Raw genomic sequence first — 55,026 nt, 5'->3', positions numbered from 1 at the left:
GTTGGGTGACGCCCTTCGGTATGAGAAGGCCTTGCTGTCTGCTGTGCTTTCGACCGACGACGCAAACGAGGGCGTGACCGCGTTCCTCGAGCGACGCGCCCCAGTATTCAAGGGACAGTGACTATCTTGACTGACGAATCAGCAGTGATTGTGCACACCCTGGAGGGTGTTCGCGAACGACGCGACCTGCGCGACTTGGCCGCAGCGCTCCGTGAGCCCGGGTCCCACCTCTTGGTCGTGTCGGATACGAACGAGTTGCCGCAGGACGTGACCCCCCTGGCGACAGCGATCCGTGACGCCGCGGTCGCGACCTGCGCAGTCGGCCATGTGGAAGGCTCGGCGCTGATTGCATACGCAGTGGGCCGGCTACGGCTTGCGATGGCGGGAACGACGTTCGCCTGGGGTGCCGTGCCCGTGGTCCCAGGGCTGGCCGCCGTGCTCGCAAGCGCCGGTGGCGCTGCCGGGAGCCGAATGTCTTGGGGCGAGGTGCTTTCCGCGCAGGACCTTCATGCCGGGCTCACACACCGAATCGTCGATGATCTCGAATCCGCGCGTGCGGCACTCGCCGCGGATCTCGCCAAGTCGGGGGGGCCTGACGCCCTGGCGTTGCGGCTGCGCTCCGACGTCGCTGCGCGCGAGGCGAACTCGTGGCACGCGTCGTTCGCATTCGACCGGCACCTGACCGCCTCAACGGACTCCGCATGACAAGCGCGCTCAACACACTGTCGCGATTCGTGCCCCGCGGCGCCCGGATCGTCGTCTCGCCGGGTTGCGGTACACCGACGACCCTGTTGACCGCGCTGGCGACGGACCCAGAGGGCGTGCAGCCTGACGTTCACGTATTGTCAGGGCTCCTCCTGGAGGATTGCGGACTCGCCGACGCAGTTGAGGCGGGCCGGCTGGGCTGGAGCACGTGGCATCCGATGGGCCGCGCTCGTCAGCTCATTGACAACGGGCAGGTCGACTACCTGCCACTGCGTGGCTCCGGAATTCCCGAGTTTCTTGAGCGCATCGCTCCTGAGGTAGCGCTCGTCCGCGTGTCCCCGCCGGACAGGAACGGCTATGTGAGCCTTGGGCCATCCGTCAGTTACCCGCGACGGGCGATCGAAACGGCCGCCGTCGCAATCGCGGAGGTCGACCCGGCGGTCCCGCGCACCGGGCCCCACTCACTCGTACACCAGAGCCGCTTTGCCGCAATCATCGACTCTGAGCTCCCGATGCCCGAATACCTGAGTGCGCGTGGCACAGCCGAAACAGACCGTATTGCCCAGCAGGTACTCCAGCTTGTACCGCCCGCAGCAGTCGTGCAGGTCGGCATCGGAGCGGTTCCGGAGCAGCTGGTTGCGCTTCTCGCCGGGCACGAAGACGTGGGTTTCGTCGGAATGGGCAGCGATGCCATGATCGACGTCGTCGCCTCCCAGTCGCACTCGAGCGTCCTGCCGATCATCAGCGCCGTGGAGCTGATGGGCACCAGCCGCTTGATGCAGTTTGCCGACCACTCCCCGCTGGTTGAGGTCCTTCCGTCGGAGATCGGACACTCGGTGTTGCATCTGGGGCGGTTCGAGCGCCTGATCTCCGTCAACGGGGCAGCCCAAGTCGACCTTTCTGGCCAGGTTGCCTCAGAACAGGTGGGGGGGCGCCATATATCCGGGGTAGGGGGCAGCCAGGACTTCGCGGAGTCGGCTCGGCTGTCGCGCGGCGGGCTCACGGTCATTGCGACGACATCCACGGCGGGTTCTCGCAGCAGAATCGTGCCGCGCATCGGTCCAGGCGATCCGGTCACCCTTGCTCGCCACGTCATTGATGTCGTCGTCACAGAGCAGGGCGTCGCGGACCTGCGCGGCCTGTCTGAGGCCGAGCGCTGCGAAGCGCTCATCGGCGTTGCGCACCCTGATCACCGGGACGCGCTGCGCGCCGCTCAGGCCGAGGCCGAATAGTTCTTGACCGAAGCATGCGCTTTACATTCGTCGCTATTTCAGACAACCTACGGAGTAGTATGTTTTATGGAGGTGTCACATGGATGAACTAATGGTGCGCGAACGGGTGCAAGAGGCGGTCGACGGCGGGCTGCTGGAAACAGCCAACGCCTGGGTGGACCACGAGCGGACCTGTCGTCCGCTGGTCGAGCAGATGGCGGAGCAGGGGCTCTTCGCCCTGCAGCTGGGGGTGGACGGGGGTGCCGCTCCTGGGTATTCCAGCACGCTCTGCGTCGTGCGAGAGATGTTCGGCTATTACTCGCCGCTCCTCGACCTCACGTTTGCGCTACAGGGACTCGGAACCGGCGCGATTGTCGCGATGGGTTCCGAAGACGTGAAGTCACGGTATCTGGACGACCTTGTTGCTGGTCGCAAGTTGTTCTCCTTCGCGCTCTCGGAGGCGCACTGCTCGTCTGATGTTCTCGGCATGCGTACTTCCGCTCGCAGGGATGGTGACGAATGGGTGCTTGACGGCCAGAAGATGTTCGTTTCAGGTGCGCCCGACGCAGACGTTTATGTCGTGTTCGCGCGAACCGACGGGCTGGAGCGCGGATCAGGAATCACTGCCTTCGTTATCGAGAAGGGAACCCCTGGCTTCACGCCACGGGGAGGCCTCGAGCTGGCAGCGCCACACGCTATGGGCTACGTAGACCTCGACGGCTGCCGCTTGCCCGACTCCCAGCGCATCGGGGAGGTGGGAGAGGGGCTCCGTGCCGCTCTGGGTACCCTCGAGACCTACCGGCCTTCCGTTGGTGCCTATGCTGTCGGCATGGGACTCCGGGCTATCGACCTTGCTCTGGACTTTGGACGCGACCGCCGCAGCTTCGGTGCGCCGCTGCTGGATCACCCGGTCATTCGAGTGCTGATCGGGCGCAGTGCCGCGCGGATGACTGCCGGTCAAGCGCTCGTGCGCGCTGCGGCGACTCTCGCCGACCAGGGCAAATTGTCGCAGCTGCTCGCTTCGGCGGCGAAGCTCTATGGGACAGAAATGGCCACCGCTGCCATCTACGACTCCCAGCAGATCCACGGCGGTCGTGGAGTGTTGGCGGGGCAGGAGATCGAGGCGCTTGATCGCAACGTCCGCGGAACGACCATCTATGAAGGAACCTCGGAGATTCAGCGCCGCATCATTGGGCGGCTTGAGCGGGCACGCGTCTCGAAGGCCCTCTCGAGTGAAGAAGCGGCGTCGCCGAGCGGCGACGAGGTGCTGGACTGGACGCGGCAGACGTATGAGCTGTGGCTTCGCTGGCTCGCCACGGCCGATGGCGCGCTGGGGGAAGACGTCGTAGTGGATCGGATCGCGCAGGTCGCAGTACGCCTCGTGGCCGCTGAGGCGCTCGCAAGGGCAGGCGACTCCTCAAACGAGGAGTTGCACCAGTTGAGCGTCGCTGCTGTCTCCGATGAAGCAGCAACAGAACTCGTTGCCGCAATGTTGGCGACCACCCATGCTCGATCGACGTCTTCAGCACAGAAGTGGGATATTTCGGACGCGGTCGCCGAATGGGCGACAGCTGCCGCTCGCCGCGGTGTGGGGAGTGACGAGGTGCTCGAGCGCGTCGGGAAGCTGCGGTTGGAACGCGGGACAGGCTACTGATGGTCCGCGGCCTGGTAGAGGCAATCGCCGCGACGGCGGAGCGGGTCGGCGCGGGTACTACTGCGGTGTCAACGCTGGATGCTGCCGGAGGCGCCAGCCACGTCTTAACCTACCGGCAGCTGCTGGAAGAGTCAGAGCGCGTCGCTGCGGGGTTTGCCGAGCTTGGGTTGCGCGTCGGAGATACGATCGCTGTATTCCTCCCGAATGTATCGCAATGGCTGGTCACAGAGCTGGCGGCTGCGCGCGCGGGGCTGATTGTCGCGCCGATCAACACCAAGTACCGCTCATCGGAGGTCGCGCGCATCCTGTCGGTCAATCCGGTTCGCGCAGCCGTGGTGGCAACCGGATTTCTCGGCCTGGATCTGGCGGGCATCCTCGATGCCGCGCTTGCGGACCAGGCGGACCGCGATCAGGTAAGGGTTATTGAGGTACCGCTGGGGCATCCGACGGGGCGCCCTGGCGTGATCCTCTTTGAAGAGCTAGGCGCGCAACGACAGCCTCGGGTGCCCGCTCCTCTCGACCCCGATCGGCCGCTGAACCTACTCTTCTCCTCCGGAACGACGTCTTCTCCGAAGACCGTCGCACACGGGCAGCGCTCCTTGATGACTCGCTTGGGCGCTGCAGGAGAGAGGCTCGATATCCATCCCGGTGATGTCGTCCTGTGTGCCTTGCCCATCTGTGGTGCCTGGGGACTGAGCATCTCGCTCGCGACCCTCGTAGCGGGAGCCGGCCTTCTCCTGGCTCCCACGTTCAACGGCGACGTGATCGCCCGTGCGGTCGGCGATCACCGGGTGACCCACTTCCACGGCGGTGATGACATGGTGCGTTCCATCCTGGATTCCCCCGAGTTGAATCCCGCCCGCGCCGCTGCTTGGCGCAGCGCCACGTTCGGTAATTTCAGTGGCAAGGACACCGCGGACCTGGTGAGCCCTCGCCCGGGCTTGGTGCACCTCGAGGTCAGCGGAGCCTACGGGTCGTCGGAGGCGCTGCCGTTCATCGCGGTTGACCCGCCGGGCGCTCCCCCTGCGCATCGTGCGAGTGCAGGCGGACCGCTCGTAGACCGCATGACAGAGGCCCGCGTGGTCGACCCCGACACAGGAAGTGTGTGTGCCGAGGGGGCCAGTGGAGAGTTGCTCCTGCGTGGCACTGTCGTCGCGAAAGAGTACGTGGGTAACCCCGCGGCCACCGCTGATGCCTTCGACGACGAGGGCTGGTTCCATACAGGGGATCTCGCGCAGATCACAGCGGAAGGACGCGTCGTCTTTCTCGGACGGCTGAGGGATTCACTCCGGATTCGTGGCTTTCTGGTGGACCCGGGGGAGATCGAGGAGTTCTTGACCTCGGTGCCCGGTGTCGCTGCCGCCCAGGTGGTGGGGGTCCTCTCCCCGCCTCACGGAGACGTGCCCGTGGCGTTCATCGTACGCAGCAACCACGATGCTGAAGACGGCCTCGAGGAGCGCGTGCTGGCGGCGTGCCGTGCGGGCCTGGCAGCCTTCAAAGCGCCAGTTGCCGTCATCGTCGTCGAAAGCTTCCCCAGCGTAGACGGACCCAACGGGCCGAAGGTGAAGCGTCAGGATCTCCAGGAGATGGCTCGCGCTGTGGTGACATCATGACATCGCCTGCGCACCAACCCCTTGAGGGCGTTCGTTTCGTGGAGTTCGACGGCCTCGGCCCGACACCTTTCGCGGCGATGATGCTCGCCGACCTCGGAGCGGTCGGAATTCGGGTGACCGGTCCACCACGGGGCAACATGGGGCTTGGCGCCGGCGCGCAGGTGTACCATCGCGGGCGGGAAGTGCGAGCACTTGATCTCAAGTCCGATGAGGGCAAGGCTGCGGCTCTCGAACTCATTCGCGAAGCCGATTTGCTGGTCGAAGGGTTCCGGCCGGGAGTCATGGAGAGGCTTGGCCTGGGCCCCGAAACCTGCCTGAGCCTGCGGCCATCCCTTGTGTACGGTCGAGTGACAGGCCATGGGCAGCGCGGCCCGGCGTCCTCCAGCGGCGGCCATGACATCAACTACCTGGCGGCAGTCGGGGCACTCGACCTCTTCCGCCGCGAGGGCGAGCGACCGGTGCCGCCGCTCAACCTCGTTGCCGACTTCGCTGGCGGGGGCCTCATGCTGGTCGTCGGCATGCTTGCTGCTCACGTGGATGCTCGCACGTCCGGGCGAGGGAGGGTGGTGGACGCCGCGATGACCGACGGAGTCGCCGCTCTCCTGGGCAGCGTCTCTGGCCGGCTCGCTGACGGTTCCTGGTCGCCGACTCCCGGAACGAATCTGCTTGACACCGGTGCGCCGTTCTATGACGTGTATGAGACGTCAGATGGGCGATTCGTCGCTGTGGGCGCCATCGAGCAAAAGTTCTATGACGCGTTCCTGGAGGGGCTCGGATTGGGCCAGGACGAGCTGCCGGATCGCTGGGATCGGGCGACATGGCCGCTGCTTCGCGAAATATTCACGCGTCGCTTCCACGAGGAGAGTTTCGACACCTGGCGCGTAGCCTTCGCAGATCGAGACGCGTGCGTGACACCCGTGCTGTCGCTGCCGGAAGCACAGACCGATCCCGTCCTGCGCGAACGGGCCACGTACGTCGAACTGGACGGTGTCGTCCAGCCGGGCCCGGCGCCGCGGTTCACATGGAGGTAACTATGTCCGATGAACGCTGGAGGGCGCCCCGTTCGCTGCTCTTCGTCCCCGCGACCAAGCTCGACCTGCTGGCAAAGGTAGACCGTTGGCGCCCCGACCTCGTCGTCGTCGACCTCGAAGATGCCGTGCATCCCGAGGACAAGGCATCCGCACGGCGTGACCTCGCGGCGGCTTTGGGTGACGGTGTTCTCGCCGACGTGGTGTCGATCGTCGTCATCCGAGTGAATGCACCCGGCACACCGTGGCATGTAGACGACCTCGAGGCGTTGGGTCCGTATATCCCGATCATCGTGCCCGGCGTCGTGGTCCCAAAGGCCGAGGCGATTGCTCCGCTTCTGTATGTGCGCGACAGGCTGGATCGACCGGGAGCCCCGCGCGCGTATGTGCTGGGCGGAATCGAAACGGCGCTGGGGGTAGCGGATTCTCGCTCGCTGCTGGCGAGTGAACTGCTCGACGCCGTGTACTTTGGTGCCGAGGACTACATCAGCGACCTCGGTGGCATTCGGACGAAGGAAGGGGACGAGGTGGCCGTTGCCCGAACGCTGGTTGCCTTACATGCTCGTCTTGCTGGCGTGCCTGCGCTCGACCAAGCATATTTGCAGCTGGCCGACCACGAGGGTCTTGCGGCCGAAACCGCGCAAGGGCGGGCGCTCGGGTACATCGGCAAGATCTGCATCCATCCTGGACAGGTCGGTGTCGTGCACGAGGCGCAACGCCCTTCAGGCGAGGAGGTCGAACATGCCCGGCGGGTAATAGATGTCGCGGCGGCTGGTGTCGGTGCTGTGGATGGCGTCATGGTGGACGCTGTACACCTCCGGATGGCGGAGCAGACGCTCAGGCGCCTCGAAGGATCGCAAGAGATTTCAGCGGCCGTCCGGGCCAACCTTGACCGGAATTATGCCGGGCTAGCTGCCGGGCTGGCTACGTCGGCTTCGGTGGCGGAGCGACCACATCGTGGACGAAAGAGGTAGCCGGTGGTCTCAAAGGTCTGGGGTAGCGCCGCCGAGGCGTTGACTGAGAGCATCCGTGATGGGATGACGATCGCTGTCGGCGGGTTCGGCCTGAGCGGCATCCCGACCAACTTGATCGAGGCGCTTCGCGATAGCGGTGCAAACGAGCTCGTGCTGGTATCGAACAACATGGGCGTTGACGGTAAGGGCCTGGGCCTGCTGCTGGAGACCGGACAGGTTCGTAAGGTGCTCTCGTCTTATGTCGGGGAGAACCGATTGTTCGCCGAACAATACCTAGCGGGTACCCTCGAAGTGGAGTTCGTGCCGCAGGGAACGCTGGCCGAGCGACTCCGGGCTGGAGGGGCGGGCATCCCCGCGTTCTACACGGTGACCGGGGTCGGTACCGCCGTCGCGGAAGGCAAGCCTGAGGCGACCTTCGATGGGCAGCGAGCGATCCTCGAGCGGGGGATCGTCGCCGACATTTCGCTGGTGAAGGCATATCGTGCCGATGTCGAGGGCAACTTGCGTTACCGCCTCACAGCGCGCAACTTCAACCCGCTCGTCGCTGCGGCCGGCCGATTCACGATTGCCGAAGCGGAAGAGATCGTCGAGGGATACCTCGATCCCGAGGAGATTGTGACCCCGGGTGTGTTTGTGAACCGGGTGATCGAAGTGTCGAACCGCACGAAAGACATTGAGCAGCGGACCGTGCGCGTCCGTGAGGAGGCGTGAGCATGTGGACTCGTGATGAGATGGCCGCGATCGCGGCCCGGGAGCTGGAGGACGGCCAGTACGTCAACCTGGGGATCGGCATCCCCACCCTCGTCGCGAATCATCTTCCGGACGGAGTGGGAGTAACCCTGCAGAGCGAGAACGGACTACTGGGCATGGGCCCATTCCCCTTCGACGGTGAGGAAGACGCAGATCTGATCAATGCGGGCAAGCAGACGGTCACGGTTCTTCCCGGTGGGAGTGTGTTCGATTCCGCGACATCCTTCGGCATGATCCGTGGCGGTCATGTACAGACAGCGGTCCTCGGCGCCCTGCAGGTTTCGCAGTTCGGCGACCTAGCCAACTGGATGATTCCGGGCAAGATGGTCAAAGGCATGGGCGGCGCGATGGACCTCGTCGCGGGCACACCGTATGTCATCGTGATCACCGAGCACATAGCGAAAGACGGAAGCCCGAAGATCGTCACCGAGTGCGATTTGCCCCTTACCGGGGTGCGAGTCGTTGACCGGATCATCAGCGACCGGGCGGTCTTCACCGTGGGGGCAGCCGGGCTCACCCTGGCCGACATTGCCCCTGGCGAATCAATCGAGGGACTGCGTGCGATCACCGGAGCCCCATTCACCGTTAGCGCTGAGCTTCAGCAGCAGATGGGGAAGAGCGCATGACCGCGATCATCGCCGGCTACTCCAGGACACCGTTCGTGAGATTCAACGGCCAGTTCGCCACGGTACCGGCCATGGAATCGATGTCACCAGGCATCTGTGGAGGCGGCGGCCAAGGGTGTGCTGTGATCCTTCGCGTTCTGTAGCCGCCACCCGGTCGCCGTTTGGGTGCCGGTATCTGTCGTTCGAGGAGCGGGAAGAGAACGCGCTGCTGAAAGCGCAGCAACAGACAGTCGCCCTTGGAAACACGGCGGCGTAAGGGGATGTCAATGAAGATCATCGTGCTGGTTAAAGAGGTCCCCGACACATATGGGGATCGTAAGCTCGACTTGGCGACGGGTCTCGCGGATCGTGGCGCGGGCGAGGTGGTGCTGGACGAGATTGCTGAGCGCTCGCTCGAGGTCGCGCTGAGCTTCGCCGATAAGAACGCCGACACCGAAGTGGTGGTGCTGTCGATGGCGCCGGAGAGCGCCTCGGCGACGGTGCGTAAGGGCCTGGCGATGGGCGCGACGTCGGCGGTGCAGGTTGCCGACGAGGCGCTCGGCGGGGCAGACCTGGGGCTGACCGCGCAGGTGCTCGCCGCGGCGATCCAGCGCACCGGGTTCGACCTCGTGATCGCGGGGAACCTGTCCACGGATGGCACCGGCGGGGTGCTGCCGGCGATGGTCGCGGAGCTGCTCGGTGTGCCACAGGCAACGTCGCTGACCTCGATCGAGATCGCCGCGGACGCGGTGACCGGGGTTCGCGCGACGGATGATGGCACGATGCAGGTGAGCGCGCCGCTGCCCGCGCTGGTGTCGATCACGGAGGCGCTGCCGGATGCGCGGTTCCCGAACTTCAAGGGGATCATGGCGGCCAAGAAGAAGCCGTTCGAGACGCTTTCGTTGGCCGACCTGGACGTGGATCCGGATGACCCGGAGTCGGCGCGGTCGATCGTGATCGCGATCGCGGAGAAGCCGGCCCGTGATGCGGGCGTGAAGATTGTCGACGAGGGCGATGCGGGCGAGAAGCTCGCCGAGTTCCTCCTGCAGAACCGATTGGTGTGAGGAGCGAAATCATGACCGATTACGCAGCAGAGTCCATTCTTGTCCTGGTCGAGCTCACCCCGTCTGGCGGGCTCGCGGGCAGCGCGGCGGGCCTGGTCGCCGCGGCCGCCCTGGTCGGCACACCGGTGGCGCTGGTGGTGACCGCGCCCGGTGCCGGTAGTGCGGCGGCGGAGGCCGCGGGCGCTCTCGGCGCCGCGAACGTGGTCGTCGCCGAGACCGCTGACCCGACAAGCCTGACCGTGCCGGTGGTTGATGCGCTCGTCGCCGCGGTGGATGCAGTGCGCCCTGACGCGGTGCTGATCTCGAACTCGATCGCCGGGCGGGATGTCGCGGGCCGGTTCGCCGCCCGCACCCGATCCGGCCTGGCAGTCGACGCGATCGGTGTCTCCCGAGACGCGGAGGGCATCGTCGCCCACCACTCCGTCTACGGCGGCGCCTACAACGTCGACTCCGCGGTCACCTGGGGTGCCCCGGTAATCACGGTGCGACAGGGCTCGATCGACGCCCGCGCCGAGGCGCGCACCCCCACCGTCGAGACACTGTCGGTGACCGCATCGGGCAAGCCCGCGGCATCCATCGTGTCGTTCGACGCGGTGGTCGAGGCCTCCAGCCGTCCGGAGTTGCGGGGAGCGGCGAAAGTCGTGTCTGGTGGGCGGGGCTTGGGCTCCGAGGAGAAGTTCGTGCTTGTCGAGCAGCTCGCGGACACCCTGGGCGCGGCCATCGGTGCGTCCCGTGCGGCGGTCGATGCGGGTTACATCCCGCAGTCGCATCAGGTCGGGCAGACCGGCGTCTCGGTGGCGCCGCAGCTGTATGTCGCGCTGGGAATTTCCGGGGCGATCCAGCACCGGGCCGGGATGCAGACCTCGAAGACGATCGTCGCGATCAACAAGGATGCCGATGCCCCGATCTTCGAGATCGCGGACTTCGGTGTCGTCGGCGACCTGTTCACTGTCGTGCCGCAGCTGATCGCTGCCCTCGACGCGAAGAAGGCGTAGCGGGCAATGGCAACACACGTGCGGTCGATACGCCGAGGTCTCCCGCGGTGGCCCGGCGGTGACCCCTGGCCGCCCGCCGGCGACGCACCGGTTGAGCCGGCCGCATCGGCGCTGGCTGCAGAAACGCTGACCCACAGCGAGACGGAGCCGGCCGCGGCGGCGCCGATCGCAGCGGAGCCGGTTGCGACGGCCGCTCCGGTCGTGGGCACGCGGCCAATCCGTCGCGGGCTGCCCCGGGTTCCGGGCGGTGAGCCGTGGCCGCCGGCCGGCGAGGTAACCGTGCCCGCCGTCGTCTCCGCCGCCACTGCGGCGCAGGAGGCTGCCCCCACGTCGACTCCGGACGCGCAGCCGATCACGGCCGCGCAGGCTCCGGCCGTGCCTGTACGGCCGACCGCCGCGATTGCGGCTGCCGGGGCATCCGATCGTCCCCTCCGTCGCGGACTGCCGCGCGCGAAGGGCGGCGAGCCGTGGCCGCCCGCGGGATTCGCACCCGCACAGGTCGCCGCACAATCCGAGGCAGTGGCACCGACCGCACCGGAGACACCGGAGGCGCTGGAGGAGATCGCACCCGCGCCCGCGGCATCCGCCCTCGCTCCCGTCGCCGCTGCGGAACGGCCGGTGCGCGCCCCGCTGGCACGCCCGACCACGCCCCGCCCGACCACGCCGGCGCGTCCCTCAGCGCAGACCCGCCCCCGTCCGGCAGCACCTGTGCCGGCACGGGAGCCCGGACGGTTCGGCGCCTACACCCGCGGGCAGTTGCTGGGTTTCGCGGTCCTCGGCGGTTTCGCGCTGATGTTCGCGGCGATGGTCGTGGTGGTCTCCGCGGCCTGGTTCCGGAGTCTGCCGTTCATGCAGGACTTCCTCACGACCTATCCCGGCGAGTACCACCTGCCGGAGGGGGCGAGTTCCGGGTTCCCGGCCTGGGTGCAGTGGCAGCACTTCTTCAACGTGTTCCTGATGGTGCTGATCATCCGTTCCGGGCTGCAGGTGCGCACCGAGAAACGGCCGGGCGCGTTCTGGACACCGCGATGGTCAAAGAACGGCCAGGGCAAGATCAGCTTGGCGCTGTGGTTCCACCAGTCGCTGGACATCCTCTGGCTGCTCAACGGCGTGGCCTTCGTCGTGTTGCTGTTCGTGACCGGGCACTGGATGCGAATCGTGCCGACCAGCTGGGAGGTGTTCCCGAACGCCCTCTCGGCAATGCTGCAGTACCTGTCGTTGAACTGGCCGACCGAGAACGGCTGGGTGAACTACAACAGCCTGCAGCAGATCATGTACTTCCTCACCGTCTTCGTCGCAGCCCCGCTGGCGGCGATCACCGGGGTGCGGATGTCGGGAATGTGGCCGAAGAACGCCAAGACACTGAACCGGATCTACCCGGTCGAGTGGGCGCGGGCGATCCACTTCCCGGTGATGCTGTACTTCGTGGCGTTCATCATCATTCACGTCGCCCTGGTGTTCGCCACCGGAGCGCTGCGGAACCTGAACCACATGTTCGGCGGCACCGACGTGGTCAACTGGGCCGGGTTCTGGATCTTCTTCGTCTCGCTGCTGATCATCGTCGGCGGCTGGATCGCCGCCAGGCCCTTGGTGCTCGCCCCGATCGCGAAGCTCACCGGCAAGGTCACGGGGCGCTGATGCCTATGACGGAGGTGAGCGTAGGGCCCGAGCTTGTGCTTGCACATTCGGGCGGGATCGAGCTGGTCGGAGACCACTGGGCGGCGCGCGGCGAGCCGCGGGGGAGCGTCCTGCTGCTGCACGGCGGAGGCCAGCGTCGGCACTCCTGGCACCGTACAGGGGAACGACTGGCGCGTTCCGGCTGGTCGGCTTGGGCGTTCGATGCCCGCGGGCACGGCGATAGCGGATGGGCAACTGACGGCGACTACTCCTTGTCGGTCCAAGTCGACGACGCGCTCGCGGTAATCGACCTCATCGGAGAGCCGCCGGTGCTCGTCGGAGCCTCGATGGGCGGCATGACATCGCTCATCGCGGAGGGGGAGCGGGGACCGCTCGCTCGAGGCCTCGTGCTCGTCGACATCGTCGCCCGTCTCGAACCTGTGGGCGTGGAGCGGATCCAAAGTTTCATGTCGGCCGCTCCCGATGGATTCGCCACCCTCGCAGAGGCCGCGGACGCGATCGCCGCGTACAACCCTCACCGCCCGCGTCCGAAAACGCTCGACGGGCTGCGCAAGAATCTCGTCCAACGCGAGGACGGCCGGTGGCGCTGGCACTGGGACCCTCAGTTCCTTCGCGTGGGGAGCGAACCGGAACGAGAGATCCGACAGGAGCGCGCCCAACGCGCAGCCCAGAGCATCCGCGTGCCGACCTTGCTGGTTCGCGGTGCGCACTCCGACATCGTCAGTGAAGAAGGACTTCGGGAGATGCAGGAACTCATCCCGCATGCCGAGACCGTCGAGGTGACCTCCGCAGGTCATATGATCGCGGGCGACGACAACGACGTCTTCACCGCGCAGTTGACGCGCTTCGTCGAGTCCACCTCGCCCTTGCCAGGCCGCCGGATGACGCAGCCTGGGGAGGCGCACTGATGTGTTCAATGCTGCGACCGATATACCGCTCGTCGCAAGCGGAGGATTTTCTGCACACTGACGGAGGATGTGTTGGAATCGGGGTGAAAAGTGCCCAGTAACCGCAAGGGTTTCCGAGTTTTCAGAACAACCCGCCATGCCAGCCAGAGTCAGACCCCCTACTTCCCCGTATTGACGGGGGTGCGAGGGGGTCTTCTGCTTGATGGGATAGTCGTTATCGGATGTTCTGCCCACGGCGTTCACTCTGGCATCGCGGGCCGTCGAAGCCGCTCTCGATCTGGCTCGCCGTGCGGGGGCCCGTTGATGCCCGAACGGTCCGAGCGGAATCGTGCGAGCGGGTGAACCCAAGTTCCCTTGTTCTGTTGTGAAGATGCTCTGGGCGTGTACTGCGCGGACTACCGGTTGTCGGATGCAGCGTCCCCGGGCTTGTGCCAACGATCGGCGACTGATTCCATGAGGTTGAGGGCCTCGCCGGAAACACTCTCGTTGGGCCCGCTGAAAGTGAGGGCCATGATCGCAACGGGAACTTCGCCTTCTCGCCGGGTAGAGCTGACGCGCACGGCCACGTTCGCTGCCCAACCCCACTTCTTGTCGGTCCCCTTGGCCTTGCTCGGATCGACGCGTATCTCTGACTTGAAGACGTGCCACCCGGCGCACACTTCCAAGACGCCGCGATCGCGGACGAGCCTGTTGAGCGCCTTCACCTCTTGCGGAGCAGATGACAAAACGCACAACCATCACGAAGTCGAGCGATCTTGCTATCACGAGGGTCGCTCGCGCAAACGAAGGGACAAAGATGTCTGGAAACAGAGCGGTCGCCTACGAGGGACCCGGTGTCGTGAAAGTGATCGACACGGACTACCCCGATTTCGAGTTGCATGACGGCCGTGGCGTCAACCCCGCCAACATCGGCCGAAAGATCCGGCACGGCGTGATCCTGCGCACCGTCGCGACCAACATCTGCGGATCCGACCAGCACATGGTGCGCGGCAGGACGACGGCGCCCGCGGGCTTGGTGCTCGGCCACGAGATCACCGGCGAGGTCGTTGAGGTGGGTCCGGATGTCGAGTTCATCAAGGTCGGCGACATTGTCTCGGTGCCCTTCAACATCGCCTGCGGCCGCTGTCGCAACTGCAAGGAGGGCAAGACCGGGATCTGTCTGAACGTCAACCCCGACCGACCTGGCAGCGCATACGGCTACGTCGACATGGGAGGGTGGGTCGGCGGGCAGGCCGAGCACGTTCTCGTGCCGTACGCGGACTGGAACCTCCTCAAATTCCCGGACCGCGACCAGGCGCTCGAGAAGATCCTCGACCTCGCGATGCTGTCCGACATTTTCCCGACCGGCTTCCACGGGGCGGTCACCGCCGGCGTGGGAGTGGGCTCGACCGTCTACATCGCCGGCGCCGGCCCCGTCGGTCTCGCCGCGGCCGCCAGTGCGCAGCTGCTCGGTGCCGCCGTCGTGATCGTCGGCGATCTGAACGCGGACCGGCTCGCGCAGGCGCGCAGCTTCGGCTGCGAGACCGTGAACGTCGGGGAAGGTTCGGTGCCCGACCAGCTTGAGCAGATCCTGGGCGTACCCGAAGTGGATGCCGCGGTTGACGCCGTCGGCTTCGAGGCGCGCAGCGAAGGACACGGCGCCCACGCCAAGGAAGCGCCGGCGACCGTGCTCAACTCGCTCATGGGCGCGACCGCCGCGGGCGGCGCCATCGGCATCCCGGGTCTGTATGTCACCGGGGACCCGGGCGCTGTGGATGATGCCGCGAAGGTCGGGTCGCTCTCGATCAGCCTGGGCACAGGGTGGGCGAAGTCGCTGTCGTTTACCACCGGACAGTGCCCGGTCATGCGCTACAACCGTCGGCTCATGATGGCGATCCTGCACGACAAGGTGCACATCGCCGACGCGGTCAACGCCAAGGCGATCACGCTGGACGAGGCGCCTCAGGGCTATGCCGAGTTCGATGCGGGCGCCGCCACGAAGTACGTGCTCAACCCCAACGGCTACCTCGCCGCCTGACACCGCTCGACTCACCACGCACGACAACCGAAGGAGCGCCACCATGACCGGATTAACCCTTGCGGATGCCCGCACCATCATCGCCGCCGCTGAGAAGCGGGCCGATGAGATCGGACAACCGATGAACATCGCCGTCGTTGACGGCGGAGGAAACCTCATCGCCCATGTGAGGCAGGACAACGCCTGGATCGGGAGCGTCGACATCTCCATCAGCAAGGCGTGGACCTCGCGCGCCTTCGACATCCAGACCAAAGATCTGGGCGACAACTCGCAGCCCACCCAGCAGTTCTTCGGCATCCACACCACCAACGGCGGCAAGGTCGCGATCTTCGCCGGAGGAGTTCCCCTGTTGCGCGACGGCGTCGTCGTCGGAGGACTCGGAGTGAGCGGCGGCTCCGGCGAGCAGGACCAGACCGTCGCCGAGGCTGGTGCCGCCGCCCTGTAGCGAGGGTGCATCGCTCGTCCTCAGCCGATGTGGCTCTCCACCATTACGGGTGGGGAGCCCCTTAGAGCTAGCGGAGAGTTCACGGTGCGGCTCTCGTCAGTCGCTCCACGACCGGAGCCCAGCGACGTCCGTAATCATCGATGCGGCCGTCAGACTCGAATTCCGATTCAAGAAGGAACAGGCCGGGTAGCGCGGTCGTCGCTCCCAACTCCGCCAGCACAGGCTTCAGAGTCAGCTCTGCGGCGAGCGCGTGGTCCCATGCGCCCCCGACCATCACAGGGGCGGCGACCACGCCGTGCATGCCAGTCGCGCCCGCGAACTTGTCCAGGAATGTCTTGAGCAGCCCGGTGTACGTCGCCTTGTAGGTCGGGCTGGCGATCACGACGAGGTCAGAGCCGGCGACCGTGTCGACCGCCGCCGCGATACCGGCGTCACCCCATTCGAGCAGCGCAGGGCCGAGATCGATGACCTCGATCACATGATCCGCATGTCGACCGGACAGCGCCTCGGCCACTCGTTCCGCGGCCGCGCGTGTCCGTGAGTTCCGCTTCGGGTTTCCGACCACAACCGTTGTCACCATGATTTGCCCATCTCTCGATGTCTGCGCTAGTGCTTCAAGTATATTAAGGATGGCATTCACAGAAGAGTGCGGAGGACGACGGAGGTCCCGTGACAGCTAGACACCCCTTGGCGCGAACCGACGACGGGCGGCGGCCGCTCAAGGTCGCAGTCATCCACGATTACCTCGACATCGCTGAGACGTCTGCGGACTGGTCCGCGGTGAAGGCACTGGCCGACGTGGACTTCCTGTCGGATGCGTTCACCGACGACGATGCGGTCGTTGAGGCGCTCGCCGACTACGACGTGATCAGCGGGATGCGTGAACGGCTGCCACTGACCGCGTCATTGATGGATCGACTGCCGCGGCTGCGGCTCTTCGTGGCCACGTCCCAGTCCAACCGGGTGATCGACTTCGCCGCCGCGGGACAGCGCGGTATCGAGATCGCTGCCACCGCGGACGGCGCGCATGCCCGCGTCGCGACGGCCGAGCTGACCTGGGGGCTGATCATCGCCGCGACGCGCGGCATCCTGCTTGAGGACCGTGCGATCCGAGAGGGCAGGTGGCAAACGGGCGTCTTCCCGGCGCTCTATGGACGCACCATCGGGATCGTCGGTCTCGGCGGAACCGGCCGCTACATCGCTCGTTTCGCCCACGCGTTCGGCATGAAGGTGCTGGCATACAGCCCGCACCTCTCGAAGATGGACGCCGTCGAAGGCGGCGCAGAACCCGTCGAACTCGACGAACTGCTCGAGCGCAGCGATGTCGTCACGATGCACCTGGTGCTGTCTGAGTCCAGTCGGCACATTATCGATGCGCGCCGGCTGGCGCTTATGAAGCCGACGGCGGTCCTCGTGAACACGTCCCGCGGTCCCCTCGTCGACGAAGCGGCCCTGGTCGAGGCCCTGCGGGATCGACGGATAGCCGGTGCTGCGCTCGACGTGTTCGGCGTTGAACCGCTCCCGGCCAGCCATCCCTTCACCGCGCTGGACAACGTCATCCTCAGCCCACACAGCGGCGGATTCACCGAGGAGACCTACCGGGAGTGGTACCAGGGGAGTGCCGACGCCGTTCTCGCGTTTCTTCAGCAGCGGGACCTGCCACTTCGCCACCGTCGTCCGTAAGCGTCGCCCGCGACCAGCGATGCGGCCAATCCAGCGTTCGGAGCCTCTGTCATGACAGCCGTGATCCAGGTGGGACTCGAAGGGTTCACCTTTCCCGAACTGGGCCCGCTTGCGCTCATTGATCTCGCCGCCCAGACCGGCTACACACATGTCGGCGTGCGGCTGATCGATCCGGCGACGAACAGTCCGACGCTCACCCCTGGTGAAGCCCGCCAGGTGCGCGCGCACGCTCGGGAACGCGGGATCGCGCTGTACGGCGCCGACATCATCGATCTCGAGGGGGACAACGCGGCGTGGACTAAGAGCTTCTCGACCCTGGCCGCGTGCGGCATTACTCGCCTGAGCTCGTTCTCCCGCGGTGCCGACATGGCCAGTGCACGCCGGCTGTTCCGAGACTTCGTCGCTCAAGGACGAGACTTCGAAATCACGCCCCACCTGGAGCCGGTGTCGTACTTTGGCGTGAGTTCGATTGGCGTCGTCGCAGACCTCATCTCAGACGCGGGAGGCGGCGGGATCACGCTCGACACCCTGCACTTCGGCCGCGCCGGGGAGGATGTCGCGCTGCTCTCGGAGCTTGCGCGGAGCATCCCCATCTGGCTGCAGGTGTGCGATGGGCCGCCCGAGGAGGAGCTCATCCCGGCAGCAGCCACCGTCGAGGAACGAACTGCGCTGTTGCGTCATGAGAGCATTGCGCGCCGCTTGCCCCCGGGCGAAGGCGTCTGCGGTGTCCCAGACGTCGTTCGGGCGGTCCGCAAGAACGCGCCTGCCGAGGAACTCGTCATCATGGTAGAGGCTCCGGACCATGAACGAGTTCGGCGGATCGGCCGAGTCGCCTACGCCTCCGTCTGCCGCGAGGCCGCGGCAGACGTTATCGCCCGCGCGACCCGGAGCACCGAGGATCGCACATGAACGACACACGCCCTACTCCGCTGACTGGCCCGATCGACGTCGGTGTAGGTCATGCGCTCATCACCCTCGTCTCGCCACGCCGCGGACGCGAGCGGGACTACAACCGCTGGTACGAGGACGACCACTTTTGGGCGGGAGGACTGTACTGCCCGTGGATTTTCGCAGGCCGTCGATGGACGGCGACGCGAGAACTCGCCGAACTGCGCTACCCCGCGGTCACACCGGTGGTGGATGACGTCGCGGACGGCTCGTATCTCACCACCTACTGGATCGCACCGGGCCGACTGCAGGAGACGACCGACTGGCTCGCCGGGATGAATGCGCGCCTCGGTACAGAGGGACGAATCTTCGCCGACCGAGACCATGTGTACACGTCGTTCACCGATCACGTGGGCACCGTGTATCGCGATGACAAGGTGCCACGAGATGTCTTCAGCCTCATGAACCCTGCCCCCGGCCTCGTGGTCGGTCTGGTGGACGCCGACAGCGCCGAGGAGCGTCCCGCGCTCGAGCGCTGGCTGGTCGACGACTACCTTCCCGCCTCCGTTGTCCCGGGCGGGCATGTGACTTCTGCGATGGTGTTCCGCACCAACCCGCCCGATCCTCGGCTGAGACCCGACGTGCTCGCCGGGCTGGCGCGAGTGGCAGGCAACGGAGGCCGGCTCACCGCCCTCTGGTTCCTGGACCGCGACCCGATGACGCAGTGGGCGGACACATTCGCCCGAGTCGGCGATGACGTTGCCGCCGGCGGTGGCACGCTGACGCTCCTTGCCCCCTTCATTCCGAGCGTCATGGGGACCGATACCTACGCTGACGTCATCCGACCCCAGGGCGGATGAGGCCAGGCAACGCCACTCGATCACCGGGCGCCACCGACAAGATCCGATCCGCGCACCCCGTCGGTACGAGCTCGCGCAGGAGATCAGGCGTACCCTGAAGCATCGCGGACCCCCAGTGGTATGGGAGCACATCCGGCCGGCCCAGAAGCTCGAAGGCGGCAGCGGCCTGACGCGGCCCCATCGTCATCAACCCGCCGACCGGAAGCACTGCCAGCCTGGGGCGGTAGATCTCCGCGATCAGGCGCATATCGGAGAAGACATCCGTGTCTCCCGCGATGTACACGCAGTCGCCATCGCCCCACTCGAGCACGAAGCCGCACGCGGTTCCGATCGAGTGCCCGTCCGCGGATGAAGTGTGCTCGGCGTGCACCATCGTCACCTCCACCCCGCAAACCTCGACCGTGCCGCCCTTGTTCATCCCGAGGGGCAGGCCCGGAAAAGCGCCCTGGGACGTGAGCCATGAACTCACTTCCGTTTGCGCGTACACCGGCGCACCGTAGCGTGCCGAGAGCAGGGGAGCGCTGGCTGCGTGATCGATGTGCGCATGCGTGACCAGGATTGCATCGATGCGTTCAGGGTCGCGCTCGCCCTCAGGGAAGGCCGGGCTGTCCAGCCACGGGTCGACGTAGATTCGCCGACCATCGTCAAGGTCGATCCGCAGGCCCGCAGAACCCAGCCAGGTGAGGGCCCTTCCGGTCGTCACGCCAGCGTCCCGGCCAGCTCCTCCAACTGGGCGAGCCACCCGGCGGCATCCGTGATCGACGTGTCGAAGTTCGTGTCGACGATGACTCCTTCGATGCCCCGACGTCGTGCGTCAGCGATCACGTCGCCGACGCCATCGACGCCGAGCTTGACGCCAGCGGTCGATTCGGTCGCGATCCGATACACCATGCGAACCGGCGGGCGACCGTCGGCGCGCCAGGAGTTGATCCGCTCAAGCGTCGCCTCGGCATCGTCGAGCGACATCGCGGGACCTCCCGGATTCCACAGGTCGAAGTCCCGTGCCGTGCGGCGCAGCCCCGCCTCCGACCACATGCCGGACATCAACTGGATAGGCTGCGGCGGCTTCGGGCGCATGATCCCCGAGGGTATTTCGAACGTCGAGGACTGGTGGCGAATCGGGTCCTCGTCCCAACAGGCACGCAGTGCAGGGATGAAGTCGTCGAGACGCTTCCCCCGAGTGGATGGGTCCACGCCCGCTGCGATGTGCTCCTCGCGTGACCAACCCACTCCGAACCCGGCGATGAGACGCCCTTCGGCCAGCTGCGCGAGCGTCGCGAGCCGGTTTGCGAGTGGCGCCGGGTGGTGATAGCCGGCGACCAGGATGCTGGTTCCAATGCCGATGCCGGGTGCCCATGCTGCTATGGCCGCGAGCGTCTCCAGTGGCGAATACACCGACTCATACACGGAGCGCTGCGTTCCCCCAGAACGCTGCGGGTAGGCCGAGAGTGAATCGGTCGCGAAGAGGAAATGCTCCTGGACCCAGAGAGAGTCGAACCCCAGCCCCTGACTACGAATGCTGTAATCGCGGATGAGGCCCACATCCACGAGGTTGCCCAGCTGTGGAACGGCCAGCCCTACGAAGGTCACTTTTCGCTCTCCGTTGTTGATCGGTGCGTCATTGCATCGTCCTTTCTGTTTGTTCGTGGGAGAGGCCCACGATTGTTCGACCCGAGTCGGGTCATGACACCGAGACGGCCTGCGCGAGCGCGTCGATTCGTGAGCGCAGCGTCGCAGTGATGGCGTCCTCCTGCTCCGGACTTATCTCACCTTCACGGATGGACTGCCAGGTGACGATCGTTCGGCCGGCACCATCATCGTCAAGACGTATGTCCGCCGTGGATCGAGCGCCCGCCTCAGTGCGCACGGAGTACCGGAGACGCCGCGCGTCGGCGTCTCTGCCCTCGAGGCTCTCTTCGATGCGAGCGCCGCCGTGTGCAGTGATGACGCGCGTCATGCCGATGCCATCGCCCTCGACCTCGGCGCTCTCAACGAACGGATTCCAGCTCGCCACACCACCGAAATCGCCCAGGAGCGCCCAGACTGCGGAAGGGGGCGCGTCGATTTCGCCTCGAACTTCGATCATTGCCACAGCTATCCTCGCTATCATTAGAATACTAGTTGTATTCTGCCTTCCTATGGCGCGGGACTCAATAGCCCCCATCGAAACAGAGAGCGGCCCATGAAATTCGCGAGTGAACTGCTGCAGATCCCCGGTCCGGACAACGTCACGCAAGCCGTCATGACCCGGGCGACCCTGCTGGACGACCTCGGCTTCGACATCGGGATGGTGGGGCATCACCGTTTCGTGAGGGGCAACCCCTCGGCGGTCTTCACGCTGCTGGCTGCGGTCGCCGCACGCACCGAGCGGATCATGCTCGGCCCGGGCGTGCTGGTCCTCCCCGCCTATCACCCCCTCGACATCGCGGAACAGATCGCCACGCTGGACCAGGTGTCCGATGGCCGTGCCTTCGTCGGGATCGGGGCGGGATACCGGGCGCCGGAACTAGCCGCAACCGGCCGCAACCCTGAGGATCGCGGGTCACTCTTGACCGAGGCGCTCGAGGTGCTCGATGCGGTGTGGAGCAACGAGTCTGCGAGTTACCACGGCAAGCACTTCCACTTCGACGACGTGACAGTCGAGCCGCGCCCGGTGCAGCAGCCTCACCCGCTCGTCATCGTCGGAACGAAAGCGAACGTCGGCGTACGACGCGCCGGCCGTCTTGCCGATGGCATTCTCGGTGGCCTGGTGCAGACCGTCGACGAGTATCGGCCGGCGATCGATCTGTACTCCGAGACGGCCAAGGCCAACGGCCGCACGGCGCGTCTGTGGTTGCAGCGCAGCGTGTGCATCGCTGATAGCCGCGCAGAACTCCAAGAAACCTGGCTTCCTGGTTTCCTCGAGAACCGCCGGGGAAAGCTCGCGCTCGGACCTGGCTTGGCCGCGTCCGCGGTCGACCATGCGATCCTCGCCGGGCGTACCCCGAGCCTGGAAGAGGCCGCCCAGGGATGCGCGATCATTGGGACGGCGGACCAGGTGATCGAGCAGATCCGCGAACTCCAGGGGCAGGTCGAGATCGACGCGCTCGTGGTGAACCACCACTGGTCAACCGGCGACAATGCGAGGATCGAGCACCAACTCCGGCGGTTCGCGAACGAAGTGCTGCCGGCATTCCAGCCGGTCGCGGCGTCCGCATGACAACGCGGCCGCGCCGGTGCGAGCGACGCGGCACTACTTCCGGCCGATTGGGAAATCACCTTTTGCGCGCCTATACACCGCTTTCCGGGCAATAGTGACGATAATGGCAGAGATGGAACAGATTATGCACGTATGCCCGCCCCGCCCTCGTTGCGAAGGAGCAATGTCATGACCCTGAGCGATCGAGTTCCTACTCGCGGAACCGGCATTCAGCAGGTGCGAGTCGCGGAAACAGTGGCTGGCGAGATACGGCGGCGCATCCTGCGCGGAGATTTCCCGGACGGAGCCCTGCCCAAACAGGATCAGTTGCGTGAGGAGTACGGCATCAGCCACCCGTCCCTGCGGGAAGCCTTGCGCATCCTCGAGACCGAGGGTCTGGTAGTGGTGCGTCGCGGAAACGTCGGCGGTGCGATGGTCCAGCAGCCTGGTGAGGCTCGATTCGGATACACGCTCGGATTAGCCCTGCAGTCGACCGGCACGCGAGTGCACGAACTGGCGACCGCGGTTGCGACGCTGGAGCCTGTGTGCGCCCGCCTGTGTGCGGAGAACCCCAAGCGGGCCAAGGAGATCGTGCCCAAGCTTCGGGCAATCCTCGACACGACCAAGGAAGAAGGCGACATCAGCGAAGGTGTGCCGTTCACCCGCTCGGCGAGGAGCTTCCACTCGGCGGTTGTCGACCTGTGCGGCAACGAGCCGACAAAGATGATCGTCGGTGGCCTCGTCGCACTCTGGGACGCCCAGGAGGAGGCATGGGCACAACACCTCACCGCAGAAGGGCAGTACCCCGATCACGATCGCCGAGTCGCCACGATTGACGCTCACTACAAGCTTCTCGACCTTATCGAGGCGGGCGATGGCCCGGCCGCCGAAGACTTCTCACGGCGGCACATCCGCTCGACGCAGAAGGTCGTACTGTCGCGGATCGAGGACCGCGTGATCCAAGCGTCGTCCGTGCGTTCGATGGGCTCATAGCTGTGCGCAAGCTGGTACCTGAACTATGAGCACCGGACGACCCATTCCGCGGCGACCCAAGGTCGTGGACGCGTGGATCCAACCGTGGACCAAGGAAATCGTCGATGGGCTGCCATGGCGCACGGCGAATGTCTTCAAACGGTACGGAGAGTCGCGCGCCATGCAGGGCATTCCGCTCGAAGAGATGATCGATGAACTGGATGCCTCGGACGTCGACCTCGCGCTGATCTCCGGCGGCCCGGTCATGCCGAACTCGATCGTCCTGGACAGCCTTGACCGATGGCCCGACCGCCTCATCGGGGTTGTCTCGGTAGACCCGACGGACGGCATCATGAAGGCCGTGCGCGAGCTGGAGGCCCTCGCCCGGGACTATCCGATCTGCGCGATGAAGCTTGAGCCGTTCTATCACTGGGCAGATCCGACGCACCGGTGGTTCTATCCGCTCTACGCGAAGTGCGAGGAACTCGGTCTCGCGGTCCAGACGCAAGTCGGCGGCACTGGTCCGTACTATCCCTCCCGCTCCGGTCAGCCGCTCTACATCGATGAAGTCGCACTGGATTTCCCCGATCTCACGATCGTGTGTGGACACGTCGGAACGCCGTGGACCGAGGAGATGATCCACGTCGCCTGGAAACACGAGAACGTCTTCATTGACACGTCCGCTCGGTTGCCGAAGCATTTCGAACCCGGGTTCACGAAGTTTCTGTCTCGATACGGGCAAGACCGCTGCATTTACGCGAGCGACTGGCCGCTGCTGGACATGGAACGTCCGCTGCGCCAGGTTGACGACCTCAATCTGACCGACGAGGTTCGGGTGAAGTTCCTCGCGGAGAACGCCATCCGCGCCTTCCGCTTGGAACGGTTCATCGCAGAAGACGCTGCCTGAATCTTTCGCGCCGGCACTCTTCGTTAAACGGCTGGCTAGGTCGTTGACGTGGTGGGCTGTCCCAAGTAGAATTGAAATATCGTAATCAGTTTCGATATATCAAATTCGGAGTAACAATGAAGTTCTCGCGTAACCGCTCAACCCCACGCATCGCAATCATCGGCGGTGGTTTCGGTGGCATCGGGGTCAGCGTCCTGCTCAAGAAGGCGGGCATTGACTCATTCGAGGTCTTCGAGAAGTCCCCCAACATCGGGGGCGTCTGGTGGGACAACCGCTATCCAGGTGCCGAGGTTGACACGCCCTCGGTGATGTACTCCTACTCGTTCGAGCCTTACCGGTGGAGCCGGACCCACGTGCGGCAGGCCGAACTCCTTGAGTACATGGAGTACGTCGCCCAGAAGCACGACATCATCCGTCACGTGCACACGAATACCACGGTTGAGCGCGCTGACTGGAGCGACAAGGCCCAGCAGTACACCGTGACGTTCGGCGACGGCTCGAAGCGCCAGTTCGAGATCGTGATCAGCGCAGTCGGGCTGCTGTCCGACCCCCGCTATCCCACCTGGCCGGGCCTGGACACGTTCGAAGGCGAGAAGTTCCACACGTCGCGCTGGGACCACTCAATCGACCTGGCCGACAAGAAAGTGGCGGTCGTGGGCACGGGGTCCACGGCGGTGCAGATCGTTCCCAACATCGCAGCGATTGCCGACAAGGTGACGCTCTTCCAGCGGGAACCCGGCTGGGTTCTCCCCAAGGGCGCGCAAACCTTCGGGCCCGTCGAGCGTGAGGCTCTGAACGATCCGATCGCCCAAAGGCTCGTTCGTTGGGGGATGCTGATCCAGCGCGAGAAGTCCCAGTTCCGCAACGCGGCCTGGCGCCCGGGCACCCCGCAGAACATCGCGGCGGAGCGCGCGGCACGCGCCTACGTCGCGAAAGTGTTCGCAGATCGACCCGAGCTTGCCGACCTCGTTACCCCGTCCTACCCCTTCGGCGGGAAGCGCCCCATCCTGACCGACGACTTCTACCCGTCGCTGCTTCGCGACAATGTCGAACTCGTCCCCCATGCGGTGGATTCGGTCACCCCCAACGGACTCGTCGACATGAGCGGGACGCATCACGACATCGACGTGCTCGTCATGTCCACGGGGTTCAAGTCGTCATTCGCCTCGACCTTCAATCTCACCGGCGACAAGGGAATCGATCTGCATTCCACGTGGGCGGGCGACGACAAGGCGTTCCTCGGGATCATGGTTCCGTCGTTCCCGAACTTCTTCATGCTGTACGGACCGAACACCAACGGTGGGGCGATCGTGACGCACCTCGAGGAACAGTGCCGATGGGTCGTCGCAGCGATCAAGCACCAGATACGGAATCGCTTCTCCGCCCTCTATGTCGACGAGGCCATCTCCGAGGCCTACAACGTCATCCTCCAGGACCGGCTCAAGGGCACCTCGTTCGACGGGGTCAACAATTACTACGCCGCTCCCAGCGGACGGATCATTACCCAGTGGTCGGATGGCGCAATTGTCTACGGTCTGGCGACGCGCTTGCTTCGCCGAGTCGCGTGGCGGGGCAAACGCATCGTTCGGTCTTCCGATCGGCCGCCCGTCGTCATTCCCGTCGACCGCGAACCCGCGGGGCTGCCAATCGACGGTGAACTCGAGATGATCCTGCAAGCGAACGAGGTATGACGATGAACTCCGGAATCCAATTCACGAAGAATGTGACCGTGACCGGCCTTGCGGTGGCAGCGGTCTACGGAGCTGCATTGGTCGCGCTCCGTGCTCGCCGCGCATGGAAGAACATGAAGATCATCCAGTCGGTCGACACCGGCTCGGTCTGGACCACCGAGTAGCAGACCGAGTGACAGGAGGGTCTCCCGCGTCGCTTAGCGACGGAGGGAGACCCTGACCTCCAGGTCGTCGAACGGCACGCCGCTCGCATAGACATCGTCGAACAGGTCCTCTGCTCCCGAGGCGAGCCGACTCGCCAGCACAAGCCCGGCCACCGAATCGTCGGCCCACGCATGGGTGACCTCGACCTCGGCCAGGTCCCGCACTCCAACCGTGGAACCGCTTCGCAGCATCCCTCGGCCGGCGGTGAGGTCGAGTGTCAATTCTCCGAGTCGGAAGTCGATCATGCCGGCGTGCCCGAGGAACCGGACGCCCCCGGAGAACGCGATGTCAGCATTGTGGGCATCGCTGTCAAAGAGGGTCACCGTGTCTACGGGAAAATAGAACCGTCCGTCCGGAAGCAAGCCGCCGCCGCCGTCGAGTGTTTCGTCGCCGTGCGCGACGCGCTGTACATAACGGCGGAAGCTCGAGCGGACCCCCCACGCGAGGCCCTCCGTCTCCACGGACTGAACCGGCTCCGGCACGCCGCTATCCCGGCGCGCCGTGTCCCCGGACGGGCTCAATCGGCCTCCACGAGCCGAAGCGCGTTGACAGGGCAACCACTGACGGCGCTGCGCACGGATTCAAGCGCCCCCTCGGGCACGGGCGTCGACTCATCCACCTCAAGCTCGCCGTCGTCGTTCAAGACGAAAATGTCGGGTGCTAGCCCCTCACAGATGCCCAGGCTTACGCACTTGTCTCGATCCACGACGATCTTCATTGACTGACCTTTCACGCATTCGGGTGAATTGTGCTGCTTCGTCACATCGGTGTGGAAGCTCCCCGTTCTCAGCGTCAATTCTATCAAGGATAGTGAGGTTACGGCATTGTTCCGAGGAAAGATCCACGCTGCTCCCCGCCGGTTGTGACGATCGCCGTTCAGACCAGATGTTGGGTGATGCCGGTATCGGCGGCGCGGCGCAAGGCATCGAGCATCACCTTGCGTGTCACTGCGTCATCAAAGGTGGGGGCAAATCGCGTGCCGTGGCGAAGATCGCTCTCGACGACAAGAAGCGCTTCGGCTACCGTCGCGGCGACGTAGGGCAACGAGGGATCGGCACGCACGTAGGATGCGGGAATTTCGAGCTCGTGCAAGGTGCTTTCTCCTGCCGTGGCGCCGCGTATCTTCAACGGGCTCAGCTGCAGGCTGGTCTGGGCTGTGACGACAATGGTGCCGTCGGTGCCGTTGATCTCCCAGCGCAGTGATGTTCCCGCGGTTCGTCCGCCCCGATAGTGCGCAGAGATCATTACTCCGTCCGCGAGCTGGCCTGAAATGAGTAGCTGGTCGGGTGTCGTCTTCTGAACCGTGTTGTCGGTTCCCTCGAGGCGGACGACGGGTCGTTGGATGGCGGTCATCGCCGAGATGGAGGTGACCTCCCCGAGGACGCTGCAGATTCCGTCGATGCTGTGTCCGAACGGGATCGTCATCATCGTGCCGCCGAGCGCATCGTCCTGAAGATAGGCGTTGCCAGGAGCGACCACGTCGCCCCAGGGGACAGCGGCGCCGACTAGCGTGGTGGAGAGCACGCGCCCGACATAACCGCCTTGCACGAGATCCCGGATGTAGCGCATACCCGGTGTCGACCGGGCCTGTAGCCCCGTCATCGCTGGGACCCCAGCCGAAGCGAACGCATCTCGCAGCTGTACCGTCTGCTGCAGGTTCGAGCCCGATGGCCACTCGCTGTACACGGGCTTTCCTGCCCGAGCGATCTTGTGCAGCAGTTCATGGTGGTGCTCCACCCGCACCGCGACGACCACCAGATCGACAGCATCCGATGCGATCAGCGCGTCCGGGCTGTCGTACGCTTCCGGAACACCGAACTCGTCGGCGGTCGCCCGCGCGGATTCCTGCCGAGTGGTGCTGACCGCCGTCAGCTGAAGACCCGGGATCGACGCGATCGCGGGAAGGTGCGCGAGTCGTCCCCACCCGGTTGCGGAAGCACCGATGAGACCGACGCGGGCCGGGCGGTCGTGGACGAATGTGGGCTGCGTCATGGTGTCATCCCCGCGCGTTCGTGTAGGAGACCCGCGAGAGGCCGCCGTCGATGAAGAACTCTGATGCCGTGATGTAGGTGCTCTCATCGGATGCGAGGAAGACTACGAGACTGCCGAAGTCCTCCGGCCGGCCGAACCGTCCGAGCGGGACCGTCTCGCGCATCTGCTGGATGTGCGGCATCCGCGCGACTTCTGGAGCTTCGAGGATGGCGGTCGCGTGAGGTCCGGGATGGATCGAGTTCGATCTGATCTCATAGCCCTTGAGTGCCACATGGACCGCGGTCGTCTTGGTCAGGTTGGCTAGTGCGGCCTTGCTGGCCGCGTAATAGGTGGTCGTCGGCACGATCATCTCGGTCGAGTTGGATGACACGTTGATGATCGAACCGGACCCGCGCGCGATCAGGGCGGGCAGCACCGCCTGGATGCCCAGGAAGGGCCCGTACAAGTTGATGTCCATGACGTGCTTGAATTCGTCGAGCGTCGCGTCCTCGATCGTTCGGGGGAGTGCGATGCCCGCGTTGTTGACGAGCACATCGATCCCGCCATACGCCGCGATGCTCTCGTCGACTACCCGCGCCCACGCGTCCGCATGCCGCACGTCGAGAAGGGCGAACCGGGCCGTGCCGCCGGCGGCGGTGATCTCGTCGACCTTTTCCTGACCTGCGGCGGTGAGGATGTCCGCAACGACAACGCTTGCGCCCTCTGCAGCCAACGCGGATGCGGCGGCGCCGCCGAGTCCGCGCGCGCCGCCGGTAACGATGGCGACCTTGCCGCTCATTCGATCCATTCGGGGATCACCCTCTCTGATTGGTGGTGTGGCGTGTGCCGGGTCAGTGCACGGATTCGGGCATCGGAAGCCCGTAGTGTCCGCGCAGTGTCGTGGCCTCGTAGGCGCTGCGGAACAGTCCGCGGCGCCGCAGGATGGGCACGACGTGGTCGACGAAGTCTTCGAGTCCGTCCGGGAAGGTCGCGGGCATGACGTTGAACCCATCGGATGCGCCGGTGGTGAACCATGTCTCGATGACGTCCGCGATCTGCTCGGGCGTGCCGATGAGCTTCTGGTGCCCGCGGCTGCCGTTCAGTCGGATCAGCAGTTCGCGGACGGTCAGGTTCTCGCGACGTGCCATTTCGATGGTGATCTCGTAACGGCTGCGTCCGTCGACGATCTCTTCTGGGCGGCGGATGTGATCGGGGAGCGGACGGTCGAGGTCGAGGTCTTCTACCGGCACCCCGGTCTGATCCGCGAGCTGGGCATGTGCGTGGTCGAGGACGATGAGCTCGTCGAGCGCGCGGGCCTTGGCGTGCGCCTCGGCTTCCGTTCCGCCGATGACCGTTACGATTCCGGGCAGGATCAGCACGTGCTCGGGGTTGCGACCATTGGAGGCCGCCTGGGACTTGAGATCGGCGTAGAACGCGCGTCCTTCTTCGATCGTGCCCTGTGCTGTAAATACCGCCTCGGCGTACTTTGCCGCGAACGCGATGCCGGGACCGGATGACCCCGCCTGAACGATGATCGGTCGTCCCTGGGTGGTCGGGGGCAGTAGGGCGGGGCCCTGCACCGAGTAATACTTGCCGTCGTGGTCGATCCGATGCACTTTGCTGGGGTCCGCGTAGACGCCGCTCGCCTTGTCGACGACGAGCGCGTCATCCTCCCAGCTGTCCCAGAGCTTCAGCACGACGTCGAGGAACTCGTCGGCGCGCTCGTACCGTTCCTCCGGAGTGGGGAATTCGGTGACCCCGAAGTTCGGACCGATCTCCTTGGCGATGCTGGTCACCACGTTCCAGCCGACCCGTCCACCGCTGACGATGTCGACGGACGAGAAGCGTCGCGCGAGATTGAACGGATCGTCGAACGTGGTGGATGCCGTGGCGATCAACCCGATCCGTTCGGTGGCCTCGGCGAGGGCCGTCAGCTTCACCACCGGATCGAGCATCTCTCCGGGCCGGCGGCTCGGGCTCGAGATCAACCCCTGGATGTCGGCGAAGAAGATCGAGTCGAGCGTGCCGCGTTCGGCGATCCTCGCCAGGTTCTTGTAGTGCTCGATGTCCAGGTTCCAGTTGGGAACGGCCTCGGGCAATCGCCAGGCGGCTTCGTGGTGCCCCACGGCGTTGATGAAGGTGTTGAGGTGCAGCTGTCTGCTCACTGAGGTGCTCCCGTGTAACGAGCCATGGCTGGCTCTCTTGTCTGTTGGTCTTGTTCGCCGCGTTCAGTGCCCGCAGGAGTCAGTTCGAGGCCCTCAAGGCTGTCTGCCTCACGCCATCGCGCCAGGACCGCGAAGAACTCGATCGGCCCACCCGGGTAGCGTCCGGCAACGAACCGGTTCTCATCGTCGGGCTTGCCTTCACCGTTGGTGTAACTCGGCGTGCACTCGCGGAGGAACTTCAGCTGGGATGGAGAACGGCCCTCGCGGATGGTCCGCACCCATTCGTCTTCTGCCTGCTGCGAAGGCTCGACAACGCCGACCCCGCGCTCTCGCAGAGCGCTGAGGAGGTAACCGAGGTGGGAGGCCTGCTCATTCAGGGTGTGGGTGAAGTTGGGAGAGAACCCCGTCTGAGTGAAGCCGAGGAAGAAACAGTTCGGAAACCCGCGCCCGTGTAGGCCGTGGAAAGTGCGCATGCCGTTCGCCCAGCGCTCCGAGAGCCGAACGCCACCGCGCCCGACCAGATCGAAGCTGCGGGAATGCGTGTACGCGGTGCCGACGTCGAATCCGGTCGCGAAGACCAAAACGTCGAGCTCGTGGAGCTCACCGTCGACAATGATGCCGTCCGGCGTGATCCGTTCGACTCCGCGGCCGCCAGTGTCGATGAGCCGCACGTTGGGCAGGTTGAACGCGGGGAGGTAGTCGTCGTTGAACGTGGGGCGTTTGCAGTTGAACCGGTAAAAGGGCTTTAGGGCCGCAGCCGCGTCGGGGTCGCGCACCGACTCATCGACGCGGGAGCGGATCCGCTCCATGATCGCGAAGTCGACGAGCTCGTTTGCGGAGAATGGATCGGTCTTCCCCGCAGCCGCGGCATTCAGCTCCATCATGGTGCGGGTCCACGCGTCACCGACAAGGTCATTCTCGACCGCGACCCCCGTGACGCAGGCGGTGAAGTTCGCTGACCGCCGGTGTTGCCAACCCGGCTCGAGCGCAGAGGCCCAGTCCGGCCCAGTCGGCTTGTTGTCCCGAACCGAGATCGTTGCGGGCGTGCGCTGGAACACGAGCAGTTCTCCCACGTGCGCGGCGATGTTCGGGATCACCTGCACCCCGGTCGCTCCGGTGCCGATCACGCCGACGCGCTTGCCGGCCAAGCCCGAGAGGTCGTCGCCGGCGTACTCGCGGTCCCAGCGGCTCGTGTGGAACATCTTTCCGGCGAAGCTGAGGATACCGGGCACGGCGGGCAGACGCGGCTTGTGTTGATCGCCCGTCGACAGGATGAGGTACTTGGCGCGAATCTGGTCGCCGCGGTCCGTCGACAGCACCCACTCGGCCTCGGCCTCGTCCCAGGCCATGTCGGTCGCCGTCGTCTGGAACAGGGCGCCGTCATAGAGGCCGTAATGCCGACCGACCGACCGGAGGTGGTCGAGGATCTCGGGCTGATGCGCGTACTTCTCACTGGGGACAAAGCCGAGCTCCTCCAGGAGCGGCAGATAGATATATGACTCCGTGTCGCACTGAGCGCCGGGGTACCGGTTCCAGTACCACGTGCCGCCGAAGTCGGATCCCTTCTCGATCACCCGGATCGTGTTGTAGCCCGCCTCCCGCAGCCGTGCGCCGGCGAGGAGACCGCCGATGCCGCCACCCACGATGACGACCTCGACGGTCTCGGTGATCGGGTCGCGGGTGAAGTCCGGATCCGCGTAGTGGTCGCGCTGGAAGTCCGAGTACACGCCATCGGTGTCAATGAACTGCTCGTTTCCCTCGTCGCGAACCCGCTTTTCTCGCTCGCGGCGGTAGGCTTCGCGCGCCATTTCGAGGGCGCCAGCTGTCACTTGGGTGTCAGTCATTGCTTCTCGATTCTGCCGTCATGGACATCGACGTTGACGTCCGGCTGTCTGTTTCGGTTCCTGCCCCGGAAGCGATGAACTCGTCGATGTCAGCGATGCCGAGCTCGGTGAGGACCTCACGCGTGTGCGCACCGGGCAGTGGGGAACTGCCCGGTGGCGGCGGGACGAGGTTGTAGGCGGGGAACCGCGGCGCGATACCCGGCTGGATTGCGCCATCCGTCTCGATGAGCGTGCCGCGTTCGCGCACGTGCGGGTCGGTGGGTGCGTCTCTGAGCGAGAGAACGGGGGAGACGCACGCGTCGGTCCCCTCGAACGTGTCGACCCACTCGGCCTGGGTTCGCTGAATGATGCGTTCCGCGAAACGCGCGCGCATATCCGCCCAGCCCGCTTTGTCGTACTGCGCCGACAACGGGATGTCGACTCCGAGGCCCGAGACGAACTCGGCGAAGAACTTCGGTTCGATGGCGCCCACGGCGACGTGCTTGTCATCTGCGGTGCGATAAACGGAGTAGAAAGGGGTTCCCCCATCGAGCAGGTTCGAGCTGCGGCGGTCCTCCCAGCGGTTTGCGTTCAGCAGCGAGTAGATGATGGTGGCCAGGCTCGCCGCGCCATCGACCATCGCCGCGTCGACGACCTGACCGGTTCCCGCTGTTCGCGCTTCGTGCAGCGCCGCCAGAACTCCGATGGCGAGAAAGGCACCGCCGCCGCCAAAGTCTCCGACCAGGTTCAACGGGATTACGGGATCCTCATCGCCGATCGCGTGCAGGGTTCCCGTGACCGCGATATAGGCGATGTCGTGACCGGCTGCCATCTTGTATGGGCCGTCCTGTCCCCATCCGGTCATGCGTCCGTAGACGAGCCGCGGGTTGACTGCCAATGCCTCGTCGGGTCCGAATCCGAGTCGCTCCATCACTCCGGGCCGGAATCCCTCGATGAGGATGTCGGAGTTCTTGATCAGCTCGGTGACCACCGACTTCGACGAGTCGTGGCGCAGATCGAGTGCGACCGAGCGCTTCCCGCGGTTGACCAGGTTGACCCGAGGATCCATCGTGATCTCGTCTCCGGTCGGAGGTCGATCGACTCGGATGACGTCAGCCCCGAGGTCAGCCAGAATCATCGCCGCATACGGCGATGGCGCGAGACCCGCGAACTCGAGGACTCGGACACCGCTGAGCGGCCCCTTCTTATGGTGCGTCACGACGTCGTGCTCGCCTTTCTATCCTGTGGGGCCCGCGGGCCGTCCGATTTTCAGCCTCGCTGCTGCAGCCCAAGGCGTTCGCGGAGTGTCCCTTGCTGTGCGGGGTCCTGGGCAACAAGTCCGCGTCGCCGCAGCTCCGGCATCACGAGTCGACCGAAGTCCTCGAAGGAGCCGGGCATGTCCGTCGCCATGATGGCGAAGCCGTCGCAGCCATAGCCCTGGAACCATTCCTCCAGGCCGTCCGCGACCTGCACGGGATCCCCGACGAAGCGTGCACCGCCCTGCTTGCGCCGCGACTCGATGACATCGTTGAGGGTCGCATCTTCGCCGAATTTGAGCCGCGCGCCCTTGACGTACCCCTGCAGAGAGCCTTTCGTGCCGGTGAAAGTGTCCAGCAGCTCGTCGGTCAGCGGCTCGTTCATCGGTAGCTTCGCGAAATCGAAGTTTGCCTGCTCGGAGAGGGTCACCAGCTGCTCGCCCGGCTCGAACAGCGAATCGAAGTAGGCTTCCTTCGCCTCGGCGATGTCCTCGGTCTCGCCAACGATGGGCAGGACTGCGGGCAAGATCTTGACGGTTCCGGAGGGCCGGGAGTCCGCGCTGAATTGCGCTTGCAGCCCGGCGTAGTAATCACTGGCTGTCGCCAGGTTGTGCTGGCTGGTGAAGACGATGTCGGCCCATTGCGACGCGAACTGCTGCCCGCGTCCTGACTGCCCGGCCTGGAGCAGCGTCGGCCAGCCCTGCGGCGGGCGCGGCACTGTCAGCGGCCCCCGCGAGGAGAGAAACTCGCCCTCGTAGTCGATCGTGTGCACCGAATCGGGCTTGGCGAACCGTCCGGTGAGGCGATCCATTTCCAGCGCGTCCTTGTCCCAGGACTCCCACAGCTGCGTCACGATCTCGACGAACTCATCGGCGCGGTCGTAGCGCTGTTCAGGGTTGAGGTACTCCGTGCCGAAGTTCGCCGCTTCGTCTTCGTTCAACGAGGTGACGATGTTCCAGACAGCCCTCCCGTTCGAGAGGTGATCAAGAGTCGCGAACTTGCGCGCCACGTGAAATGGCGAGGTGTATGTCGTCGAGTAGGTGCCGCCGAGGCCGATTCGCTCGGTGTGCCCGGAAAGCATGCCAAGGATCGTGATCAGGTCGAGCTTGATCGCACGGGAACCTCGATCGATCGTCTCCTGGATCGAACCCTGGTAGGCCGCCGGCATCGCGAGACGATCGTCGAAGAACATGAGGTCGAAGCCCGTGCGCTCGAGCTCCTGAGCGAGGTTGATGTAGAACTTGGCGTCCAGGATCCCGCGATCGGCTCGTTTATGCATCCAGGACGTCAGCCCGCCCTTCGTAGCTGAGGCGGAGACGAATGCGGTGAAGACCATGTGGTCCGTGCGAGACACGGGTACCTCCTTGATGCGCCTACGTTGGCGACATTGGTTCGACGTAGAGACTACGGTTGCGAGCCAGACTACCTGAACGTAATGATTTCAAACATTGCAACTAAGAAAGGGATGGTTGTGGATTATGCATGAAAGTCTGAGTGTCGAGGATCGGTTCGAGATCACGCAGGTGCTGGCCCGGTACGGCCATGTCATGGATGGGCGTGATTTCGCCGGCTTGGCAGATGTCTTTCTCGATGATGCGTCCTTCGACGTGACGAGCGTGGGCGGTCCGCTGTACCGCGGCTTGTCTCAACTGAAGGAGTTTCTCGCACTCGGAGACGCCGTCCATCCGCCGTTCCACCTCCTGACGAACGCCTGGGTGTTTCACGATGGCGACGCGGTCAAGTCCATCAGCAAGTGGCTGACGATCGATCAGGCCACTGGACTTCCGCGCAGCGGTGACTACCTCGACACGTGGCACAACACCCGCGCCGGGTGGCGGATCGCCAAGCGCACGGCGCGCGTGCGCTGGACCGGTGGAGCCTGGAGCGCGGGCTACGACGACGTGAGGGCTATCGCGCCCTGAGCACGGCGATACACCACGCCGTCTCCGGCCGGTTCGCTCACATCATTGACCCCCGGGTTCGGGACGGCTACTTTGAGACCGTTCAATGATGAATAGGAGTGCAATGATGCAAATGAAACTACTCAACTCGGAGGCCTTCGGCCCGATCACCCCCGGAGTCGGACGCGCATGACCTACACAATCGGTGTTGACATCGGCGGCACGTTCAGCGACTGCGTTGCCGTCGATGACCGGGGACGCGTGTTCAACGGCAAGGCGCTGTCGACACACGCCACGAACCCCGTCGAGGGTGTTCTCGAAGGTTTGACCCGCCTCGCCGAGGAGGCGGGCGAGACGCTGGAGTCGCTGCTCGCTGCCACGTCTGAGTTCAGTCACGGTACGACCATCGGAACGAACCTGATGGTTGAGCGCAAGGGTGCGCGCGTCGGGCTTGTCGCGACCAAGGGCCACGGCGATGCCCTCCAGATCATGCGCGGTCGCGGTCGCACTGCCGGAGTCGCCGCAGACCTCCTCCTGAACGTGCGCGCGACGGACAAACCGGCGCCGCTTGTGCCGCATCGTGACGTGGTCGAGGTCGCCGAGCGGGTGCTGGCTGACGGCAGCGTGCTGGCCGCGCTGGACGATGACGCGGCGCGGGAGATTCTCCGGCCCCTGCTGGAGAACGTCGATGCGGTCTCGATCTCGCTGATCTGGGCGTTCCGGAACCCGGTGCACGAGCAGCGCCTGCGTGAGCTGGTGCATGAGATTCGTCCGGATATCTTCGTGAGCATCTCGTCGGAGACGGCACCGCGGCTGGGTGAGTACGAGCGCACCGTCGCGACGGTGATCAACTCCTACGTTGGCCCCGCTTCCAGCCGCTACCTTGGCGCGCTTGAGACGGCGTTGCAGGAGCGCGGGCTGAAGACCCCGGTGTTCATCATGCAGTCCAACGGCGGTGTGCTGCCGGTGGAGACCGCGCGGCACCGTCCGGTGCAGACGATCGGATCCGGCCCGGCGGGCGGACTCGCCGGCACGGCGTTCATCGCCAGGCGCACCGGTCACAAGAACGTCATCGCCACCGACATGGGCGGCACCTCGTTCGAAGTGGGGCTTCTCGTCGACGGGCGTCCGGTGCTCACCAGCGAGAAGATCATCGACCAGTACACGTTCAAGATCCCTCAGCTGGATGTGCGCTCCATCGCCTGCGGTGGCGGGTCCATCGCACGGGTCGACCAGCACAGCGGGGGCTTGCGGGTCGGCCCGGAATCGGCCGGCTCGAACCCGGGGCCCGCGTGTTACGGCACCGGCACCCTGCCGACGGTCACCGACGCGGACGTGGTGCTCGGCTTCATCGACCCCGACCGGTTCCTCGGCAGTGCGATGAAGCTCGACAAGGCGGCGGCGGTCGCTGCGGTGCAGAAGATCGCCGAAGAGGCGGAACTCTCGCTGGAGGAGGCGGCTTCGGGCATTCTGCGGGTGAACAGCCACAGCGCGGCGATCCTGATCCGGCAGCGCACCATCGAGCAGGGCCTGGACCCGCGGGACTTCGCGCTGTACGCGTTCGGTGGGGCGGGTCCGCTGCACGCGTTCGCGTTCGCGCACGAGCTCGACATTGACCAGGTCGTGATCCCGATGGGTAACGGCGCATCCACCCTCTCCGCGTACGGAATCGCGGCGAGCGACGCGATGGAGGTATTCGAGGAGGAATGTGCGATCCGTGCCCCGTTCGACACCGATGCTCTGGCGGACGTGATCGGCCGACTCGAGGAACGCGCGGTGAAGCAGATGGTCGCGGCCGGGTTCAAGGAGGAGCAGGTGCGGCTCACCCGCACCGCGCAGGCCCGGTACGCCGAGCAGTACCTGCAGGAGTTGAACCTGCCGGTTCCCTCCGGCCCCGTCGACGAGTCGTTCAGCGACACGCTGTCGGCGACGTTCGCCGAGGAGTACTCCCGCCTGTACAGCGCTACCGCATTGTCGGTGCTGCACGCCTCGGAGATCTTCACCATCCGGGTGATGGCGTCTGTGCCGCTGCAAACCGCGCCGACGGCCAAACCGACAGCCGGTGAAACCGAACCCGCACGGGAACGGGAGGTGTTCTGGCCGGGGCACGAGAGATGGATTCCGACCAACGTGTATGACGGTCCGCCCGCTCTGGGCGTCACCATTCAGGGCCCTGCGCTCGTGCAACTGCCGCACACCACCATCGCGGTCGCCCCAGGCCAGTCGCTGGAAACCGACACCTACGCCAACTGCATCCTCCACACCCAGAAGCAGGAGACCCGAGCATGACCCTCACCGACACCCAACCAGGCACCGACCAGCACGACCGGTTCAGCACCGAGGTAGCGTTCCGATCCGTGACGTGGGACGGCACCGCGCGCGGCTACATCCCATCGGACCCGCCGAAGTACTCACCCGCGGTGACGATGCATGACCCGGCGCCGACGGACGTCGACGCGGTCACCTACGAGGTCATCCGGTACGCGCTGATGAGCGCCAACCTCGAACACGGCGACACCATCGCGCGGCTGTCGATGTCACCGGTGGTAATGGTCGCCCGCGACTTCCAGTCGTCGATGATGACCGAGACCGGTGATCTCGTCTACCTCGGGTCCGGGGTGCAGTACTTCTCGAACCAGAACGCGCTGACCGTGAGGTACATCCTCGAGCACCACACCGAGAACGGACTGAACGACGGCGACATCTGGCTCAGCAACGACCCCTACATCGGCGCATCACACCAGTCCGATGTATCGCTGGTAACTCCGGTGTTTGCGGACGGCGAACTGTTCTGCTGGCTGTCCAACGCACAGCACTTCCAGGACGTCGGCGGGTCGATGCCGGGCAGTCAGGTGACCACCGCCGCGGACGCGTTTGCAGACCCGTCCTCGTGGCCGCCACTGCGACTGGTCGAAGACGGCAGGATGCGTGAGGACGTGGAGCACGCGTTCGTTCGCCAGTCACGGGTGCCTCACTACAGCCGGATGGACCTCCGGGCCGCGATCGGTGCGATCCAGGCCACCCGCGAGAAGGTACTGAAACTCGTCGACCGGTACGGCGCCGACGTCGTGAAAGGCGTGATGCGCCGACTGCTCGACGCGGGCGAAAAGGTGTTCGCCGACCGGATCGCGAAGATCCCGGACGGTCGCTGGTCACACCGCATTTACACCGAGGGTGCGCTGCCGGGCGATAAAAATTTGTACGCCTACCAGGTGAACGTCACGAAGAGGAATGACCGGATCATTGTCGACAATGCGGGCACCGATCCGCAGACCGGCTCAATCAACCTCACCTACGCGGGCTTCGCCGGTATCGCGGAAGCGGTGCTTACGCAGCAGCTTATCCCCGACCTCGCCGGAGCATACGGTGGAGCCTACCGTCTCATCGACATTCGCCCGATTCCGGGGCTACTCAACTGCGCGGACTACCCAGCGGCGGTGAGCCCCTCGGGCGTGTCGACGGTGATGCAGGTGCTCAGCTGCGCGGCGACGGCGGTGTGCAAGATGCTCGCCAGTGGCACGAGCGGCACTCGAGAGCTGACCCTGGGGGCACCGTCGGCGAACCTCGCCTCATTGATCGGCGGCGGCCTGACCTCCGCCGGGCAGCAATTCATCCATCAGAACACTGACGGACTCATGGGCTCGCTCGCAGGTCGCGCAACCCGCGACGGTGTCGACGCTGGCGGGCAATGGTGGATACCGGACAGTGCCATCGAGAACGCGGAGCAGCTGGAATCGGGCATGCCTTTCGTGTTGCTCGGTCGGCGGCTGCGCGAGGCCGGCCTCGATGGCAGCGGTCGATATCGCGCCGGCGTCGGCTTCCGCGAGACAATGCTCGTGCACGGCGCGCTCGGTGGCCAGATCTTCTGGTACGTGAACGAGAGCTTCAGCAACGGGCAGGGCCTGTTCGGCGGCAATCCCGGGTCGATCGCGCGGGCGAGGGTAAAGCACGCCACCGACGCTATCGACCTGCTCGGCCAGAGTATCGGTATCGGCGGGATCGACGACGTGACCGGCGAGGAGGAGATCCTTACGTTCAAGGGCATGTTCGCGTTTGCGGACGGCGACGTGATCGAGTGGACCTCTCCTGCTGCCGCTGGCTACGGCGACCCGTTGTTGCGCGACCCGGAGTTGGTTCTCGCCGACATCGTGGGTGGCCTCAGCACACCCGAGACCGCGAAGCGCGTGTTTGGTGTGGTGATCACCGACGGGCGGATCGACCACACGGCGACACAAACGGAGCGGCTCGCCACGCGCCGGGAACGCCTCGGGCGAGAGCCGGAGGCCGAGCTCGAGGCACCCGACGGCGCCGTGCAGATCGGAGACGTGTTACATGCGGTTGACGGCCGCTGGTGGAGCAACGGTGCAGACCTCGGCCGTTCGAGCGAGAGCTACAGGCCAAACGCTGTCGTGCGGGAAACGAGGATGCGCGACATTGGACCGGAGTTCGACCCGGCGGACGTTGAGAGCGCCGACCGGTTCGTTCTCCGCGAGTACCTCTGCCCGGTCACCGGGTACCGGATCGATGCGGAGATCGCTGTTGTCGGCTCGGAACTCCTGGAGGATGTTCTGATCGCTGTACCCTGACCCCGTGCAACGGAGGTGCCCGGCTCCTCGAGCTGGGCATTTCCGTTGTGAACTTCCAACAATGAAGCCCCGGCCGATGGCCGGGGCTTCATTGTTACCGAGACTTCTAGCAGGGGCTCGCTACTGCTTGCCGAGTCCCTCTGTCAAAGCTTGAGTCCAGGCATCCCAGTCACCGACAGCACCGGAGCCGAGGCCCAGGCCCTCAAGGATGTCATCGTGGTCGACCTCCACCTTCAGCGTGTCGACCGAGAAGTCCCACCAGGCGTCGGCGATGGCGTTCGTGCGCTTGATTTCCGCTTTGGGGTCGGACACCGAGGCCGGCGCAACCGTCGCCGGGTCAGGCTGGTCGGCCCACCACTCGTTCACCGCCGGGTTGAGATTGGCCGGGTCGACGATTCCGCCGCCGGCTTCTTCGGCTGCCGCGACGATGTCACGGTAAGTGTCGAGCGTGTCCACGGCGAAACGCTTCAACGCCGCATACCGCGCATCGCGCATGGCGGTCTGAACCTCCGGAATGAGGCTGTCCCATGCGCCGGTCGAGATTACCCAGTTGGCACCGGAAGACGGGGCGGTGTTCAGGAAGCTCACCCAGGGTGACACTTCGAGAAGGCTGCCGTTGAGAACCGTGGTCACCGCGTTTACCGCGCAGTCGATCACTCCGCGCTGCAGAGCCTCGTACTGCTCGTTCGGCGGGGTGAAGACGCCGACCATGCCGAGGGCTTCGTTCTCGCCCTGGGCCACGGCGTTGGCCACGCGCACCTGGCGGCCGTCGAGGTCCTTCTCCGAGTCAAACTCCGTCGCACAGGTCAGCGCCGCTGGTCCGCTGATCATAGGCAGCAGTGGAATGAAACCGACCTCCGCCATCTCATCCAGCGCGGCACTCTCGCCCTCGTAGTGCACGACTTGCTGCGCGATGCCCGCGATGTTCGTGTTCGGGTAACCGAAGTCGTTCACGGCGTGCTGGACTACGAGGTCGTCCCAGTTGGAGACCGGGAGCTGCTCGGGGAAGAATCCGTTGCTGACGAACGTGACGTCGGTCAGATCCGAGGACAGGGCCGACAGCGCTTCCGGAGCCGGGTGCAGGGTTGCGGTCGGGTAGTAGTCGAATGTCACCGCACCCTCGGTGTTCTCGGTGACCGCGTCCATCCAGTCTTCAATGAGGTTCGTGGAGGTCGCGCCCGGGGCGAAGATGCTGCTAACCGTCAGCTCCACGGGTTCAACCGTGCTCCAGTCGAAGTCCTCCGTGGACGCCGTTCCAGAGGTCGCCGTGCTTGTCCCGCCAGCGCAGCCGGCGAGGAGGGCAATGACGCCGAGGGCGCCGATTGCTGTGGGAAGTGCTCTCTTGGTACCAATCACCACAGAACTCCTTTGTCATGTCATGAGGTCGTGCCGCCACAGATTGCCGCGACCCTCGGAATCTACCAGCCAATACTTTTAACTACTACAAGCTTTATAGGATTGTTGGAATCGATCTTCGCCGTAACGCAAGATGGTGCGGAACCGTCTGGTCCCGCACCATGTTGCGTTCTGCACGCAGCCCTCAGCGCGTCATCATTCGGCGCCGAGTCGGTCCCGGAGCGCTTGGGTCCACGGAGTCCAGTCGATGATGTCGCTGCCTTGGCTGAGCACCTCGATGATGTCGTCGTGGTCGACGGGCACGCCGAGTTCGTTCTCAGAGAAGTCCCACCAGGCAGTTGCGACACGTTCCGTCTGCGCGAGGGCCGCCTCGGCATCGACGCCGTCAGGGGCGGTGCTTGCCAAGCTGGGCCGGCCGGCCCAGTACTTTGCGATCAGCGGGTTCAGCGATGAGGCATCGATGACTTTGCCGCCGGCCTCTTCGGCCGCCACGACGATCTCGCTGTACTGGTCGAGCGTGTTCGTGGCGAAGTTGGTGAACGGCTCATAGCGCATGTCGAGCAGGATCTCCTGGACTTCGGGCGCGAGCGATTCCCACGTGCTGGTCGAGATCACCCAGTTCGCCCCAGAGCTCGGTGCATTGTTCGTGAAGGCCACATAGGGGGAGACCTCCAGCAGGCTGCCGCTCAGCACCGTCGTCGGCGCGTTTACGGCGCAGTCGATAACGCCGCGCTGCAGTGCCTCGTACTGCTCATTCGGCGGCGTGAACACGCCGGTCATGCCGAGAGCTTCGTTCTCGCCCTGCGCGATCGCGTTCGGCACGCGAACCTGTCGACCCTTGAGATCCTTTGCGGTCTCGAATGGCTGGGAACAGGTCAGCGCCGCGGGTCCGCTGAGCATCGGCAGCAGTGGGATGAACCCGGCTGCCTCCATTTCCGGCAGGGCGGCATTGTCGCCGCTGTAGTGGATGACCTGCTGGGCGAGTCCGGCGACGTTCATGTTCGGATACCCGAAGCTGTTCAGCGCGTCCTGCACAGCGATGTCGTCCCAGTTCGAGATCGGCAGCTGGTCGGGGAATGTGCCGTTGCTCACGAAGGTGATGTCGGTAAGGCCCGATGCCAGCGCACTGAGCGCCTCGGGGGACGGGTGCAGTGTCCCGTCGCCGTAATAGTCGAAGGTCACCGCGCCGTCGGTCGCCTCCGTCACGGCTGTCATCCACTCGTTCAGCAGGATGCTCGCCGTGCTGGCCGCGGGGAAGATGCTGCTGACGGTGAGCTCGACGGGTTCGACGTCGCTCCAGTTTAGGTCGCCGTTCGACGGCGAGGATGCACTTGTTGCCGCGCCAGCGGTGCAGCCGGCGAGCAGGGTGACGACGCCGAGGGCGCCGAGGATGGGGAGTGTTCTCTTGGTGCGGATCACGCAGACTTCCTTGTCGTCAAATTCCCGAAACGGGGAGAGCTTGGGGGGATTTGGGCAGTATTGCACATTGCGGTCCATCATTACAAGCTTTGTGAGTATTGCATAATGGACGAGGTGCAGATCTGACTCTACGGGATCATGGCGCTACGCCTTCGGGGATACCGACGGCGGTCAGCTCCCTCCAGTTCATGAGGCTGACCCCTCCGTCGATCGTGAGCGTCTGACCCGTAATGTGCCCGGCCATCGGTGATGCGAGAAAGGCAAGTGCAGCGGCGATGTCAAAGGGTTCCGCTGCCTTTCGCAGCGGCGTCGAGCGGAGCGCGATTGCTTGCATCTCCGCGGTCTGCGTGGCGAGCATGCGTGGCGTGTTCGTGGCGCCCGGTGCGACGCAGTTCACTCGGATGCCCGCAGGCCCGAGCTCAACGGCGGCGGAGCGCACCATGGACATCATCGCCGCCTTGAACATGCCGTATGTCCCATTGGACGGGGCGGCATTCAGCCCGGCGATTGACGAGACGAATCCGAGCGAACCGCCGCCGGATCGCTCGATCAGCGGAGCGGCCGCGCGAAGGATCCGGAACGCGTGCCGGACCACCAGCCCGACCTGCCGGTCCCACTCGTCGTCGGTCGTCTCGGTGAATGGCTTGAAGAGCGCGGCGCCGATGATGTCGATTGCGCCATCGAGACGACCAAATCTGTCGACGACCTGGTCGAGGGCATGATCGATCGCGCCCGATTCGGAGACATCAACTTGGAGCGCCAGCCCAGCGCCTCCCGCTGCCGCCGCGGCGGCGTCCCCGTCCAAATCCAGACACGCGACCGTCGCTCCGAGCGCTGTCAGCGCTCTGACTGTTTCGCCTCCGATTCCTGCACCCGTGCCGAACACCGCGTAAACGCGTCCATCCAGGCGGATCAGTGATGAGTAATCGACGTCGGCCATGGTTCCTCCAGATGTCTCAGTTCAGCGGTGGCATTGGTCGCCATGGATCGGTCCCGTCCCAGTCCTGGGCTGCCTCAGCGACGACTTCGTAGAGGCGCTCGACGATCGAGGGCGGTCGGCGCTCACTCAGTTCGATCGCCGGCAGGTTCCAATCTCCCCAGTGATAGAAGACGTTGTTGGCAGGCGTGCCCGCCTCGGACAGCGTCGTCTCGCCTGCGGTGGCGCGGCGCGCGACCTCAGCCGCGAAGTCGGGCACCGCCACGGCAATGTGATTCAGTCCCGGCGCGCCCCCGTGGGCGGCGAGCCACTCGGTGTGTGGGGAGGGTGACATGTCATGCTGCTGCACGAGTTGGATCTGGATGCCGTTCCAGTCCGCCATCGCGGTCGAGACATCCGGTTCTCCCGACTCACCACGGAAGCGGTAGTCGCGGTTACCGAGATGCTCCCAATAGAACCAGGGACCGACTCCGAAGCGACGGGTCCACTCCATCGCCGCGTCGTGGAGGTGGGTCACGACAAACCCCAGCTGCACGATTCTCGAATCGACCACGGCGATCTCCTAGAGTGAATCCTCGAACAGGGGCTCGCCCGGCCAGGGCAGAGTGGGCAGGTCAGTCTGGGCCGACATCGTCCACTGGGGAGCGCGTTTCTCGCTCCAGGCGTTCACGCCCTCGGCGGCATCGGTCATACGCCCGAGCGCGGTGATCGCAGCGGAGTCGATCCGATGAGTGTGCATGGGGTGATCGGTGCCGACCATGCGCCAGATCAAGCGCCGGGTCACCGCCGCAGAAACGGGCGCCGCGGCCGACGCGACCTCCTCGGCGAGCTCGTAGGCGGCGGCCATGAGTTCATCTGGTTCGTGCACGCTTCGGACCAATCCGCGACTGAGCGCCTCCTCGGCGTCGAACAGTCGCGCAGTCAGGCTCCAATCGAGCGCAGTCGGAATACCAACGATCTTCGGCAGGAACCAGCTGGAAACCGCATCGGGCACGATCCCGCGTGCGGCCGCGACGAAGCCGAACCGCGCCGTGGTCGAGGCGAGACGGAAGTCCATCGGCAGCACAAACGAGGCACCGAACCCGACGGCGGGGCCGTTGACCGCCCCGATGATCGGCTTGAGAGAGTCAAACGCGCGCAACACGATCCGCCCACCTCCGTCGCGGAGCCGAACGTCACCCTCCTCGTACGCGAAGGTCGCGCCGCCGCCACTGACGTCGGCTCCAGCGCAGAAGCCCCGACCTGCGCCGGTTACCACCACCACCCGCACTCTGTCATCGGCGTCGGTCTCGTCGAAGACGGTGATCAGCTGTTCTCGCATCGCCGGGTTCATCGCGTTCAGCCGATCCGGACGATTCATCGTGACCGTCGCGATGCCCCCCTCGATGCGGAGCTCGACCTCGCTCATCGGGACGTCTCAGAAACGGTGCACTCAGGCGACCTCATCGTTTCGTCCGATCCGCAAGACCCAGGCGGTCGCGAAGGGTGCCACTGATTTCGGGCCGCTCGGGAACGCGTCCGCGTCGGCGGAGCTCGGGCATGACAAGCCGTGCGAAGTCCTCGAACGATCCCGGCGTGTCGGAGGGCATGAGCGCGAATCCGTCAGCGCCGTAGTTGTCGAACCACTCCTCAAGAGTGTCGGCGATCTGCGCTGGGGTGCCGATGAACCGGTTGCCGGATGTCATGGATCGGGCCTTCACGATCTCACGCAGCGTCGCGTCGGGGCCGAACTTCGCACGCCCCGAATTCACGAACGCTTCGACGGCGCCGCGGGTGCCGGTGAAATGGTCGAACCACGAGTCGTCGAAGGTTTCATCCATCGGGATCTGTTCGAAGTCGAAGTTCGCCTGTTCAGCAAGGAAGATGAGCTGTTCGACCGGGTCGCTGAGGGCGTTGAAAAAGTCGTTCTTGTTCTTGGCGATCTCTTCGGTCTCGCCAGTGATGATCATGACGGCGGGAAGGATCTTTGCGGCGCCGGCGGGTCGGCCCTGTTCCTGGGTGATCCGCTGCTGGTCGGCGTAGTGTCCTTGCGCTGCCTCGACGCTGTGCGCGGTGGTGAAGATCAGGTCCGCCCAGCGGCCCGCGAACTCGCGACCGCGTCCAGACTGGCCAGCCTGCAGCAGAACGGGCCAGCCCTGTGGCGGTCGCGGAACGGTCAGAGGGCCGCGCGAGGACAGGAACTTTCCCTCAAAGTTGACGCGCCGCACCTTGGCGGGGTCGGCGAACCGACCCGAGGTCCTGTCCAGCTCGAGTGCGTCCGCTTCCCACGATTCCCACAGTCCCGTAGCGATTTGCAGGAACTCGTCGGCGCGGTCATACCGCTGGTCGGGGTTCAGGTGGTCGGTGCCAAAGTTCTCGGCCTCGTCCTGGTTCAACGACGTGACGATGTTCCAGATCACGCGGCCCTTCGAGAGGTGATCAAGGGTCGCGAACTGGCGGGCCACATGGTACGGCGAGCCGTAGGTTGTCGAGTACGTCGCGCCGAGACCGATGCGGCTGGTGTGACCAGCGAGCAGGCCGAGGATTGCGACAAGGTCGAGCTTCACTACCCGTGATCCTCGCTCGACAGCCGGGTCGGTGGACGCTCCGTACGAGGCGGGCATTGCCAGCCGGTCGTCAAAGAACAGCACATCGACTCCGCCGTTCTCGAGCTCCTGGGCGAGTCCGATGTAGTACTCGGCGCTCAGAAAACCCGGGTCGGTGCTCGGGTGCATCCATGCACCCAGGGATGTCTTCGTGGTCGACGCCGAGGCAAACGCCGCAAAGATCATGTAATCGGTACGCCGCTCCATCGCGATGCCCTTCCACTAAGAGGGATGTCGATGGCACCAGTTGCAGACCATCCTGACTATGCTTTATATGTTAGTGATCTCGGGCGACGCCCGGAAGTCCCACTGCTGAGTATCCGCATGTGCGGGGAGGTTCGATGATGAACGAAGAAACGGCGCGCGCGAGTATGCCCGCTCGTCCCCTTGAGGGGATCACGGTGATCGAGGTCGGAGTTTGGCATGCGGGGCCGGGTGCTGCCGCCATCCTCGGAGATTTGGGCGCGGATGTCGTCAAGATCGAGAGCCTCGATGGCGACCCCGAGCGTGGTGAAGGTGGCTCCCTCACTCTGAAGTCCCAGGCGATCGACTCGCCGGGGTGGAACCTGATGTTTGAACTGTCGAACCGCAACAAGCGAGCGATTGCCTTGGACCTCGCGTCTGAGCAGGGCAAGCAAGTGCTGCGGCAACTGGTCGAGGGCGCGGACGTCTTCATCACGAATCTTCGTCCCGGTGCCAAGCGCAAACTCGGCATCGATTACGAATCGTTGGCAAGCGTGAACCCGCGCCTCGTGCATGTCAATGTTTCCGGTTTCGGTTCGAAGGGCCCGCTGGCGGAGGAGGGTGGGTTCGACACGCTTGGGCAGGCGCTGGCCGGAATGTTCTATGTCTCCGGGCATGAGGTGCCACAGCCGCTGCCGGTGGTCGTCGTCGACCAGCTGACGGCTCAGACCGCGGCGCAGGCGGCGATCACGGCACTGCTGGCTCGGGAGCGGAACGGGGGAGAGGGGCAGGACGTACACGTCTCGCTCTATGGTTCCGGTGCGCTCTTATGGTCAGCTCAGTTGATGTGGGAGGCGGCCCTCGACTCGAAACCGATCGTCACGTACGACCGGATTCAGAAGACACCGCTGCTGTCGGTATACCGATGCAAGGACGACCGGTGGATCGTCGGGACGAACCCGGGCCGCGCGCTGTGGTCGACGTTCACCGAAGCGATCGGAGCGGCCGACCTGGCCCAGACACCGTGGGACGTCGACGACCGTACCTCGCAGGAGGCGCTGTACGCGGCGATCGACCCGCTCATGCTGGAACGCACCGCGGTCGAGTGGGTCACTTACCTGCGAACGAAGGGCCTCTTGTTTGCGCCAGTGCAGGACTTCGGGCAAGTGCTCGCAGACGAACAGGCGCGGGCAAACGGTTATGTCGTGGAGCATGACCACCCTCGACTCGGCAAGATCACCCTTCCCGGATCGCCGTTCACGCTCGGAAAGCAGCTCACGTCGCGCTGGCAACCCGCACCGGACCACGGGGCGGACACCACCGAGATCCTGAGTAATCTCGGCTTCGACAGCGACCAGATTGCCGCGATGCGCGAACAGCGAATCGTCGCCTGACGCCCAGCTACCCCAGAACACAGATGAATCAAAGGAGATCAAGGATGACGAAGTACGCGCTGGTTACCGGCTCTGGCCAAGGCATCGGTTACGGCATCGCCAAGCGGCTGGCCGACGACGGCTTTCACGTCTACGTGACGGATTACTCAGCCGAACTCGCCGAGCAGGCCGCGAAGCAGCTTGGGGGCACGCCGATTCGGCTTGATGTGAGCGATGCGGACAGTGTGGCAGCGGCCGTGGCGCAGGTGCCCGAGCTGGACGCCCTCGTCAATAGCGCCGGGATCTACCCGTGGCTCGGCTTCCGTGACATCAGCGTCGCCGACTTCGACCAACTGTTTCACGTCAACGTGCTCGGCCCCATCTTGACGATCAACGCTTTCGCTCCGATCATCGCTGCCCGTGGCGGGGGCGCGATCGTGAACATCACCTCGATGTCGCAGGACCACGCTTCACCGGGGGTAAGCGCCTACTCGGCTTCGAAGGCGGCTGCACACGGCGTCACGAAGCTCGCAGCGCTCGAGTACGCCGAGCGCGGCATCCGTGTGAATTCGGTCGCCCCCGGCACGATTCAGACAGAAGGCATGAAGAACGCGCTCGCCGGCGGCGAATCGCCTCGTGAGTCCGCACTCATCCCGCTCGGCCGGGCCGGCGCGCCGGCGGATATCGCGTCGGCAGTGTCGTTCCTCGTCGGTCCGGACTCGTCATACATCACCGGGCAATCGTTGACTGTCGACGGCGGATACACGACCGCGCTGTTCAACTTCTACCGCGCGGCGGCTTACGGGTCGACGAAGGCGTCGACGGAGGCCCTCGGCCAGCGCTAACCGCCAGATGCCGGCCAGTCACGTGCGTAGTCCGAGTTGAGGGGGAAGTATGAAATACACAGTGGAGTTTCCACTCGAGGCGGTGAGTACGGCGGACGACGTCGAGGCGATAGCGCGCGCGGTGGATTGTCTGGGGTACCACGCCCTCGCGTTCACTGAGCATCCGGCACCGTCGAAGGCATGGATTGACAGCCCGCCGGGGCATCCGACTTTCGACATGCTCGCATCGTTGGCGTTCTGCGCGGCCATCACCGAGCGAGTGCGCCTGATGACCTTTCTCGTCGTGCTGCCGTATCACCGGCCGTTCATGGTCGCCAAAGCGCTGGCGACGATCGATCTGCTGTCGCGCGGCAGGGTAACGGCCGTCGTAGGCGCCGGCTACCTGCGCGCGGAATTCGATGCCCTCGGCGTGCCGTTCGAGGAACGCAATACGCTCCTCGATGAGGCGCTCGCGGTGCTCCCGGAGATCTGGGCGGGGGAGCCAGTGAGCCGGTCGGGTATGAACTTCGACGCCAGTGAGATAGTGAGCCGACCGGTGCCGGTACAGCCGGGAGGACCACCACTGTGGATCGGTGGGAATGGGCGCCGGGCGCGGGATCGGGCGGCTCGGTCGGGCGGTTGGAGTCCGCTGCTGATCGGCTCCGAGGCGGCGTCGAGGATCAATACGGCGGCAATCGCGGGAGTCGACGGGCTCGTGGGCGACATTCGAGAGGTGCGTGACCTGGCGCGGGAGCTGCGCGGCGAGGACGCCGAGGTCGTGGTTCAGGTGCTGACCCCGCAGGCACGCGTGATGTTCGCGGATCACTCAGCGGCCGAGCACCGAGAGTATCTCGCAGCGCTCGCCGACGCCGGTGTTGACTGGTTCGTGGTCAGAGTTCCCGGCGACGATGCGACTTCGGTTATCGCTTCGCTCGAGTACTACGCGACAGACCTCATGCTCTGACGACTTCCCGTCAGGACTTGGGCGCGGCAGTTCGCTTGAACTGCCGCGCCGGGTGGTCACCCCAGTGGCTCGATCTTCTCCACATAGACGTAGAGCCGGGTGAGCTTGAGCGAGGCGATCTTCCACGCCCCGTTGACCTGGCGGTAGGTCTCCCAGTAGTGCCCGGTCCCGCGCAGGCGGTAACCCTTCGCGCTTCCAGACCAAGACGTCCTCACAGATACCCGCCGCCTCGTTCTCGCCGGTGAGTTCGATTTCCGGCTGGTACCCGTGATGCGTCGTGATCAGGGGGCCAATGAACAGCCGATTGCGCTCGATGAACGCGTCGAAGTTCGTGCCGCTGGTGACCTGGTCCCGCGCTTCAGGCGGCCGCAGTGCCAGCAGGTAGTCGGGGGAAGCCGTTCTCGATCGGGCCGATCTGGGGATCCTCGACGAAGACGCCCCGAAACGCGTCCCAGTCCTTGGTGTCCAGAGCACGAAAATATCTGGCCTTGAGCTGCTTGATCGCCTCGATCTCGTCGGTTCGGGTACGCAGGACGGTGTCGGTCATGAGTGTGCTCCTTCTGTTAAGGGCTGTCGGATGGCGGCTCCCGTGAGCAGCCGGTATGACGCATCGCCGCGGTTCCGACCCGGCTCGCGGACGGGAACCCCGGCGGTCGGGGCTACCGGGCGCGCCGCGTTCGCGGGATTTTCTTGTTCGGTGATGAGATCATTCACGTAATCACGCTCAACGATCGCCAGTCGACCATCGGTTTCTGCCCACCGATCGATGTAGCGGCCGTACCCGACCCGGTCGACATGGATCGCGCCCTCGCGGCGGCGCAGCAGCGACGTGACATACGCCTCGCTGACAAGGTCTCCGGACGGGTTACGGTCAATGAAGACGTTCGCGACGCGATGCACGTTCAGCTCCAGCTTCTCGTGGAATGGCCATACCCAGTTCACGAAACCGGGTGCGTCACCCACGTAGATTCCGCTGTAGTTGAGGACCGCGCAAGGGGCGAAAGCCCAGAGCGCGATCTCGCGGTCGAAACGGTCGAGTCCGCGGCAATACGCGGCGAGCGCCTGCTCGATCTGGTTCCGCTCCTCGGCGGTCACAAGATAGGGAATCGCGGTCATGCGCGAAGCAGCCGGTAGGAGGCATCCGACTCGTCCCTCGCCCAGGTGAGTGCGGCGCCCTGCGATGCAGGTCGCACCGCGGATAGGTCTTGTTGCTCGTGCGGATACGCGCGCGTGGCGTCGAGTACATAGTCGCGCTCGACGATGACGACCCTTCCATCCTGCTCCGCCCAGCGGTCGACGTAGCGTCCGTTCCCAATGTTGTCGGTCATCGAGCCGCTGGCTGAGGTCGTGCGCAGCAGGACCTGGACGTACGACTCGCTGACGAGGTCGCCGTCCGTATTGCGCTCGATGAAGATGTTCACCACCCGGTGCACGTGCACGAACATGCTGGCATGGATCGGCCAGATCCAGTTCATAAACTCTGGCGCGGTGCCCTCAAAAATCCCGCTGTAGACCAGGTGTGCGTCGGCCGCGAACGGCGACAACGCCAGCTCCCGATCGAACCGGTCGAGACCGCGGCAGTAGGCGTACAGGCCCTGGCTGATTTGATTCCGCTCTTCGGCGGTCACGTTGTAGCTCATCGCTTCTCCTCAGCTCACCGGGACGGGGTTGCCGGAGGCAAGTCGGGCAGCGCGCTCGTCGATCGACTTGGCGCGTTCGGCCGGCTCCGCGTAGGTACGGTCGGTCATATGGACTCCTTTGTCTCAGTTCGTCTGGCTGAATGGTCGACGGATCGTATCCCGCGTGGTCGGGTCGGTCAACGGCTGCTGGACTACCGCATTACCCGTGCGGCGGCTCGGTACGCAGACGGAGATTGCCCGAACCAATTGCTGAACGCGTCGCTGAAACTCGTCGGCGAGGCATAACCGAGATCCAGGGCTATTTCGGCGATCGGTTTCGACGTGCCGCGCAAGCCTGAAGTGGCTAGTTCGCGCTTCACGGATTCCTGCAGTGCGCGAAAGGAGAGGCCCTGCTTGGCGAGCGCTCGTTGCAGCGAACGTGTCGAGGTGCCGAACTCGCTCGCCAGTTGTCCGACTGTGCAGGTTGCCCCGCCGGGGGCCCGTAGTCGGTCGACGATTCGGTCGCGGATACCTTTCGATCGGCGCACCTCTCTGATCATCGTCGTGAGGTCTCGGAGGTGCTGCCGATGCAGAATTCGTTCGCGCCGGGAAGTGGACGGCTGCTGATGTCGGGGTACCAATGCAGTTGCGGCCGGCTGGAGGTGCGAACGATACCTGCGTAATTCCGGCGGTTGATGGCATCGAGCGACAGCGAGACGGGCAACTCCATGCGGCGATACGGGAACGCGCCCGCCCAGATGCTGTCCCAGCCGCGGATATGCGCGGTGACGGAGACGACCTGTTCGTAGTCACGCAGGTCCGGCGGAGCAGCGGACACATCGAATTTGACACCGACCAGCTGCCCTGCGGCGTCACGCAGGGGGATGACCGAGATAAGGGCGAGGTGGAGATCGCCGTGCTCGAGAATTCGGACCACAGACTCGATGTCGCGCCGTGCGCGTGGCCAGCCCATACGGATTCGGGGTCCGCAGTGCGAGCCGTCCGGCGACGAGAGACCAGATCCCTCGCCGCCGGTCGGTGGCCGCGGCGAACGCGCGCCGGAACGCAATGCTTGTCTCGGCACTCGTGGTCGTCTCACGGTCGGGCATGCGCCTGGGCAATCCCGCTCACGCTAGCACGTCTCGCGAGTCGATTCCGTGCTCCTCGAGCACCTCGCACATGATCCGCAGGTATGCGTCGTCGATCCGCAGCGCGGACTGTGTATCGGGTTTCACCCGGCCCCCCGTAACGCTCATCTGACCGGCATCATTTCGACGATGTAGAACTTGGCGCGAATTCCGAACTCGGCGGCGTGAATTCCGATGCGGGGGCTCAGGCCAGCGAATCGATCCGCTCGACGTGCACGTAAAGCCGGGTGAGCTTCATCGAGGCGATCTTCCACACGCCGTCGACCTTGCGATAGGTCTCCCAGTAGTGCCCAGTTCCACGCAGGCGATAGCCGTCTGCCGGCCACACGAGCACGTCTTCCATCGCCCAGATGCCCGTCGCCTCGTCGTCGCCGGTCAGTTCGATCTCCGGCTGGTGGCCGTGATGGGTGGAGATGAGCGGGCCGATGTTGGTTGCGACGCGCTCGACGAAGGCGCCGATGCCGGATGCCGCCACAGGCTGCCGTTCCACGGCGGGGCGGAGCGCCAGGAGCTCGTCGGTGAAGCCGTTATCGATCGGCCCGATGGCCGCATCCTCTGTGAAGACGGCTCCGAATTCATCCCAATCCTTGGTGTCGAGGGCGCGGAAGTAACGGGCCTTGAGCCGGCGGATTGCCTCGATCTCATCGGCCTCGGTGCGTACGGCGGTTTCAGTCATGATCATCCCTTTGCTGTCGTTGTTGTGTCGTGGTTTATTGCCCGTGCGGTGGAACTTGTCGCTCACTCCACGGTGAGTCGGTGGCGCATGGGCACTCGTAAGTTCGCGCTGATGGACAGTCCGCCGTCGACGGCGAGATTCTGCCCGGTGATGAACTTGGCCGCGGGGCTCGCGAGGAAGGCCACGGCCTCGGCGATGTCATCCGGCTCGCCAAGCACCCGAAGCGGCATCGCCTCTGCGCGCTGCGCGAGCATCTCGCGCATCTCGTCCTCGCCCATATCCGGACGCGACTTCTGGCTGATCGGCGTGACGATCGGACCGGGAGCGACCGCGTTCGCGCGGATCCCCACCGGCCCCCATTCGAGAGCGAGATTCTCAATGAGGCGGATGAGGGCGGCCTTCGCGGGTGAGTACGCCCCGAGGCCGGGGTGCGGGCTCATCCCGCTGGTCGAGGTGGTCGCGATGAACGACCCGCGAGCAGCGCGGAGCGCGGGATACGCGGTTGACGCCAGCAGCCAGGCCGCGCGGGCGTGCACATTCATCACCGCGTCCCACTCCCCGACTGTCGTCTGGTCCACGAGACGCCCGAGCATCGTGTTGCCGGCGTTCGAGACCAGTGTGTCGAGGCCATCCGCGAACTCAACAGCGCGTTCGGCGACTTCAACAGGAAACGTTGTTGTCTGCAGGTCACCGGTGAGGACCAGAATCTTCGCGCCTCGATCACGCTGCGAATCGGCGAACGCCGCGAGTTCCTCCGTCGGCTTCGTCGCAGTGATCGTGATACGCGGCTCGAGCTGTCGGCTCAGCGCGCTGTCAACGAGTCTCCGTGTGATCGCCGCCCCGATCCCTCCTGGGCTCGACCCGGTCACAAGTGCGCGATAGGCGCCATCAAATTTGCCGCTGGCCATGTCCGGTCCACTCCGTCGTGTCGGTGCTGGGTTTCGGTCGAATCCGTCGCACCCTCTTGGCGCGACATATGTGTTTATCCTATAAATGATAAACACAGAGGCACAAACGATTGGGAGACTTCATGACACGCTACGCACTCGTTACTGGTGCCGGACAGGGAATCGGGTTCGGAATCGCGAAGCGATTGACCGACGACGGCTACCACATCTACACGACCGATTACGACACAGAGCTGGCCCAGGCCGCCGCTGAGAAGCTCGGCGGAACAGCGCTGCAGCTGGATGTCGGCAACCCCGAGTCCGTGAAGGCGGCCGCGGCGCAGGTGCCCGAACTCAGCGTGCTGGTCAACAGCGCGGGTATCTACCTGTGGTCGCCGCTGTTGAGCATCTCAGTCGAAGAGTTCGACCGCGTTTTCTCGATCAACGTGCGGGGAAACTTGCTGTGCATGCAGGCGTTCCATCCGCAGCTCGCAGCCGATGGCAAGGGTGCCATCGTAAACATCACCTCGATGTCTGCGCTCGCTCCGGCGGTCGGGGTCGGGTCGTATGCGGCGTCCAAGGCTGCTGCTGCCATGCTCATCCAGCAGGCGTCAATCGAGTTCGCTCCAGACGGTATCCGCGTCAACGGTGTCGCGCCGGGCAGCGTCCAGACGGAAGGAACGAATCGCGCCATCCAAGAGGGCGACGAGCCTCAGAAGGCTCCGTTCATCCCCCTGGGTCGGCTCGCAGGCCCGGCCGACATGGCGAGCGTGGTCAGCTTCCTCGCGTCCGAGGACGCCGGCTACGTCACCGGGCAGAACATCGTGGTCGACGGAGGGTTCCTGAACAACACGTTCGCGCTATACCGGCACGTCAGCCAGCCGGCGTAGGCGTCACTAGCTCCGCGCCGGCGCCGCCGATCGACCCGATCGATCAGTCGGCGCGGAGCTCGAACTGCACCGCGGCTCGGGACTCCAGATAGGGCTCGAGGTAGCTCTTGAAGAGTTCCATGTGGCGGTCATGGGCGACGTACTCGCGATAGCCGTCGAGATCGTCGAAGTCGATCGTGAGCGCAAAGTCGTGGTTCGTGGGCAAGTAGCCCATGTTCTCGCCTACGTGGCACGCGCGCACTGAGGGGATCTCGCCCGCCGCCGCGTAGAAGGCGTCGGTGAGTTCTTCCATGAGGCCGGCCGGCGCGTTGTCCGTGAACTTCCAGAGTGAGCAGTGACGAATCATGCCCCGAGTCTGGGGCAGTCGAGTTGAAAAATGCAACACCGTGTCGCCGGGCCGTCGCTCGTGCAGAAGAGGAATGAAACCTGATGAGTACCGCGATCGCCCAGTGCTGGACGTCGATCTCTCGCTT

59 protein-coding genes (2 of these 59 running past the window's edge) are annotated in these 55,026 nt (G+C 65.0%); 31 read left to right on the top strand and 28 right to left on the bottom strand.

Features of this window, described 5'->3' with window-relative positions; genetic code table 11:
- The 13 genes from HCT51_RS16080 to HCT51_RS16020 all read left to right on the top strand — a co-directional run.
- On the top strand, positions 1-121 hold the 3' end of the coding sequence (locus HCT51_RS16080) for an enoyl-CoA hydratase-related protein (RefSeq protein ID WP_166875067.1). It extends 668 nt beyond the left edge of the window; 121 of the gene's 789 nt are visible here — the last part of the coding sequence; its start codon lies beyond the left edge, outside the window; its stop codon occupies positions 119-121.
- Between the two features lie 5 nt (positions 122-126).
- The gene (locus tag HCT51_RS16075) at positions 127-705 is read left to right on the top strand and encodes a hypothetical protein (protein ID WP_166875069.1); all 579 of its coding nucleotides are present in this window, start codon (positions 127-129) and stop codon (positions 703-705) included.
- On the top strand, positions 702-1,937 hold the full coding sequence (locus HCT51_RS16070; protein WP_166875073.1) for an acetyl-CoA hydrolase/transferase family protein: 1,236 nt from the start codon (positions 702-704) through the stop codon (positions 1,935-1,937). The genes HCT51_RS16075 and HCT51_RS16070 overlap by 4 nt, the downstream gene beginning before the upstream one ends.
- Positions 1,938-2,016: 79 nt before the next feature.
- On the top strand, positions 2,017-3,570 hold the full coding sequence (locus HCT51_RS16065; RefSeq protein WP_166875076.1) for an acyl-CoA dehydrogenase family protein: 1,554 nt from the start codon (positions 2,017-2,019) through the stop codon (positions 3,568-3,570).
- On the top strand, positions 3,570-5,183 hold the full coding sequence (locus tag HCT51_RS16060; protein ID WP_166875079.1) for an AMP-binding protein: 1,614 nt from the start codon (positions 3,570-3,572) through the stop codon (positions 5,181-5,183). The genes HCT51_RS16065 and HCT51_RS16060 overlap by 1 nt, the downstream gene beginning before the upstream one ends.
- Entirely contained in the window at positions 5,180-6,214 is a 1,035-nt protein-coding gene (locus tag HCT51_RS16055) for a CaiB/BaiF CoA transferase family protein (RefSeq protein ID WP_166875082.1), read from the top strand. Before HCT51_RS16060 ends, HCT51_RS16055 begins: the two co-directional genes overlap by 4 nt.
- A gap of 2 nt (positions 6,215-6,216) precedes the next feature.
- Entirely contained in the window at positions 6,217-7,185 is a 969-nt protein-coding gene (locus tag HCT51_RS16050) for an HpcH/HpaI aldolase/citrate lyase family protein (RefSeq protein WP_166875086.1), read from the top strand.
- A 3-nt stretch (positions 7,186-7,188) separates the two neighbouring features.
- Positions 7,189-7,896 (top strand): CoA transferase subunit A, encoded by a 708-nt coding sequence (locus HCT51_RS16045; protein WP_166875088.1) that lies wholly within the window; start codon positions 7,189-7,191, stop codon positions 7,894-7,896.
- Positions 7,897-7,898: 2 nt separating this feature from the next.
- Positions 7,899-8,561: a 3-oxoacid CoA-transferase subunit B gene (locus HCT51_RS16040; protein ID WP_166875092.1), complete on the top strand. Its 663-nt coding sequence runs from the start codon at positions 7,899-7,901 to the stop codon at positions 8,559-8,561.
- A gap of 266 nt (positions 8,562-8,827) precedes the next feature.
- Complete coding sequence (locus HCT51_RS16035; protein ID WP_166875098.1) at positions 8,828-9,604, top strand: electron transfer flavoprotein subunit beta/FixA family protein; 777 nt, start codon at positions 8,828-8,830, stop codon at positions 9,602-9,604.
- An 11-nt stretch (positions 9,605-9,615) separates the two neighbouring features.
- Entirely contained in the window at positions 9,616-10,599 is a 984-nt protein-coding gene (locus HCT51_RS16030) for an electron transfer flavoprotein subunit alpha/FixB family protein (protein WP_166875101.1), read from the top strand.
- Positions 10,600-10,605: 6 nt separating this feature from the next.
- A complete protein-coding gene (locus tag HCT51_RS16025) occupies positions 10,606-12,237 on the top strand; it encodes a cytochrome b/b6 domain-containing protein (protein WP_166875104.1) in 1,632 nt (543 codons plus the stop codon).
- A gap of 35 nt (positions 12,238-12,272) precedes the next feature.
- Positions 12,273-13,145 carry an alpha/beta fold hydrolase gene (locus tag HCT51_RS16020; RefSeq protein WP_224760537.1) on the top strand — a complete coding sequence of 291 codons (873 nt, stop codon included), beginning with the start codon at positions 12,273-12,275 and terminating at the stop codon, positions 13,143-13,145.
- Between the two features lie 395 nt (positions 13,146-13,540).
- Here HCT51_RS16020 and HCT51_RS16015 read toward each other — a convergent pair whose 3' ends face one another.
- Positions 13,541-13,849, bottom strand: a complete 309-nt coding sequence (locus tag HCT51_RS16015) for a hypothetical protein (protein WP_166875107.1) — start codon at positions 13,847-13,849, stop codon at positions 13,541-13,543.
- Between the two features lie 92 nt (positions 13,850-13,941).
- Between HCT51_RS16015 and fdhA the strand changes: the two genes are divergently transcribed.
- Together fdhA and HCT51_RS16005 are read left to right on the top strand one after the other, a co-directional pair.
- Positions 13,942-15,162: a formaldehyde dehydrogenase, glutathione-independent gene (gene fdhA / locus HCT51_RS16010; protein ID WP_166875110.1), complete on the top strand. Its 1,221-nt coding sequence runs from the start codon at positions 13,942-13,944 to the stop codon at positions 15,160-15,162.
- A 43-nt stretch (positions 15,163-15,205) separates the two neighbouring features.
- Positions 15,206-15,607, top strand: a complete 402-nt coding sequence (locus tag HCT51_RS16005) for a GlcG/HbpS family heme-binding protein (RefSeq protein ID WP_166875113.1) — start codon at positions 15,206-15,208, stop codon at positions 15,605-15,607.
- Between the two features lie 79 nt (positions 15,608-15,686).
- Here the strand turns inward: HCT51_RS16005 and HCT51_RS16000 are convergent, their stop codons facing one another.
- Positions 15,687-16,187: an NADPH-dependent FMN reductase gene (locus HCT51_RS16000; RefSeq protein ID WP_166875116.1), complete on the bottom strand. Its 501-nt coding sequence runs from the start codon at positions 16,185-16,187 to the stop codon at positions 15,687-15,689.
- A gap of 89 nt (positions 16,188-16,276) precedes the next feature.
- On the opposite strand from HCT51_RS16000, the gene HCT51_RS15995 reads away from it, so the two are divergent.
- The 3 genes from HCT51_RS15995 to HCT51_RS15985 are packed head-to-tail and all read left to right on the top strand — an operon-like array spanning position 16,277 to position 19,038.
- Entirely contained in the window at positions 16,277-17,290 is a 1,014-nt protein-coding gene (locus tag HCT51_RS15995) for a D-2-hydroxyacid dehydrogenase family protein (protein WP_166875119.1), read from the top strand.
- A gap of 51 nt (positions 17,291-17,341) precedes the next feature.
- A complete protein-coding gene (locus HCT51_RS15990; RefSeq protein ID WP_166875122.1) occupies positions 17,342-18,199 on the top strand; it encodes a sugar phosphate isomerase/epimerase family protein in 858 nt (285 codons plus the stop codon).
- Positions 18,196-19,038: a hypothetical protein gene (locus HCT51_RS15985; protein ID WP_166875125.1), complete on the top strand. Its 843-nt coding sequence runs from the start codon at positions 18,196-18,198 to the stop codon at positions 19,036-19,038. The genes HCT51_RS15990 and HCT51_RS15985 overlap by 4 nt, the downstream gene beginning before the upstream one ends.
- On the opposite strand, the gene HCT51_RS15980 is transcribed toward HCT51_RS15985, so the two are convergent.
- The 3 genes from HCT51_RS15980 to HCT51_RS15970 form a co-directional block, all read right to left on the bottom strand.
- Positions 19,016-19,741: a metal-dependent hydrolase gene (locus HCT51_RS15980; protein ID WP_166875128.1), complete on the bottom strand. Its 726-nt coding sequence runs from the start codon at positions 19,739-19,741 to the stop codon at positions 19,016-19,018. The two genes, HCT51_RS15985 and HCT51_RS15980, sit on opposite strands and share 23 nt — an antisense overlap.
- Entirely contained in the window at positions 19,738-20,628 is an 891-nt protein-coding gene (locus HCT51_RS15975; RefSeq protein WP_166875131.1) for a TIGR03619 family F420-dependent LLM class oxidoreductase, read from the bottom strand. The genes HCT51_RS15980 and HCT51_RS15975 overlap by 4 nt, the downstream gene beginning before the upstream one ends.
- Positions 20,629-20,719: 91 nt before the next feature.
- Positions 20,720-21,124 (bottom strand): SRPBCC family protein, encoded by a 405-nt coding sequence (locus HCT51_RS15970; RefSeq protein ID WP_166875134.1) that lies wholly within the window; start codon positions 21,122-21,124, stop codon positions 20,720-20,722.
- A gap of 96 nt (positions 21,125-21,220) precedes the next feature.
- On the opposite strand from HCT51_RS15970, the gene HCT51_RS15965 reads away from it, so the two are divergent.
- From HCT51_RS15965 to HCT51_RS15945, 5 genes are all read left to right on the top strand, one after another.
- Positions 21,221-22,237: an LLM class flavin-dependent oxidoreductase gene (locus tag HCT51_RS15965; RefSeq protein WP_166875137.1), complete on the top strand. Its 1,017-nt coding sequence runs from the start codon at positions 21,221-21,223 to the stop codon at positions 22,235-22,237.
- A gap of 168 nt (positions 22,238-22,405) precedes the next feature.
- Complete coding sequence (locus tag HCT51_RS15960) at positions 22,406-23,209, top strand: FadR/GntR family transcriptional regulator (protein ID WP_166875140.1); 804 nt, start codon at positions 22,406-22,408, stop codon at positions 23,207-23,209.
- A 25-nt stretch (positions 23,210-23,234) separates the two neighbouring features.
- Positions 23,235-24,095 carry an amidohydrolase family protein gene (locus HCT51_RS15955; protein WP_166875142.1) on the top strand — a complete coding sequence of 287 codons (861 nt, stop codon included), beginning with the start codon at positions 23,235-23,237 and terminating at the stop codon, positions 24,093-24,095.
- Between the two features lie 116 nt (positions 24,096-24,211).
- Positions 24,212-25,786, top strand: a complete 1,575-nt coding sequence (locus tag HCT51_RS15950) for a flavin-containing monooxygenase (protein WP_166875148.1) — start codon at positions 24,212-24,214, stop codon at positions 25,784-25,786.
- Between the two features lie 2 nt (positions 25,787-25,788).
- Entirely contained in the window at positions 25,789-25,950 is a 162-nt protein-coding gene (locus tag HCT51_RS15945; protein ID WP_166875152.1) for a hypothetical protein, read from the top strand.
- 33 nt (positions 25,951-25,983) lie between these two features.
- On the opposite strand, the gene HCT51_RS15940 is transcribed toward HCT51_RS15945, so the two are convergent.
- The 8 genes from HCT51_RS15940 to HCT51_RS15905 all read right to left on the bottom strand — a co-directional run bounded on the left by HCT51_RS15940 (position 25,984) and on the right by HCT51_RS15905 (position 34,559).
- Positions 25,984-26,472 carry an HtaA domain-containing protein gene (locus HCT51_RS15940; protein WP_166875154.1) on the bottom strand — a complete coding sequence of 163 codons (489 nt, stop codon included), beginning with the start codon at positions 26,470-26,472 and terminating at the stop codon, positions 25,984-25,986.
- A gap of 35 nt (positions 26,473-26,507) precedes the next feature.
- On the bottom strand, positions 26,508-26,708 hold the full coding sequence (locus HCT51_RS15935) for a ferredoxin (RefSeq protein WP_166875156.1): 201 nt from the start codon (positions 26,706-26,708) through the stop codon (positions 26,508-26,510).
- Positions 26,709-26,866: 158 nt separating this feature from the next.
- On the bottom strand, positions 26,867-27,982 hold the full coding sequence (locus HCT51_RS15930) for a Gfo/Idh/MocA family protein (protein WP_166875158.1): 1,116 nt from the start codon (positions 27,980-27,982) through the stop codon (positions 26,867-26,869).
- A 4-nt stretch (positions 27,983-27,986) separates the two neighbouring features.
- Entirely contained in the window at positions 27,987-28,769 is a 783-nt protein-coding gene (locus HCT51_RS15925; protein ID WP_166875163.1) for an SDR family NAD(P)-dependent oxidoreductase, read from the bottom strand.
- A gap of 43 nt (positions 28,770-28,812) precedes the next feature.
- Positions 28,813-30,126, bottom strand: a complete 1,314-nt coding sequence (locus HCT51_RS15920) for an LLM class flavin-dependent oxidoreductase (protein ID WP_166875167.1) — start codon at positions 30,124-30,126, stop codon at positions 28,813-28,815.
- Positions 30,123-31,970, bottom strand: coding sequence for a flavin-containing monooxygenase (locus HCT51_RS15915; RefSeq protein WP_166875170.1), 1,848 nt, complete (start codon positions 31,968-31,970; stop codon positions 30,123-30,125). The genes HCT51_RS15920 and HCT51_RS15915 overlap by 4 nt, the downstream gene beginning before the upstream one ends.
- Positions 31,963-33,168 carry a CaiB/BaiF CoA transferase family protein gene (locus HCT51_RS15910; protein WP_166875173.1) on the bottom strand — a complete coding sequence of 402 codons (1,206 nt, stop codon included), beginning with the start codon at positions 33,166-33,168 and terminating at the stop codon, positions 31,963-31,965. Before HCT51_RS15910 ends, HCT51_RS15915 begins: the two co-directional genes overlap by 8 nt.
- A 50-nt stretch (positions 33,169-33,218) precedes the next feature.
- The gene (locus tag HCT51_RS15905) at positions 33,219-34,559 is read right to left on the bottom strand and encodes an NtaA/DmoA family FMN-dependent monooxygenase (RefSeq protein WP_166875176.1); all 1,341 of its coding nucleotides are present in this window, start codon (positions 34,557-34,559) and stop codon (positions 33,219-33,221) included.
- Positions 34,560-34,683: 124 nt separating this feature from the next.
- Between HCT51_RS15905 and HCT51_RS15900 the strand changes: the two genes are divergently transcribed.
- The 3 genes from HCT51_RS15900 (at position 34,684) to HCT51_RS15890 (ending at position 39,692) form a co-directional block, all read left to right on the top strand.
- Positions 34,684-35,127 carry a nuclear transport factor 2 family protein gene (locus HCT51_RS15900; RefSeq protein ID WP_166875179.1) on the top strand — a complete coding sequence of 148 codons (444 nt, stop codon included), beginning with the start codon at positions 34,684-34,686 and terminating at the stop codon, positions 35,125-35,127.
- A 168-nt stretch (positions 35,128-35,295) separates the two neighbouring features.
- Positions 35,296-37,395 carry a hydantoinase/oxoprolinase family protein gene (locus HCT51_RS15895; protein WP_166875182.1) on the top strand — a complete coding sequence of 700 codons (2,100 nt, stop codon included), beginning with the start codon at positions 35,296-35,298 and terminating at the stop codon, positions 37,393-37,395.
- Complete coding sequence (locus HCT51_RS15890; RefSeq protein ID WP_166875186.1) at positions 37,392-39,692, top strand: hydantoinase B/oxoprolinase family protein; 2,301 nt, start codon at positions 37,392-37,394, stop codon at positions 39,690-39,692. Before HCT51_RS15895 ends, HCT51_RS15890 begins: the two co-directional genes overlap by 4 nt.
- Positions 39,693-39,812: 120 nt before the next feature.
- On the opposite strand, the gene HCT51_RS15885 is transcribed toward HCT51_RS15890, so the two are convergent.
- The 6 genes from HCT51_RS15885 to HCT51_RS15860 form a co-directional block, all read right to left on the bottom strand.
- Positions 39,813-41,051, bottom strand: coding sequence for a type 2 periplasmic-binding domain-containing protein (locus HCT51_RS15885; RefSeq protein WP_166875189.1), 1,239 nt, complete (start codon positions 41,049-41,051; stop codon positions 39,813-39,815).
- Positions 41,052-41,243: 192 nt separating this feature from the next.
- Entirely contained in the window at positions 41,244-42,467 is a 1,224-nt protein-coding gene (dctP, locus tag HCT51_RS15880; protein WP_166875192.1) for a TRAP transporter substrate-binding protein DctP, read from the bottom strand.
- Between the two features lie 136 nt (positions 42,468-42,603).
- The gene (locus tag HCT51_RS15875) at positions 42,604-43,407 is read right to left on the bottom strand and encodes an SDR family NAD(P)-dependent oxidoreductase (protein WP_166875195.1); all 804 of its coding nucleotides are present in this window, start codon (positions 43,405-43,407) and stop codon (positions 42,604-42,606) included.
- Positions 43,408-43,423: 16 nt separating this feature from the next.
- Positions 43,424-43,957 (bottom strand): VOC family protein, encoded by a 534-nt coding sequence (locus HCT51_RS15870; RefSeq protein ID WP_166875198.1) that lies wholly within the window; start codon positions 43,955-43,957, stop codon positions 43,424-43,426.
- A 9-nt stretch (positions 43,958-43,966) separates the two neighbouring features.
- Positions 43,967-44,812, bottom strand: coding sequence for an enoyl-CoA hydratase-related protein (locus HCT51_RS15865; RefSeq protein WP_166875201.1), 846 nt, complete (start codon positions 44,810-44,812; stop codon positions 43,967-43,969).
- Positions 44,813-44,846: 34 nt separating this feature from the next.
- Positions 44,847-46,196, bottom strand: coding sequence for an NtaA/DmoA family FMN-dependent monooxygenase (locus HCT51_RS15860; protein WP_166875205.1), 1,350 nt, complete (start codon positions 46,194-46,196; stop codon positions 44,847-44,849).
- 134 nt (positions 46,197-46,330) lie between these two features.
- Here HCT51_RS15860 and HCT51_RS15855 point away from each other — a divergent pair, with 134 nt between their 5' ends.
- The 3 genes from HCT51_RS15855 to HCT51_RS15845 are packed head-to-tail and all read left to right on the top strand — an operon-like array spanning position 46,331 to position 49,333.
- Complete coding sequence (locus HCT51_RS15855) at positions 46,331-47,566, top strand: CaiB/BaiF CoA transferase family protein (protein ID WP_166875209.1); 1,236 nt, start codon at positions 46,331-46,333, stop codon at positions 47,564-47,566.
- Between the two features lie 44 nt (positions 47,567-47,610).
- A complete protein-coding gene (locus tag HCT51_RS15850) occupies positions 47,611-48,390 on the top strand; it encodes an SDR family NAD(P)-dependent oxidoreductase (protein WP_166875211.1) in 780 nt (259 codons plus the stop codon).
- Between the two features lie 49 nt (positions 48,391-48,439).
- Entirely contained in the window at positions 48,440-49,333 is an 894-nt protein-coding gene (locus tag HCT51_RS15845) for a TIGR03619 family F420-dependent LLM class oxidoreductase (RefSeq protein ID WP_166875214.1), read from the top strand.
- 56 nt (positions 49,334-49,389) lie between these two features.
- On the opposite strand, the gene HCT51_RS15840 is transcribed toward HCT51_RS15845, so the two are convergent.
- From HCT51_RS15840 to HCT51_RS15805, 8 genes are all read right to left on the bottom strand, one after another.
- Positions 49,390-49,548: a hypothetical protein gene (locus HCT51_RS15840; protein ID WP_166875217.1), complete on the bottom strand. Its 159-nt coding sequence runs from the start codon at positions 49,546-49,548 to the stop codon at positions 49,390-49,392.
- A gap of 143 nt (positions 49,549-49,691) precedes the next feature.
- The gene (locus tag HCT51_RS15835; RefSeq protein ID WP_166875220.1) at positions 49,692-49,880 is read right to left on the bottom strand and encodes a nuclear transport factor 2 family protein; all 189 of its coding nucleotides are present in this window, start codon (positions 49,878-49,880) and stop codon (positions 49,692-49,694) included.
- Positions 49,877-50,449 carry a nuclear transport factor 2 family protein gene (locus HCT51_RS15830; RefSeq protein ID WP_166875223.1) on the bottom strand — a complete coding sequence of 191 codons (573 nt, stop codon included), beginning with the start codon at positions 50,447-50,449 and terminating at the stop codon, positions 49,877-49,879. The genes HCT51_RS15835 and HCT51_RS15830 overlap by 4 nt, the downstream gene beginning before the upstream one ends.
- Positions 50,446-50,973 (bottom strand): nuclear transport factor 2 family protein, encoded by a 528-nt coding sequence (locus HCT51_RS15825; RefSeq protein ID WP_166875226.1) that lies wholly within the window; start codon positions 50,971-50,973, stop codon positions 50,446-50,448. The genes HCT51_RS15830 and HCT51_RS15825 overlap by 4 nt, the downstream gene beginning before the upstream one ends.
- A gap of 191 nt (positions 50,974-51,164) precedes the next feature.
- Complete coding sequence (locus HCT51_RS19040; protein ID WP_166875229.1) at positions 51,165-51,512, bottom strand: helix-turn-helix domain-containing protein; 348 nt, start codon at positions 51,510-51,512, stop codon at positions 51,165-51,167.
- A complete protein-coding gene (locus tag HCT51_RS15815; protein WP_166875232.1) occupies positions 51,509-51,925 on the bottom strand; it encodes a hypothetical protein in 417 nt (138 codons plus the stop codon). The genes HCT51_RS19040 and HCT51_RS15815 overlap by 4 nt, the downstream gene beginning before the upstream one ends.
- A gap of 359 nt (positions 51,926-52,284) precedes the next feature.
- A complete protein-coding gene (locus tag HCT51_RS15810) occupies positions 52,285-52,776 on the bottom strand; it encodes a nuclear transport factor 2 family protein (RefSeq protein WP_166875234.1) in 492 nt (163 codons plus the stop codon).
- 62 nt (positions 52,777-52,838) lie between these two features.
- Positions 52,839-53,684 (bottom strand): SDR family NAD(P)-dependent oxidoreductase, encoded by an 846-nt coding sequence (locus HCT51_RS15805; protein ID WP_166875237.1) that lies wholly within the window; start codon positions 53,682-53,684, stop codon positions 52,839-52,841.
- Between the two features lie 122 nt (positions 53,685-53,806).
- Between HCT51_RS15805 and HCT51_RS15800 the strand changes: the two genes are divergently transcribed.
- A complete protein-coding gene (locus HCT51_RS15800) occupies positions 53,807-54,553 on the top strand; it encodes an SDR family NAD(P)-dependent oxidoreductase (protein ID WP_166875242.1) in 747 nt (248 codons plus the stop codon).
- A 43-nt stretch (positions 54,554-54,596) separates the two neighbouring features.
- On the opposite strand, the gene HCT51_RS15795 is transcribed toward HCT51_RS15800, so the two are convergent.
- Positions 54,597-54,899, bottom strand: coding sequence for a Dabb family protein (locus tag HCT51_RS15795; RefSeq protein ID WP_166875245.1), 303 nt, complete (start codon positions 54,897-54,899; stop codon positions 54,597-54,599).
- Between the two features lie 83 nt (positions 54,900-54,982).
- On the opposite strand from HCT51_RS15795, the gene HCT51_RS15790 reads away from it, so the two are divergent.
- Positions 54,983-55,026 carry the beginning of an LLM class flavin-dependent oxidoreductase gene (locus HCT51_RS15790; protein WP_166875248.1) on the top strand. Its footprint extends 1,060 nt past the window's final position, so the window shows 44 of its 1,104 coding nt (coding positions 1-44); its start codon is at positions 54,983-54,985; its stop codon lies beyond the right edge, outside the window.

The organism is Salinibacterium sp. ZJ450 (genome assembly GCF_011751885.2).
Classification (GTDB): Bacteria; Actinomycetota; Actinomycetes; order Actinomycetales; family Microbacteriaceae; genus Ruicaihuangia.
This window is presented reverse-complemented; position numbering and strand designations above follow the sequence as displayed.

Excerpts from the sequence above, each read along its gene's own strand:
- HCT51_RS16070 (WP_166875073.1), top strand. The coding sequence starts at position 702 with ATGACAAGCGCGCTCAACACACTGTCGCGATTCGTGCCCCGCGGCGCC.
- HCT51_RS16065 (WP_166875076.1), top strand. The coding sequence starts at position 2,017 with ATGGATGAACTAATGGTGCGCGAACGGGTGCAAGAGGCGGTCGACGGC.
- HCT51_RS16060 (WP_166875079.1), top strand. The coding sequence starts at position 3,570 with ATGGTCCGCGGCCTGGTAGAGGCAATCGCCGCGACGGCGGAGCGGGTC.
- HCT51_RS16055 (WP_166875082.1), top strand. The coding sequence starts at position 5,180 with ATGACATCGCCTGCGCACCAACCCCTTGAGGGCGTTCGTTTCGTGGAG.
- HCT51_RS16050 (WP_166875086.1), top strand. The coding sequence starts at position 6,217 with ATGTCCGATGAACGCTGGAGGGCGCCCCGTTCGCTGCTCTTCGTCCCC.
- HCT51_RS16040 (WP_166875092.1), top strand. The coding sequence starts at position 7,899 with ATGTGGACTCGTGATGAGATGGCCGCGATCGCGGCCCGGGAGCTGGAG.
- HCT51_RS16035 (WP_166875098.1), top strand. The coding sequence starts at position 8,828 with ATGAAGATCATCGTGCTGGTTAAAGAGGTCCCCGACACATATGGGGAT.
- HCT51_RS16030 (WP_166875101.1), top strand. The coding sequence starts at position 9,616 with ATGACCGATTACGCAGCAGAGTCCATTCTTGTCCTGGTCGAGCTCACC.
- HCT51_RS16025 (WP_166875104.1), top strand. The coding sequence starts at position 10,606 with ATGGCAACACACGTGCGGTCGATACGCCGAGGTCTCCCGCGGTGGCCC.
- fdhA (WP_166875110.1), top strand. The coding sequence starts at position 13,942 with ATGTCTGGAAACAGAGCGGTCGCCTACGAGGGACCCGGTGTCGTGAAA.
- HCT51_RS16005 (WP_166875113.1), top strand. The coding sequence starts at position 15,206 with ATGACCGGATTAACCCTTGCGGATGCCCGCACCATCATCGCCGCCGCT.
- HCT51_RS16000 (WP_166875116.1), bottom strand. The coding sequence starts at position 16,187 with ATGGTGACAACGGTTGTGGTCGGAAACCCGAAGCGGAACTCACGGACA.
- HCT51_RS15990 (WP_166875122.1), top strand. The coding sequence starts at position 17,342 with ATGACAGCCGTGATCCAGGTGGGACTCGAAGGGTTCACCTTTCCCGAA.
- HCT51_RS15985 (WP_166875125.1), top strand. The coding sequence starts at position 18,196 with ATGAACGACACACGCCCTACTCCGCTGACTGGCCCGATCGACGTCGGT.
- HCT51_RS15970 (WP_166875134.1), bottom strand. The coding sequence starts at position 21,124 with ATGATCGAAGTTCGAGGCGAAATCGACGCGCCCCCTTCCGCAGTCTGG.
- HCT51_RS15965 (WP_166875137.1), top strand. The coding sequence starts at position 21,221 with ATGAAATTCGCGAGTGAACTGCTGCAGATCCCCGGTCCGGACAACGTC.
- HCT51_RS15960 (WP_166875140.1), top strand. The coding sequence starts at position 22,406 with ATGACCCTGAGCGATCGAGTTCCTACTCGCGGAACCGGCATTCAGCAG.
- HCT51_RS15955 (WP_166875142.1), top strand. The coding sequence starts at position 23,235 with ATGAGCACCGGACGACCCATTCCGCGGCGACCCAAGGTCGTGGACGCG.
- HCT51_RS15950 (WP_166875148.1), top strand. The coding sequence starts at position 24,212 with ATGAAGTTCTCGCGTAACCGCTCAACCCCACGCATCGCAATCATCGGC.
- HCT51_RS15945 (WP_166875152.1), top strand. The coding sequence starts at position 25,789 with ATGAACTCCGGAATCCAATTCACGAAGAATGTGACCGTGACCGGCCTT.
- HCT51_RS15935 (WP_166875156.1), bottom strand. The coding sequence starts at position 26,708 with ATGAAGATCGTCGTGGATCGAGACAAGTGCGTAAGCCTGGGCATCTGT.
- HCT51_RS15930 (WP_166875158.1), bottom strand. The coding sequence starts at position 27,982 with ATGACGCAGCCCACATTCGTCCACGACCGCCCGGCCCGCGTCGGTCTC.
- HCT51_RS15925 (WP_166875163.1), bottom strand. The coding sequence starts at position 28,769 with ATGGATCGAATGAGCGGCAAGGTCGCCATCGTTACCGGCGGCGCGCGC.
- HCT51_RS15915 (WP_166875170.1), bottom strand. The coding sequence starts at position 31,970 with ATGACTGACACCCAAGTGACAGCTGGCGCCCTCGAAATGGCGCGCGAA.
- HCT51_RS15900 (WP_166875179.1), top strand. The coding sequence starts at position 34,684 with ATGCATGAAAGTCTGAGTGTCGAGGATCGGTTCGAGATCACGCAGGTG.
- HCT51_RS15895 (WP_166875182.1), top strand. The coding sequence starts at position 35,296 with ATGACCTACACAATCGGTGTTGACATCGGCGGCACGTTCAGCGACTGC.
- HCT51_RS15890 (WP_166875186.1), top strand. The coding sequence starts at position 37,392 with ATGACCCTCACCGACACCCAACCAGGCACCGACCAGCACGACCGGTTC.
- HCT51_RS15875 (WP_166875195.1), bottom strand. The coding sequence starts at position 43,407 with ATGGCCGACGTCGATTACTCATCACTGATCCGCCTGGATGGACGCGTT.
- HCT51_RS15865 (WP_166875201.1), bottom strand. The coding sequence starts at position 44,812 with ATGAGCGAGGTCGAGCTCCGCATCGAGGGGGGCATCGCGACGGTCACG.
- HCT51_RS15860 (WP_166875205.1), bottom strand. The coding sequence starts at position 46,196 with ATGGAGCGGCGTACCGATTACATGATCTTTGCGGCGTTTGCCTCGGCG.
- HCT51_RS15855 (WP_166875209.1), top strand. The coding sequence starts at position 46,331 with ATGATGAACGAAGAAACGGCGCGCGCGAGTATGCCCGCTCGTCCCCTT.
- HCT51_RS15850 (WP_166875211.1), top strand. The coding sequence starts at position 47,611 with ATGACGAAGTACGCGCTGGTTACCGGCTCTGGCCAAGGCATCGGTTAC.
- HCT51_RS15845 (WP_166875214.1), top strand. The coding sequence starts at position 48,440 with ATGAAATACACAGTGGAGTTTCCACTCGAGGCGGTGAGTACGGCGGAC.
- HCT51_RS15835 (WP_166875220.1), bottom strand. The coding sequence starts at position 49,880 with ATGACCGACACCGTCCTGCGTACCCGAACCGACGAGATCGAGGCGATC.
- HCT51_RS15830 (WP_166875223.1), bottom strand. The coding sequence starts at position 50,449 with ATGACCGCGATTCCCTATCTTGTGACCGCCGAGGAGCGGAACCAGATC.
- HCT51_RS15825 (WP_166875226.1), bottom strand. The coding sequence starts at position 50,973 with ATGAGCTACAACGTGACCGCCGAAGAGCGGAATCAAATCAGCCAGGGC.
- HCT51_RS19040 (WP_166875229.1), bottom strand. The coding sequence starts at position 51,512 with ATGATCAGAGAGGTGCGCCGATCGAAAGGTATCCGCGACCGAATCGTC.
- HCT51_RS15815 (WP_166875232.1), bottom strand. The coding sequence starts at position 51,925 with ATGGGCTGGCCACGCGCACGGCGCGACATCGAGTCTGTGGTCCGAATT.
- HCT51_RS15810 (WP_166875234.1), bottom strand. The coding sequence starts at position 52,776 with ATGACTGAAACCGCCGTACGCACCGAGGCCGATGAGATCGAGGCAATC.
- HCT51_RS15805 (WP_166875237.1), bottom strand. The coding sequence starts at position 53,684 with ATGGCCAGCGGCAAATTTGATGGCGCCTATCGCGCACTTGTGACCGGG.
- HCT51_RS15800 (WP_166875242.1), top strand. The coding sequence starts at position 53,807 with ATGACACGCTACGCACTCGTTACTGGTGCCGGACAGGGAATCGGGTTC.
- HCT51_RS15795 (WP_166875245.1), bottom strand. The coding sequence starts at position 54,899 with ATGATTCGTCACTGCTCACTCTGGAAGTTCACGGACAACGCGCCGGCC.